We start from the raw sequence: 57671 nt of genomic DNA, 5'->3' as shown, positions 1-57671 counted from the left end.
TCCGGTCGCTCGCGAGATCTACTCGGCCATCCTGGCCTCCGGCGATCTGCCGGTGGCCGATGTGGACATCACCGAACGCCGGATCGACGGGCCCGACGGCGCCTTGACACTGCGCCTCTACCGCCCGCGCACGGCCGGCGGCAAGCGCGGCGCCGTGTTCTATTCCCATGGCGGCGGCTTCTGCCTCGGCCGGCCGCAGGACTACGACGGCGTGTGCAGCACGCTGTGCCTGGAGGCCGACTGCGTGGTGGTCCAGTGCGACTACCGGCTGGCGCCCGAGCACCCCTTCCCCGCGGCGGTAGACGACAGCTGGGCGGCGCTCAACTGGCTGGCCGCTCATGCCGAGTCCCTCGGTGCCGACCCGGCCCGCCTGATCGTCGCCGGCGACAGTGCCGGCGCCAACCTGGCGGCGGTGCTGGCACTGCTGGCGCGCGCCCAGGGCGGCCCCGCGCTGCGGCAGCAGACCCTGATCTATCCAGTCGTGACCACGGTCCCCGGCCAGTTCGAATCGGCCCGCCGCTTCGGCGAGGGCTACACCCTCACCAACCGCCTGATCGAGCGCATTTCCAGCGCCTACGTGAACAACCCCAGGCACCTGGACGACTGGCGCGCCGGGCCGCTGCTGGCGGCCGACCTGTCGGCGCTGCCGCCGGCCCTGCTGATGGTCGCCGGCTTCGATCCGCTGCGCGACGAAGGCATCGCCTACGCCGACAAACTGGCCGACGCCGGCACCCAGGTCAGCCTCATCGACTATCCGGGCCTGGCCCACGGCTTCATCAGCATGGGCGGCGCCATCACCGCCGCGCGCCTGGCCGTCTCGCAGGTCGCCACCGCCTGGCGTCTGGCATTCGCCCAGGGCACCCAACAGGAGACCCCCGCATCATGAAGATCCTCGCTGCCGTCACCCGGGCGCCGCACGCGGCCATGACGCTCGAAACCCTTGAAATCGATGCCCCGCGCGACACCGAAATCCTGGTGCGGGTGGTGGCCACCGGCGTCTGTCATACCGACATCGTGGTGCGCGACGGCATGCTGCCGACCCCGCTGCCGGCCGTGCTCGGCCACGAAGGGGCCGGCATCGTCGAAGCGGTCGGCCGCAAGGTCACCAAGGTCGTCCCGGGCGACCATGTGGTGATGAGCTACAACTCCTGCGGCCATTGCCCCAGCTGCGATGCGCATGCGCCGAGCTACTGCCACGAGTTCTTCCCGCGCAACTTCCTCGCCGACCGGCCCGACGGCACCTCCGCGCTGCGCGGCGGCGACGGCATGGTCCACAGCAACTTCTTCGGCCAGTCGTCATTCGCCACCCATGCCATCTGCCATGAGCGCAACATCGTGAAGGTGCCCCGCGAGGCCCGCCTCGAACTGCTCGGCCCGCTGGCCTGCGGCATCCAGACCGGCGCCGGCGCCGTGTTCGAGACGCACAAGGTCGCCGAGGGGCAGACGGTGGCGGTCTTCGGTTGCGGCTCGGTGGGCCTGGCCGCCCTGATGGCGGCCAAGGTCGCCGGCGCGCGCGAGATCATCGCGGTCGACACCAACGAGGCGCGGCTCGACTTCGCCCGCAGCATCGGCGCCACGCTCACCATCAATCCAGCCACCACGCCGGCGACCGAGGCAATCCTCAAGCACACCCGCTACGGCGTCGATCATGCGATCGACACCACCGGCATCGCCGCGGTGATCCGCCATGCGGTCGACAGCCTCGCGCCGCGCGGCACCTGCGGCATGATCGGTGCCTCGGCGCCGGGCTCCGAGGTCACGCTCGACGAGGTGCACTTCCTCAGCGGCGGGCGGCGCCTGGTCGGCATCGTCGAAGGCGGCGCCATCCCCGACCAGCTGATCCCGAAGCTGATTGCGCTGCATGCCGAAGGGCGCTTCCCCTTCGACCGCATGGTCAAGTTCTACCCCTTCGCCGAGATCAACACCGCCATCGCCGATTCGGAAAACGGCCACTGCATCAAGCCGATCGTGCTGATGCCCGAGGTCTGACTCAGGGTGACGGCGCGGGTCGAGGGCCACCACGGCCATCGACCCGCGCCGCCCGCACCGCCCACGCTTGGAGACTCCCATGGCACTCACGACACGTGTCGTCCGCTTCTCATCCACCGGCGGGCCCGATGTCCTGCGCATCGTCGAGCAGCCGATGCCGGCCCCGGCCGACGGCGAGGTGCGCCTGCGCGTCCAGGCCCTCGGCCTCAACCGCGCCGAGGCCGCCTTCCGGGCCGGTCAGTATCTGGAAGCGCCGCAACTGCCGGCCCGCATCGGCTACGAAGCCGCCGGCATCGTCGACGCCGTCGGCCCGGGCGTGACCACGGTGCGCCCGGGCGACGCGGTGTGTACCCTGCCCGGCTTTTCGATGAGTCGCTACGGCGTCTATGCCGAACACGCGCTGGTGCCGGCCGCCCATCTGATCGCGCAGCCCGAGGGCTTCCGCCCGCTCGACGCCGCAGCGTTATGGATGGCCTATCTGACCGCCTACGGCGCGCTGGTCGACATCGGCCAGCTCGGCGCGGGCGACGTGGTGCTTGTCGGCGCCGCCTCCAGCAGCGTCGGGCTGGCCACCATCCAGCTGGCGCGCTACCTCGGCGCCGTGCCGGTAGCCCTGAGCCGCAGCCCGCACAAGGCCGCCGCCCTGTGCGCCCATGGCGCCCAGGCCGTGCTCGACCCGGAAGCCCCGCAGTTTGCCGAGCGGATCCGCGAACTGAGCGGCGGGCGCGGCGCGCGGCTGGCCTTCGACCCGGTCGCCGGGCCCGGCGTCGCCATCCTCGCCCGCACCTTGGGCCAGGGCGGCACCCTGGTGATCTACGGCAATCTCAGCGGCCAGGCCGAACAGACGCCTTTTCCCTTTTACGACGCGGTCGGTCGCGGCCTGTCGATGCGCGGCTACCTGGTCTTCGAGTTGATCAACGATGCCGCTCGGCTGGCCCGGGCGCAGGCATGCCTCCAGGCGGCGCTGGCCGACGGCCGGCTCAAGCCGGTGATCGACCGGGTGTTCGACTTCGACGACATCGTGGCCGCCCACCGTCATCTCGAATCGAACCGGCAGGTCGGCAAGATCGTGGTCCGGGTGAGCGACGACTAACCCGACACATTCGCCAACCGGGGGCGTGCCGCTTGCCGGCCGCCCCCGCGCACGTTCACAGATCCGGCTGGCTCAAGCCCCGCTTGACTCGCTTGAGCTCCTCGCGCAGCGCCAGGGCCTCCTCCTCGGAGTGGCCGGCCAGCATCAAGGCCTCGATCTGGATGACACAGCGGTCGCCCTGTTCGAGCATCGCCTTGCCCTCGTCCGTCAGACCGATGCGGATGATGCGCCCGTGCGCCGGATCGGGCTCGCGGGTAATCCATCCGCGCACGGTCATCGCCTTGACCATTTCGTTGGCCGCCTGCGGCGAGATCATGGCGCGCTCGGCCAGTTGCGCATTCGACAGGCTTTCGCGCACGAGAAAGGACAGCGCGGTGTATTGCGCAACGGTCAGCCCCACTGTCGCCAGCGCGTCGCGCAAGCGCCGCGCCAATACGTGATGCGCCCGCCCGAGCAGATACGCCACACCGAGCGGCGCGGTCGACGAGGTCGCGGCAGATTTTTTTTCGTTCATGGATTGATTGTGTGCCTTTCTTGAGCTAGTCTAATCTCAAGTTACTTGATACTACCCTGACAACTGGAGACGAGAGTATGGCAAATTATGAAGGCCGCTGGCAGACCGTGAAGGTCGAGATCGAAGACGGCATCGCGTGGGTGATCCTCAACCGCCCCGAGAAGCGCAACGCCATGAGCCCCATGCTCAACCGCGAGATGAGCGATGTGCTCGACACCCTGGAACTGGATGACGACATCGGCGTGCTGGTGCTCACCGGCGCCGGCGAGTCGTGGTCGGCCGGCATGGACCTGAAGGAATACTTCCGCGAGACCGACGGCAAGTCCGACCTCTACCAGGAGCGCATGCGCCGCGACTGCTCGCAGTGGCAGTGGAAGCAACTGCGCTTCTACAACAAGCCGACCATCGCCATGGTCAACGGCTGGTGCTTCGGCGGCGCCTTCTCGCCGCTGGTCGCCTGCGATCTGGCCATCTGCGCCGACGAGGCGGTGTTCGGCCTGTCGGAGATCAACTGGGGCATCCCGCCGGGCAACCTGGTGAGCAAGGCCGTAGCAGACACCATGGGCCATCGCCAGGCTCTGCACTACGTGATGACCGGCGACACCTGGACCGGCCCCGAAGCCGCCGCCATGGGTCTGGTCAACAAGAGCGTGCCGCGCGCCCAACTGCGCGACGAGGTCAAGGTGCTGGCCGGCAAGCTGCTGGAGAAGAACCCCACCGTGATGCGCATCGCCAAGCATGGCTTCAAGCGCTGCCGCGAACTGACCTGGGAACAGGGCGAGGACTACCTCTACGCCAAGGTCGACCAGTCCAACCATCGCGATACCGAAAAAGGCCGCGCCAAGGGGCTGACGCAGTTCCTCGACGAGAAGAGCATCAAGCCGGGGCTGCAAGCCTACAAGCGCGACGTATAAACACGCACCGATGCGCCGGGCGGCAATCCCCCGCCCGGCGTCCCCCCTGCCCCAACCTCAGCCCCCTCCCGATGCCGCCCCAGAGCGGCACGCGGACCCACAGGAGACAAGGACCATGTTCGAGGTACCGCTTCTCATCGGCGGCCGTCAGCAATCGGCGGCCAAAACCTTCACCCGTATCAACCCGGTCAGCGGCGAAGTCGCCACCCGCGCCGCCGCGGCCTCCGTGGACGATGCCCGCGCTGCGGTGGACGCCGCCAAGGCGGCCTTCCCGGCCTGGTCGGCCACCGCCCCCAACGCCCGCCGCGCGCTGCTGCTCAAGGCCGCCGATGCGATGGAGGCGCGCACCGCCGAGTTCATCGAGCGTGGCGTCGCCGAAGCCGGTGGCGCGCCGATGTGGTACGGCTTCAACGTGATGCTGGCCGCCGGCATGCTGCGCGAAGCGGCCTCGCTCACCACCCAGATCGCCGGCGAGGTGATCCCCTCCGACGTGCCCGGCAGCCTGGCCATGGCGATCCGCCAGCCGGCCGGCGTGGTGCTCGGCATCGCGCCCTGGAATGCCCCGGTAATCCTCGGCACCCGCGCCGTCGCCACCCCACTGGCTTGCGGCAACACGGTGGTGCTCAAGGCCTCCGAAGCCTGCCCGGCAGTCCATGCGCTGATCGGCGAAGTGCTGGCAGACGCCGGCCTGCCCGAAGGCGTCATCAACGTGATCACCAACGCCCCCGAGGACGCCGCACAGGTGGTCGAGGCGCTGATCGCCCATCCGGCGGTGCGGCGGGTGAACTTCACCGGCTCCACCCATGTGGGCCGCATCATCGGCGAGCTGGCCGCGCGCCATCTCAAGCCCGCCGTGCTCGAACTGGGCGGGCGCAACCCGCTGGTGGTGCTCGACGACGCCGACCTGGACGCGGCGGTCGATGCCGCCGTGTTCAGCGCCTTCTTCAACCAGGGCCAGATCTGCATGTCGGCCGACCGCGTCATCGTGCACGAGGCGGTGGCCGAGGACTTCCTCGCCCGCTTCGCCAAGCGCACCGCCGCGCTCAAGGCCGACCGGCCGGGCGTGGAAGGCGCCGCCCTGGCAGCGATGGTCGACCCCAAGGCGGCCGAACGCGTGCGCGCCATGGTCGACGACGCGCTGGCCAAGGGCGCGCATCTGGCCGCCGGCAGTGCCGATGTCGCCGGCGCGATCATGCAGCCGGCGATCGTCGACGGCATCACCGCCGACATGCGCCTGGCCCATGAAGAATCCTTCGGCCCGGTGGTCACGATCCTGCGCGTGGCCAGCGACGAAGACGCCATCGCCGCCGCCAACGCCAGCGAATACGGCCTGTCGGCGGCGGTGTTCAGCCGCGACGTGGGCCGCGCCCTGGCCGTGGCCCGCCAGATCGAATCGGGCATCTGCCACATCAACGGCCCCACCGTGCACGACGAGGCGCAGATGCCTTTCGGCGGCGTCAAGGACAGCGGCTATGGCCGCTTCGGCGGCAAGGCCGGCATCGACGCCTTCACCGAACTGCGCTGGATCACCGTGCAGCACGGCCCGCGCCACTACCCGATCTGAGGCGGAGGCGCGTGACGATGAGGTTCATGAGACTGGACGCCGAGGGTGTCCGCTACCGCAATGTATCGATCGGCAACCCGAGTGTCGCGCTGACCCAGACCGCCGACGGCGGCTGGCGGCTGACACCGCAAACCGCACTGCTCGCCTATCCGCAGCGCCTGACCGACCGGCTCGTCGAGGGTGCCGAGCGCCATCCGGACCGCACCCTGGTCGCCAAGCGCGCCCCCGACGGCGAGTGGATCCGCATCAGCTACGCGCAGATGCTCGCCCGGGTGCGGGCCATCGGCCAGGCGCTGGTGTACCGCGGCCTGAGCGCCGAGCGACCGCTGATGATCCTGTCGGGCAACGATCTGGAGCACCTGCAACTGGCGCTCGGCGCCATGTACGCCGGCATTCCGCACTGCCCGGTGTCGCCGGCCAGCGCGCTGATGTCGAAGGACTTCAACAAGCTGCGCCACATGGTCGGCCTGCTCACCCCGGCCATGGTCTACGCCAGCGACGGCACTGCCTTCGCGGCCGCCATCGGCGCCACCGTGCCGCCCGACGTCGAGATCGTCACCCAGGACGGCCGCCTGGACGGCCGCCCGGCCACGGCCTTCGACGCCCTCTTGGCGGTGACGCCCGACAACGTGGACGCCGTCAACGCCGCGGTCGGCCCGGACAGCGTGGCCAAGCTCCTGTTCACCTCGGGCTCGACCAAGCTGCCCAAGGCGGTCACCACCACCCAGCGCATGCTGTGCGCCAACCAGCAGATGCTGCGGCAGACCTTCCCCTGCTTCGGCGAGACGCCGCCGGTGCTGCTCGACTGGCTGCCCTGGAACCACACCTTCGGCGGCAGCCATAACGTCGGCATCGCCCTCTATAACGGCGGCACGCTCTATATCAACGACGGCAAGCCGACCGAGAAGGGCTTCGCCGAGACCCTGCGCAACCTGCGGGAAATCGCGCCCACGGTCTACTTCGACGTGCCCAAGGGCTGGGAGATGCTGGGCGACGCGCTCGAGGCCGACGCCGCGCTGCGCGAGGTCTTCTACTCGAAGATGCAGCTCTTCTTCTTCGCCGGCGCCGGCCTCTCGCAGGCCGCCTGGGACAAGCTCGACCGCATCTCGGAAGCCCACTGCGGCGAGCGCATCCGCGTGATGAGCGGCCTGGGCATGACCGAGACCGCACCCTCAAGCACCTTCTCCACCGGCACGCTGGTGGGTGCCGGCTATGTCGGCGTGCCCGCCCCGGGTTGCGAGATGAAACTGGTGCCGGTCGACGGCAAGTTCGAAGCGCGCTTTCGCGGCCCGCACGTCATGCCCGGTTATTGGCGCCAACCCGAGTTGACCCAAGAAGTCTTCGACGACGAGGGCTTCTACTGCACCGGCGACGCCGTGGCCTTCGCCGACCCCGAGGACCTGGCCCAGGGGCTGATGTTCGACGGCCGCATCGCCGAAGACTTCAAGCTCAGCTCGGGCACCTTCGTCAGCGTCGGCCCGTTGCGCGCACGCCTCATCAGCGAAGGCGCGCCCTGCGTGCAGGATGCGGTGATCACCGGCATCAACCGCGACGACATCGGTGCGCTGATCTTTCCGCGCATGGAGCACTGCGCCCGCCTGGCCGACCTGCCGGACGACGCCCCTGTCGACCAGGTACTGGCCAGCCCTGCGGTGCATGCCTTCTTCGCCGATCTGCTGGTGCGCATCAACCGCAGCGCCACCGGCTCGGCCAGCCGCGTCGAGCGCCTGCTGGTGCTCGACACCCCGCCGTCGGTCGACCGCCACGAGATCACCGACAAAGGCTCGATCAATCAGCGCGCAGTGCTGACCCACCGCGCCGCCACCGTGGACGCCCTGCATAGCGGGAGCGCGCCCCGGATGATTCGGCCCGACTGACCACAATCGCGCCCGGCAAGGGCGCAACGTGGAGCCACCCACCGGGTCAAGACTGCCGGTGGCCTCCGCCAGGGAAACCCGACACACGATCTCGCATGGCCGATTTCGTGCCCGCGCAGTAGCCCCCCAACGCCGTTACGCGGGCAATTTGCAGTGGAGAGGAGAGCAACGATGAAAAGACACGCCCTATCACTTGCCGTCGCCGCGGCGAGCACCTTGTGGATCGGTGCCGCGGACCTTGCCCTGGCCAAAGACGGCTGGCCGTCAGCCGGTGCGCACGCAGCTAAAGGTCATCACAAGCACCATCGCAAACCACCGGCCGAACCGATGGTCTGCGAAGACCTGGCCGGCGCGCGCCTGCCCGGGCTCGAGGTCAGCGTGGCCGAGACCATCGCCGCTGACGCCAGCGTGCCGGCGCCGGCGCACTGCCGGGTGCTCGGCACACTCGACGCCCGCATCGGCGTCGACGGCAAGGACTACGCGATCGGCTTCGAGCTGCGCCTGCCCGAGGCGTGGAACGGCCGCTTCCTGTTCCAGGGCGGCGGCGGCAACGACGGGGTCATCCGCCCCGCCCTGGGCGCCATCGGCAACGGCCAGCCCACCAATGCCTTGAGCGAAGGTTTCGCGGTGGTGTCCACCGATGCCGGCCACACCGCCGAGAACGTGCCGGTGATCGGCGGCCAGCTGTTCGGCATCGATCCGCAGGCGCGCGTGGACTACGGCTACAACGCCATCGAACGCGTGGGCGAGACCGCCAAGGCGCTCATCGCCCTGCGCTATGCCGAGAAGGCGCGCTATTCCTACTTCATCGGTTGCTCCAACGGCGGGCGCCAGGGCATGGTGGCCGCCGAGCGCTTCCCCAGGCTGTTCGACGGCATCGTCTCGGGCAACCCCGGCTACAACCTGCCGCGCGCCGCGGTCCAGCATCCCTGGGATGTGCAGGCCTTCGGCGCCGCCGCGCCCAAGGCCGCCGACGGCCGCCCGATCTTGTCGCAGTCCTTTTCCAACAGCGACCTCACCCTGGTCACCGATGCGGTGACGGCGCAATGCGACGCGCTCGACGGCCTCGCCGACGGCATCATCGAGAACCAGCCCGCCTGCCACTTCGACCCGGCCGTGCTGCAATGCGCCGGCGCCAAGACCGACGCCTGCCTGAGCGGCGCCCAGGTCGAGGCCCTGCACAAGGTGTTCGGCGGTGCGAAGAACGGCCTCGGCGAGGCGCTGTACGCCGACTGGCCCTACGATACCGGCGTCTCCGCGGCCGGCTGGCGCGCGTGGAAGATCGGTACCGCCACCACGTCGATGCCCAACTCGCGCATCGTCACCCTCGGAGGCCCCTCCCTGCCCTACATCTTCATGACGCCACCGGACGAGGTGGCCGGCGCGACGCCGGACCAGAACGCGCTGGCGGTCTACGACTACCTGCTGAACTACGACTTTGACGCCAATGCCTCTCGCATCGACGAAAGCTCCGGCATCTACACCGAGTCGTCGATGCAATTCATGAGCGCCAAGCCCAGGATCGCCCCCTTCCGTGCCCATGGCGGCAAGCTGATTCTCTACCACGGCACCAGCGACCCGGTGTTTTCGGTCAATGACACCATCGCCTACTACCAGCAACTTGCCAAACGCAGCGGCGGCTACCCGCGCACCGGCCGATTCGCCCGGCTGTTCGTGGTGCCCGGCATGAACCACTGCTCGGGCGGCCCGGCCACCGACGGCTTCAACACGCTGGCGCCGATCGTCGAGTGGGTCGAAAAAGGCCGCGCGCCGACGTCCATCGACGCCACCGCGCGCCCGGAGAACGGCACCGCCTGGCCGGGTCGCACCCGTCCGCTGTGCCCCTACCCGCTGCAGGCGCGCTACACCGGCCGCGGCAGCATCGAGCAGGCAGAGAACTTCCGCTGCGTGAACGTCAGCCGTCGCCACTGAGCCTGGCGGGCTGAAGCCCACCCTACGGGACGCCGCCGCACCGCCCCCGTAGGGCCGGCTTCAGCCGGCCAAGCCGAGAGATACCATGAACATCTCAAATCTCGTCGCCATCGACATCCATACCCATGCCGAAGTGTCATGCCGCTGCGCGCCCGACGACTTCGGCAAAGCCTTCGACGAAGCGGCCGAGAAATACTTCAAGTTCAGCCACCGCCCGACCATCCCCGAGACCATTGCCTATTACCGCGAGCGGCAGCTCGGCCTGGTGATGTTCACCGTCGATGCGGAATTCGAGACCGGCCGCCGCCGCATCCCCAACGAGGAGATCGCCGAGGCCGCACTGGAGAACCGCGACATGATGATCGCCTTCGCCAGCATCGACCCGCACAAGGGCAAGATGGGGCTGCGCGAGGCGCGCCGATTGATTGAGGACTACCAGGTGGGCGGCTTCAAGTTCCACCCCACGGTACAGGGCTTCTTTCCCAACGACCCGATGGCCTATCCGCTGTATGAGCTGATCGCCGAATACAAACTGCCGGCCATCTTCCACAGCGGCCACTCGGGCATCGGCACCGGCATGCCCGGCGGCGGCGGGCTGCGGCTGAAGTACTCGAACCCGATCCATCTGGACGACGTGGCGGCCGACTTCCCGGACATGCCGATCATCATCGCCCACCCGTCCTGGCCCTGGCAGGACGAAGCCCTGTCGGTATGCCTGCACAAGCCCAACGTGTATATCGACCTGTCCGGCTGGTCGCCCAAGTACTTTCCGCCGCAGTTGGTTCAGTACGCCAACACCCGGCTCCAGCACAAGATGCTGTTCGGCTCGGACTTCCCGCTCATCACGCCGGAGCGCTGGATGGAAGACTACGAACAGGCTGGCTTCCGGCCCGAACTGAAACCCCTGATCTTCAAGGAAAACGCAGCGCGGGTGCTGAGGCTAGACACTCGCGCCTAGGACGGCCCCGACCCACCCACCCGTGGGGATTCCCGATACCGCGAGGGCGGCCCGCCTCGCGGCCGGCTCAGCCGTCGAGCAGAGGTGTCGGCCCCGAGTTCTGCGCAAGGCGCCCGGGTGGCGCGGAACGAACACCGGCGCCTGCACGGTCAAGGGGGCATCCATCGCGTCGCCGGACAATGCGCTGGTGTCGAACTCGTAGCGGGCGATGGTCTTGAAGGCCGGGTCGAACGGGAATGACGGTGCCGGCATCGGCGCATCAGCGCCCTACCGGCACCGCCGCCCCATTACCGCAGCCCGTCGTTGGCCAGCTCCGCCGCACTGAAGAAGGAACGCGGCAGCGGGTCGATGACCTGGTAGGCCTTCGGCAGTTCGTTGAGTGCCGAATTGAGGTAGTAGGCCCCCGACTGCATGTCGTAGCCGCCCCACATGACGTTCCCGATCAGCGCCGGAATGTCCGGGCACAGCAGCGTCAGCGTGAAGTTGATGCGCCACAGTTCGCCCTTGGCATCCCAGCCGTCGATCAGGATGATCTGCCAGGTGTCCTCGTCGATGTAGTACTTGCGCTTGGGCACGACATGGCGCCTACCGGCCTTGAGGTCAGCCTCCACCACCCACACCCGGTGAAGCTCCCAGCGCACCCGGTCGGGATTGAGCGTGTGCGGCGTCACCAGCTCGTCCACCTTGGCCGCCGCAGCGCCGTTGTTGTTGTAGGGAATGTACATCGCCTGCTTGCCCACCAGTTTCAGCTCGTAGCGATCGAGCGGACCGAACAGCATGAAGGCTTCATCCACCAACCCGATGCCCGAAGTGACGGCATCGGGGGTGTCATAGGACACCGACGGCGCCTTGCGCACGCGCCGCTGACCCACCAGGTATTGCCACAACCCGCGCGGCACGCTGGCATTCATGTTGTCGTGGGCAAGAATGGCCTCGCCCGCTTTCGAACCGGGCTCGGAGGCCAGGAATTTGCCGTACTGGTAGTAGCCGTCGAAACTGTCCACGCTGCCGCTCTTGTCGTAGTACGGCCGGTCGATGGTCTGCTCGCCGCCCGAGGCCATGGCGCGACGCCCATCCGCGGTGACCACCCAAGTGCGCAGGCGGAACTGCGTGGTACGGCCGCGCCACCCCAGGCGATGGTTCTGCAAGATCTCGTAGGCATCGTGCGGCACGGGGAACGGGATGCCGCCGTAGGCGTCCTGCGTGCCCTGCCCGTCGTCCACCAGCTTGGCCCGCGTGGCATTGGCGAAGGTGTTGTCATAGACATATTGCGGTGCCGCCGCGGTGCGATGGGTCGGATAGACGTCGATGCGGAAATCCGGGTACTTGTTCATCAGGGCCTTGACGCCGTCTGTCAGCTTGTCGGCGTACTGCGCCATGTTCTTGGCGTTGATCGACACCACCGGCTTCTCAGCGGCGAACGGGTCGGTCCGCGTGCTGCCGGCAGTGTAGCCGGGCAAGGGTTTTGTCATGCCGCCATCCCAGGCCGGGATCTGTCCGTCGGCACTGGCGGCGCGTTCGGCGCCGAGCGGGGTCAAGGTGCTCTTCAGCTTGGCGGCCTCCTCGGCGGTTGCGGTGGCATGCGCGCTCGGCGCGAGAACGGTGGCCACCGCCCAGGCGGCCATCAGGGTCTTGAAATTCATGGTACGTCTCCGTGAGCGGATCGATCAGAAGGTGCGCGAAATACTGAAGGACACGTAGGCACGATCCTTCAGCGACTGGCCGAAGGTGAGCTGGCGTGGCGTCGCGCTGCCATCGACGAGCGTCTCCGTGAAGGTGTCTTCGCGACCGAAGTAGTCGGTGTAGGCCAGCGAGAAATTCCAGACGGTGCGATAGATCCCCTTCAGGCCGACGCTGTAACTGCCGCCATCCGAGACGCCACCGGCGAAGTTCGCCACCGCCGAGGAGCGACCGCCGAAGTTGTAGGCCACGCTGACGGGCACCGACAGGTCAAGCCCCGGCAATACCTGGAAGTACTGCGGCTCGAAAATCATGCGCAGCGCCCAGGCGTCTTTGGTGGTGTTGCCGTCCAGGCCGCCACCCACGCCGTTGAAGATGTCCTTGGTGACTTTCAGCGTGCGGTTATAGGCCAGCTCGCCCAGCACCGCCCCGCCCTCCCAGAAGGCATTGGGGCTCAGCAGATAGACGCCGTTGAGCAGCAGATGCGCCGTCCGGCCGACGGCGAAACACGGCGCATCGTCATCACCGCAACGGGTCACCGCCGAGCCGGGCACCAGTACGGCGGGATCGCTGTTGAGCGGCGCGTTCCAGCGCAGAGAGCCTTCGAGTGCCCAGTTGAGCGATCCGATCGACGAGGTCACACTGGCACCGAGCGTGCGGATGTTTTCAGCGTAGGCCAGATGCACGTCGCCATTGACGAAGTCGAACACTGGCGCAGCCAGCACCTTGTCGTGATATTGCGCAGCATAGAAGCCATACTCGAAGTTGCTGTCGGCCGGGCTCCAACGCACCTGGATGCCGCCCTGGCCCGAATCCCGCGGCTCCAGGTCGCGGCGGCTCCGATAGGGCAGATCGACGCCGGGGCCGAAGTTGACGCTGCCGGTGCCCACGTAGTCCTGATTGGAGAAATAGCTGCCGACGCCGGGGATCCGGCTGCCCCGCCACTTGAGCTGGTAATACGCGCTGAGCGACAACTCGTCCGTCAGCCCCAGGGACGCCGACACCTGCTCCACCGGCAAAAGAACTTCCTTGAACTTCCAGTCGGGCACCGAGACGACCTTGGCCACATCCACCGGCCCCTGGGCATTGGCAATGCCGTTCTGGCCGAAAAACAGGCTTTCGCCCCATTGCAGCGTGTGCCGGCCGACCCGCACGGTGGCCGGCATGTCGCCGATCGTGCCTTTGGCATAGCCGAACACATCGAGGAATTCGCTGCCCTTGCCATGCTGGTCGCGGGTCGAGCGCAGGAATTCGTCGGCATCGCGGCCCGCCCCGGTATTGGCGGTGGACACCACCGTGCCGGTCGGCACGCCGTTGGCGTAGATCTCGGTGCCCTTGTAGTCGTTGCGCTGCAGATAGGCCCCATCGAGCCAAGCGGCACCACTGACCCGGAAGCCGAGGTTCCTGTAGCGCACATCGAATTCGGTGAGCAAATCGAGTCGGTTGGAAATCACACCCCGGTCGAAATTGTGGTCGCCGTCGTCTTCATTCACCCTCCCCGGATCGCCCGCCACGTCCAGCCGCGTCAGCCCTGCGGAGGGATTCTTCAAGCGATAGGCCGTGCTGTACTTCGGCGTGATGTCGAAGCGCATGCGCAGATCCGGATCCGCGGTGTCAATGTCGAAAGCGTGGGCGGCCGATACCCCGAACAGGGCCGCAGTCACCGCCAGACGGTATGAAAGCATCACGTGTCTCCTCTTGACCGATCATTGCCGGTCGATTGTTTGTCGGACGATGCCGCCTGCCGAAGCGCTAGCCACTGGCCGAGCATCCGGCGCCCCCGTCCCCGACATCCCCGTAGTACCGCATCGACTCCTGGCGGCGCTGAAAGATTGATCGTTCCGGCGCCCTCCGGGAAATCGTTTTTCCCGCCTATGCGATACGATTTGGTTATGACACGCCTTCGCCAAAGCATCAGATCCAACCATTGGCAGCCGCTAAGAGCGACTGCCGGCCTGAGGTCATCCGGCCTTTCAAGCGGCGACTTCTGCGCCCCTGCCACAGACCGTTCCGATGTCGCCACCGGCCGCGTCCGGCGAGCCCGCGGCGATGCATCGCGCTGCAGCATTCCGGCATCAATAACCAAACCGTATCGATGAGGCGACAAAACGAACTTCCCGTCCGCCGCTTGCCGGCGCACGCTGAGGTTGTCTGCTCACGCGGTTTCCTTACAGCTCACGAGCGCTCACCGGCAAGCGCATGTCGCCATGCACCTGCGTCATGGCCGGGCGATCCACCGAGGCCGCAAACACAGACCCCGAACTCATGGAGGATGGTCATGCAAGAAGGCAAGCTGTTGTGGACCCCGCGTCCGGAACAGGTGGAATCAGCCAATATCACAGCGTTTTGTCGCTGGCTCGAACACACACAGGGCCAGCACCTGCCCGACTACGCCAGCCTCTGGCGCTGGTCCACCACGGATGTCGACGGCTTCTGGCAGGCGCTGTGGGACTACTTCGACATCGAGGCCTCCACCCCACCGAGCGCCGTGCGGGGCCGACGCACGATGCCCGGCACGCAGTGGTTTCCCGGCGCGCGGCTGAACTACGCCCAACATGTCCTGCGTGGCGCGCAGCGCGGCGGCGATGCCCTGCTGTCGATGAGCGAGACCCAGCCGCTGCGTGCGCTGCCCTGGGAGACACTGGCCCAGCAGGTGCGAGGCCTCGCCACCGAGCTGCGTGCCATGGGCGTGCAACCCGGCGATCGCGTGGCCGCCTGGATGCCGAACCGGCCGGAAACCCTGGTGGCCCTGCTGGCGACCACCGCCATCGGCGCCGTGTGGGCCTGCTGCTCGCCCGACTTCGGCGCCCGCGGCGTGCTCGACCGGCTGACCCAGCTCTCGCCCAAGGTCCTGTTCTGCATCGACGGCTACCGCTACGGCGGCAAGCAGCATGACCGGCGGGACGAACTGGCGCACATCGTCGGCGCGCTCGACAGCCTGACGCATGTCGTCCTGTTGCCGGGGCCGGACAGCGACGGCGCCCACCTGCCCGACGCCAACGTCGTGCGCTGGGACGCACTGATGGACCGGCCACCCGTCCAGGCGGCGGATTTCCGCTTCGAGCAGGTTCCCTTCGACCATCCCCTGTGGGTGCTGTTCTCCTCCGGCACCACCGGGCTGCCCAAGGCCATCGTGCATGGGCACGGCGGCATCCTGCTCGAAACGCTCAAAAACGCCAGCTTCCACTTCGACCTGCATCCGGGCGAGCGCATCTTCTTCCACACCACCAGCGGCTGGATGCTGTGGAATTTCCTGGTCGGCACGACCCTGACCGGCGCGCTGCCCGTGCTCTACGACGGCAACCCGGCCTACCCCGAACGCGACATGCTGTGGCGCATGGTGCAAGACGCCCGGGCAACGCATCTTGGTGCCAGTCCGACCTACGTGGACCAACTGGCCCGGGCCGGCGTGGTGCCGGGCGAGCGCTATGACCTGTCGGCGCTACGCATGATTTCCCTGGCCGGCTCGCCAGCGACGGCCGAATGCATGGCCTGGTTCTATGACAACGTGAAAGCCGACCTGTGGGTGGCCAACGGCAGCGGTGGCACCGATTGCTGCACCGGCTTCGTCGGCGGCGTGCCGACGCAACCGGTGCATGCCGGCGAGATCCAGGGCCCCTCGTTGGGCGTAGCGGTGAAAGCGTTCGACGGACAGGGCCATGCTCTCATCGATGAGGTCGGCGAACTGGTCATCACCGAACCGATGCCATCGATGCCGCTGTACTTCTGGAACGACGCGGACGACATGCGCTACCGCGAGACCTATTTCGACACTTATCCCGGGATCTGGCGCCATGGCGACTACTTCCGCATCCGCGCCGATGGCGCGTGCTTCGTGCTCGGCCGCTCGGACGCCACATTGAACCGCCACGGGGTGCGCATCGGCACCGCCGAGATCTATCGCTCACTGGCGCGCATCGACGAGATCGAGGCCGCACTGATCGTGAACCTCGACCTGCCCGGCGGGCGCTTCTACATGCCGCTGTTCGTCAAGCTGGCCGAGGGGCTGACGCTCGACGAGGCGCTCGAGGCGAAGATCTGCGCGCGCCTGAAAAGCGAGTTCACGCCACGCCATGTCCCCGACGAGATCCACCAGGTTCCCGAGATTCCCGCGACCATCACCGGCAAGACGATGGAGGTTCCGGTGCGTCGCATCCTGATGGGCGCCCCGCCGGAAGCGGCAGCCAATCGCAGCGCGATGGCCAATCCGGGCGCGCTCGACTATTTCATCGCGTTTGCCGCGCAGCGGCGCGGCGGCGAAACCGTCAAGACCTGAAACGAGGAGACCCACTCAATGTCCCGATACAAGAACCGCTGGCAGACCGTCACCGTCGAGGTGGACGCCGGCATCGCCTGGATCACTTTCAACCGACCGGAAAAGCGCAACGCCATGAGCCCCACGCTCAACCGCGAAATGGGCGAGGTACTCGACACCCTGGAACTGGATGACGACGTCGGCGTGCTGGTGCTCACCGGCGCCGGCGAGTCGTGGTCGGCCGGCATGGACCTGAAGGAATACTTCCGCGAAACCGACGGCAAGTCCGACCTCTACCAGGAGCGCATGCGCCGCCAGGCCTCCGACTGGCAATGGAAGCAACTGCGCTTCTACAACAAGCCGACCATCGCCATGGTCAACGGCTGGTGCTTCGGCGGCGCCTTCTCGCCGCTGGTCGCCTGCGATCTGGCCATCTGCGCCGACGAGGCGGTGTTCGGCCTGTCGGAGATCAACTGGGGCATCCCGCCGGGCAACCTGGTGAGCAAGGCCGTGGCCGACACCATGGGCCATCGCCAGGCTCTGCACTACGTGATGACCGGCGACACCTGGACCGGCCCCGAAGCCGCCGCCATGGGTCTGGTCAACAAGAGCGTGCCGCGCGCCCAACTGCGCGACGAGGTCAAGGTGCTGGCCGGCAAGCTGCTGGAGAAGAACCCCACCGTGATGCGCATCGCCAAGCATGGCTTCAAGCGCTGCCGCGAACTGACCTGGGAACAGGGCGAAGACTACCTCTACGCCAAGGTCGACCAGTCCAACCATCGCGATACCGAAAAGGGCCGCACCAAGGGGCTGACGCAGTTCCTCGACGAGAAGAGCATCAAGCCGGGGCTGCAGGCCTATAAACGCTGAACGGAGACACACTATGAATGAGTTCAAACTGCTGATCGGCGGCCGGCTGGTCGATGGCGCCACGACCATGGAGGTCATCGACCCGGCCACCGGCGAGGTCTTCACCCACTGCCCGCGGGCCTCGGCGGCCCAGGCCGAAGAAGCGATCGCCGCCGCCAGGGCCGCCTTCCCCGACTGGTCGGCCATGTCGTGGGACGCCCGCAAGGCGCGGGTGCTGCAGATCGCCGACGCGCTCGACGCACAGGCGGACACACTCGCCCCGCTGCTGACCCGCGAACAAGGGCGGCCGGTCTTCGGTGCCGAGTTCGAGGTCCACGAGGCAGCGCGCATCCTGCGCACCTTCGCCGGGATGACGCTGGCCGACGAGGTGTTGCACGAAGACGAGGCCGGCCAGGCCATCGAGACGCGCGCGCCGCTCGGCGTCGTGGCAGCGATCGCGCCGTGGAACTTCCCCCTGGTGCTGCTCGCCAACAAGCTCGGCCCGGGTCTGATGGCCGGCAACACCATGATCCTCAAACCGGCGCCGACAACGCCGCTGACGACGCTGCGCCTCGGCGAGATCTGCGCCAGCGTGTTACCGGCCGGGGTAGTCAACGTCATCACCGACCAGAACGACCTCGGCCCGCTGCTGACCGGCCATCCGCACATCGCCAAGGTGGCGTTCACCGGCTCCACCGCGACCGGCCGCAAGGTCATGGCCAGCGGCGCCGACACGCTGAAGCGGCTGACGCTGGAGCTTGGCGGGAACGACGCCGCACTGGTGCTCGACGACGCCGATCCGGCGGAGGTCGCGCAGAAGATCTTCAATGGCGCGATGTTCAACGCCGGTCAGATCTGCGCCGCGATCAAGCGGGTGTATGTGCCCGATGCGCTCTACGACGCCGTGTGCAACGCGCTGGCACTGCTGGCCGAGGCCACCGTCGTCGGCAATGGCCTCGACCTCACCACCCAGATGGGACCGGTCCAGAACCGCATGCAGTACGACAAGCTCAAGGGCTACCTGGACGACGCACATACGCGTGGCAAGGTCATCGCCGGCGGCAAGGCGCTCGACCGCCCCGGCTACTTCATCGCCCCGACCATCGTGCGCGACATTCCCGACGATGCCCGCCTGGTGCGCGAGGAGCAGTTCGGCCCGGTATTACCAGTGCTGCGCTACCGCGACCTCGACGACGCCGTGGCGCGCATCAACGACAGCGAATACGGCCTGTGCGGCAGCGTCTGGAGCGGCGACACGGCCCGGGCCTGCGCCGTCGCGCGGCGCATCAACTCGGGTACCGTCTGGGTGAACAAGACGCTCGACATCAACCCGAGCTACCCCTTCCGCGGCGTCAAGCAGTCGGGCATCGGTACCGAACTCGGCCGTGACGGCCTGGAGGAATACACCCAGGCCAAGGTCATCAACCTCGCCAGGGGCTGAGCGCCGGGCGCGCTCCTTGCGCCCGGCTGCAGCGCCGCGCCTTCGCCGATCCACACGGACGGTCGACGGCGCGGCGCTTTTTCGTGGGCGAGCGGATGGCGATGGGAGAGGCGACTGGAAAGGCGCCGAAAAAAGGACGGGCAACACGCCCAAGCGTCAGCGAGCAGGCCCTGCCGCTGACGGAGGTCCACGCCCGCAGCACACCGCGCCGCTAGCGCTTCGTCGGCGTCTCCGCGGGCAGCGGGCCTTGTGCATCGCCCGCCTCGCCCAGGTAGCGGTTCCCCTCCGGCGAGCGGCCGCCGGCGAGCATCATGTCGCGATAGGCCGCCTCGCTCATGCCGGTCATGCTGCCGACCATCTTCTGCACGCTGATGCCATCGGTTGCGCCGATCTTGACCAGGAAGTAGATGCTGCCGCCCAGCGCGATGCAGCGGTTCAGATCGCGCGCCAGCACGGCGTCCCGCTGCGCCTCGCTCATCGGCCATTCGTTCAGGTAGGCATCTTCGTCCGCCTTGAAGCGCGTGCGGTTCTCGGCCTTCATCAGCGACATGCAGAACTGGTTGAGCCAGTAGCCCTTGCGCGACTGGTCGGCATCGAACACCGTGGTACCGGGAACATCGAGGTAGGGTTTATCGAGTGCCATGGGTCATTGCTCCGTTGGCGGATTTCAGTGGCTGGCATGCAGCACGAAACGGGCCTCGCGATGCAGGATGCGCCAACCGTCGGGGGTCAGCGCGAAACGGTCGTCGAACTCGCCAAGCACCGGTAGCCCGTGCGCCGGCCGGCCTCTCGGCCCGGCCGGGTCGGCCAGCGAACCGGACCACAGCAGCACGTAGCTGCACGCCTGCGCCTCGGTGGGCGAAACGATCTCCACCAGGGTGTTGCTGACCACATGCCGGGTCAGGCGTTCGGCAGGCCTGGCGGCATAGGCCGCGCGGATCGCCTCGCGCCCTTGCAGCCGGATGCCGTCGGGGCGGACCAACATCCCGTCCTCGGCGAACAACGCCGCCAGCCCCTCGGCGTCGCCGCCATCGGCCCGCGCGGCCGCGCGCAGCACCAGCGTTCGGCAGGCGTCACAGACTTCCCGTATTTCCAGCGGCGTCATCGCCCCCGTCTCCTTCGTCAGTGGCCAGCGTCGGGCATGCCGAGCCATTCGATCAAGGCCGCGCTGACCGCCTGCGGCTGCTCCATGGTCGTCATGTGCCCCGCGTCTTCGACGACGACGAGGCGCGAGTCGGGCAACAGGGCATGCATCTGGCGATGGCGCGCCAGCGGGCTCCAGCCGTCCTGGCGTCCACACAGCAAGAGCGTCGGACAGCGCAGCGCGGCAAGTACCGGGCGGGCGTCCGGCCGCTCAAGCAGGGCCTGAAGCTGTGCTTCGAAAATGGCCGGGCTCTTGCGTTCGATCATGTCGAGGATGGCCTCGAAGATCGGCGTATTGCAGTGCGCCGGATGCACCATGCCGGCCGCCCACTGGCGCCCCATGGTGCGCATGCCCGCGCTGCGCGCCAGCGCCAGCAGCGCCATGCGCTGGCGGCGTTCCTCCGCGCCCGCCGCGCCCTCGGCGAGCGGGTCGACCCCGCTGTCGAGCAATGCCAGCCGCGCGATGCGCTGCGGTGCCTGACGGACCATGTCGAGGGCCACCCGCCCGCCCATCGAATGGCCCACGAGCGAGAACCGGGTATCCGGCACGGTCGCGAGCACGTGGCTGGCCATGGCCTCGATCGAGGCCAGCGCACCAAAGGACGGAACGATGCATTCCACGTCCGCCAGGGCTTCGCGCTGGCAGGCCCACACCGCCTCGTCGCATAACAGGCCTGGCAACATCACCACCACCGAACGCGTCATCGCTTCCTTTCCCTCCGAGGCTTTCAGGCCAACTCGACCTGAGCAAAAGCATGTCATCGCGTACCGCAAGACACCAATGCCGATGCCAGGCTGAGGTATTCGTTCTGAACATGGGAGAGAATGGGCGGCGCCCCGGAGGCATCGCCTGGCCGGCGCCAAGTCGGGCACCAGCGACCGAACGGCCTATCCGGGCTGGCGCATCTATGGCGTCAATGCACGCGCGCTGGCCGCCTCGCGCAGCGCGTCGAGAACGGCCAGCAGATCGGGGGAAGGCTCGCCGATGTCACGGAAGGCGAAACCGATCGAGCGCGTCGTGCCGGGCAGCGCCACCGGCACCCGCACCACCGCTCCCTCCCCGTCCAGCGCTTGGCCGTAGGAGGTGATCGCCAGCCGGTCGGTGCTGGCCACCAGGGCGCGGGTCACCGCCGCGTTGTTGGCTTGCAGGGTATCGCGGGGCGGCGCCAACCCAGCCGCTTCGAAGGCGCAGGTGAGCGCTAGGCTGGCGGGCGTCCCCGGCAGCGGCGCGATCCATTCCCATTCGAGCAGATCCACCAGGCTCAACGAGGGCCGCTCGAAGCACGGATGCGCCGGACGGGCGATGACCGCCAGCGGTTCGCGGAACAGCACCTGTTGGCGCACCTCGGCCGAGGGCTCGCGAAGCGCGCCGACGATCACATCGATGTCCGCATGGAGCAGATGCGTCATCAGGCTCTCGTAGGTCCCGTCGACCATGGTGATCTCCACCTCGGGGTGCAGGCGCCGTACCGCGTCGACCGCTTGCGGCAAGAACAGGCCGACGGATAGCGGCAGCGTCCCGATCACGACCCGTCCGCGAATATCGCCCCGCCAGGCGGCGATATCGCTTTCCATCGCGCGCGCCTCGCCGAAGGCCAGCTTGACCCGGCGCAGCATGGCTTCGCCCGGCTCGGTCAGGCGGGTCCCGCGCACCGAGCGCCGGAACAGCACCGAACCCGACAGATGCTCCAGCGAGCGCAAGGCGCGATGCACGGCCGGCTGACTGATGCCCAACGCCAGCCCGGCACGCGATTCGCTTTCCGCCGCCGCCACCGCCACCAACGCCTTGAGCGCTGAGGGCGACACCGCGCTGGCGAAACGCTCGGGCAAGGCCGCCCGCCGCTTCGCCGGCGCGGTCAGCGCCAGCGCCTCGGCGGCTCCACGCTTGAGATGGTCGAACAAGGCGACCGCCCTGCGCGACACGCCCATCCCCGGCACGGTCGGCTGCATACCGCGTGAAAACCGTTCGAACAACGGCAGCTCGCAGAACTGTTCGAGCTCGATCACCGCGCGGGTCACGGCCGGCTGAGAGAGAAAGATCGCTTCGGCGGCCCGCTTGGCGCTGCCATGCGTCACCACCGCCATCAGGCAGCGCAGCGATTTGAGATGCTCGGAGATGGCCGGCACCGACCGGGACAACCCGGGTAATGATTCCTGAAGCAGGCGCGACTTCATCGATAGCGTCCGAAACGAGATATGGCCGCCATTCTACCCACCCGTCGTCCGACACCGACGCGCACCCGCGATGTCGAGGCGCCGTGGCTGAAACGGCGGCGGCCGGCTCAGCGCAGTAATTCGCCCGGGCTGTAGAGCAGGCCGCGTTCGCTGAGGCTCTTGGGCCGCTGGCGGCAGTTGTCGCCGACGCGCCCTTGCGGCGCGCCGCCCTCGTAGCCCCAGATGCCCGAGCGCATGTCGATCCAGTAGCGCCCGTCGGGCACGCGCAGGCAGGCGGCGCGGTCGAGGCGCGCCATCGCCGCCGTGTCGAGGCGCTGTCCGTTGACCACCACATAGCGGCCGCGCGCATCGACCGGCGGGGCCGCGGCGATCAGGCCGACGAGGATCAGGGCAAGGGGCAATCTCATGATGACATCCTGGCGCGGCCCACATGCCGCACCTGGTTCAGCTTAGATCGCCCGGCCGGCCCTCGCCACCGGGGGCCGGCGCCGCGACACGCGTCAGTTGGGCAGCCAGTCGGTCGGGGCGCGGAAGGAGTCCTTGAGCAGAAAGTGCATCGGCAGCGCCAGGTTGAGATTGTCGGGCGGGATGGGCGATTCGAACCAGCGCCGGTAGAGCTCGCCGATTTCCCCCGACTGGATCATCTGCTTGACGGCGGCGTCGATCAGGGCCTTGAAGGCCGGATCGGTCTTGGCCAGCATGATCGCCAACGGCTCGATCGACAACGTCTTGCCGGTGATCACGAAGCGCTCGGGCGCCTCGGCGCGGGCGCGCAGGCTGGCCAGCAGCACATCGTCCATCAGGAAGGCGTCGGCCTCGCCGGCGGCCAGCCGGGCGAAGGCGGCGGCATGGTCGGGCGCTTCGAGCGCACGGGCGCCGAGCAGGCGGTTTTCGTTGAAGTCGCGCAGCATGGCGGCGGCGGTGGTGCCGCGGGTGGTGACCACGGTCTTGCCGTCGGTATCCCAGATCTCGCGGATGCCGCTGTCGGCACGCACCAGCAGCCGGGTGGTGGCGATGAAGGTGGGGATGGTGAAGGCCACGCGCTGGCGCCGTTCGCCGTTGCTGGTGGTCGAGCCGCACTCCAGGTCGGCCGCGCCGCGTTCGAGGTGTTCGATGCGGTTGGCCGAGGTCACCGGGACCAGGCGCTGCGTGAGGCTCACGCCCAGATGCTTCTCGATGGCGCGCACCAGCTGCCGGCAGATGTCGAGGCTGTAGCCCACCGGTTCGCCACCGGGCCACTGGTAGGAGAACGGCATCGAGGTTTCGCGATAGGCCAGCGTGATGGTGCGCGTGGCCCGCAGGCGGTCGAGCACCTCGCCGGCCTGGGCCGCCTGCCAGGGCAGCCCGGCGAGGATCAGGATCATCAGACGCAGGACTCGGTGGGCCATGGTGCTCTCCTTCGGGTGGGGTCAGCGTAAGCGGAAGCGGCCGATGGCAGCACTCATGCGCCGGGCCAGGGTGTCCAGTGCGCGGGCGGTCGCCGCGCTGTCTTCCATGTCGGTCTGATGCTGCGCGGCCAGTGCGGCGATGTGGCCGGCCTGGGTCGAGGCGGTGCCGCCTTCGTCATGCTGGGCACGCATCATGGCGGCGATCTCGTCCATGCCGCGATCGGCCTGGACGGCGGCCTCGCTGGCCGCATCGAGGGTGTCGCGCACCCCGTCCACATGGGCCAGCCCGGTCGCCAGCGCGGCCTTGCTCGAGCGCGCAGTATCGGCCAGATCGGTGGCACGCTCGCCGAGACCGGCGGTCACGCCGTCGATTTCGGCCACGCTGTGGTTGGCCCGCTCGGCCAGCTTGCGCACCTCACCGGCCACCACCGCAAAGCCGCGTCCCTGCTCGCCGGCACGCGCCGCCTCGACCGCGGCGTTGAGCGCCAGCAGATTGGTCTGCTCAGCGATCTCGCGCACCCGGCGGGTCATCACGGTGATGCTCTGCGTGCTGTCGACAAAGGCCAACGCGGCGGCGGCCATGGTGTCGGCGCTGCGGTCGGCATGCGTCAGCCCCTCGGTCAATTGCTGCAGATGCTCGCGCCCGCGCTCGATGCGCAGCACGCTTTCGCGGGCGCGCTGGCGCACCGCTTCGGCATCGGCGCTGGCACTGCCGATATGTGCCGACATGCGCGCCATCGCGGCCACCGTGGCCTCGGCCGCGGCGGTCTGCTCGCTGGCACCGCCGGCCTGCTCGCGTGCGGTGGACGCCAGCTTGGCCGCCGCCTCGGTGACCTGCTCGCTGCTCTCGGCCACCTCGCCGATCAGTCGGCGCAGCCCGCCGACGACCGTGCCCAGGTGCTGGCCGACTTCGGCCAACTCGTCCCGCCCGCGCAGGGCGAAGCCCACGGTCAGGTCGCCGTCGAGCAGCCGGTTGGAGTCGGCCGACAAAGCCCGCACGGCGCGGCGCACCGCCGCGTAGAAGCCGCCGAACAGCCACAGCAGCACCAGCAACACCAGCGCCATGCCGCCGAGCACCGCCTGCAGGCGAGCATTCAAGCGGGCCTGGCGCTCGAGCAACAATGTCTCGGCCGCAGCGAGAAAACTGGCATCGAGCCCCGCGAGCAGGCTTTCGGCGGCCCGCACCTCGGCGGCAAAGGCCTTGGCGTCGATAGCGAGTTCGTCGGCGGCGACGAAATCGGCGTCGATCTTGCGCGTGAGCGCCAGCACTGGCGCGACATCGTCCAGGGCCTGGCGGAGGGCGCCGTCGACGGCCGGCGCGTCACGCAGCGCCAGCCCGGTGAGGTCGGTCAATTGCTGCAGCGAACTGCGCACTTCGCGCGCCGCCTGGGTCAGCACCAGTTTGTCGTCGGTAAAGGCGGCCTGCTGCACGGCATCGGCGATGGCCACGACCTTCAGGCGGTTGAAGGCTTCCTGGATGCGCGGCAGATCCTCGGCACAGGCGCGCAGCACGAAGTGGCCAGCCTCGTGCGGATCGAGGCTCAGGCCCGAGGTGTAACCGAGATGCAGGACCAGCCGGTTGATCTGGTCCACCAGCGCGGTGGCGCCGTTGTAGATCGCCTCCGAGCGCGCCCCGGCACCGGGCGCGAGTGCACCGGCCTCCTGGCGGATGCGTTGCCAGCGGCGCCGGGCGGCATCGTCGAAGGGTGCCGATTCGGTGAGCGGCTCGAGCGTGTCCAGGGCCGCCGTCAGCTGCGCGGCGGCGCTGGCGGCGTCGGCCTGGCCGGCCCACAACCCGGCCAGCAGCGGCTGGGCGCCTTCGCGCACGGTGCGCAGGCGGGCGCTGGCGCCGGTCAGGTGCGCCACCGCCGCCAGGCCCTGGCGCTCGGCGGCGACCTGCCGCACGCCGTCGAGCAGCGGCGCCACCGCCAGCCAGGTGAGCACGCACAAGGCGGCCAGGAAGACGCCGCCGACCACGGCGAACTTGCCCGCGTAGCGCAAACGGCCCATCAGGTGTTCGGACACCGCCAGCAGCATCGCCATGGTCTGACCTCTCAGTGCTGCAGGATCTTGTCGAGGAACTGGCGCGCCCGCTCGGAGCGCGGGTTACCGAAGAAGGCGTCCTTGTCGTCGTCTTCGACGATATGGCCGTGGTCCATGAAGATGACGCGGCTGGCCACCTTGCGCGCGAAGCCCATCTCGTGGGTCACGCACATCATGGTCATGCCCTCCTGCGCCAGCTCGACCATCACGTCGAGCACCTCGTTGATCATCTCGGGGTCGAGCGCCGAGGTGGGTTCGTCGAAGAGCATGCAGATCGGGTCCATCGCCAGCGCGCGGGCAATCGCCACGCGCTGCTGCTGGCCGCCCGACAGCTGACCGGGGAATTTGTCGGCATGCGCCTTGAGGCCGACCCGGTCGAGCAGCGCCAGGCCCTTCTGCCGCGCTTCGTCACGCCCGCGGCCGAGCACCTTGATCTGGGCGATGGCCAGGTTGTCGGTGATGCTCATGTGCGGGAACAGCTCGAAATGCTGGAACACCATGCCCACCCGAGCCCGCAGCTTGGGCAGCGAGGTGCCGCGCGCGCCGACCGAGGTGCCGTCGACGGTGATGCTGCCTTCGTTGAAGGGTTCGAGCGCATTGACGCACTTGATGAGCGTCGACTTGCCCGAGCCGGACGGGCCGCACACCACCACCACTTCGCCGGCGGCCACACGCGTGGTGCACTCGGTCAGGACCCGGAAGTCGCCATACCACTTGGATACATTGTTGATCTCGATCATCGCGGATCTCCTTTAGCGAATGATGGCAATGCGCGTCTGCAGCCGTTTGACCAGGCGCGACAGGGCAAAGCAGATGAGGAAGTAGACGACCGCCACGGTGGTGTACATCTCGACCGGGCGCAGGTCGCGCTGGGTGATCTTGTCGGCCGCGCCGAAGAAGTCGGTGGCGCCGATGGCGTACACCAGCGATACGTCCTGGAACAGCACGATGGTCTGCGTCAGCAGCACCGGCAGCATGTTGCGAAAGGCCTGCGGCAGCACCACGTAGCGCATGCTCTGGGCGTAAGTGAAGCCCAGCGCATAGCCGGCGCCGACCTGGCCGCGCGGCACCGACTGGATGCCCGAACGCATGATCTCGGCGTAGTAGGCGGCCTCGAAGACCATGAAGGTGAGGTAGGCCGAGGTGTCGGCGCCGACCGGGATCATCTGGCCGGTGACCAGGCGCAGCACCAGCGGCAGGATCAGGTAGAAGGCGAGGATCACCTGCACCAGCGGCACGCTGCGGAAGATGTTGATGTAGGCCGCGGCGAAGCGCTGCAGCAGCGGGTTGGACGACAGGCGCATCAGCGCCAGCGCGGTGCCCAGCACGATGCCGCCGATCATCGCCACCAGCGTGACCTGCACGGTGTAGCGCAGGCCCTCGGCCAGAAAGGCCCAGTTCTCGGCGATCACCGAAAAGTCGAAGTCACCCATCTCAGTGCCCTCCCTGACCGGCGGCGATCAGCCCGGGCACCCGGGTGCGGCGCTCGACCCAGCCGAGCAGGCGGTTCATGGTGAAGGCCAGGGTCACGTAGAGCAGCGTCACCACCAAGGTGATCTCCAGCACCTGCGAGGTCTTCTCGATGATCTGCTTGTACTGGAAGTACAGTTCGAGCATGCCCACGGCGTAAGTCACCGAGGAGTTCTTGAACACGTTCATGGCTTCGGAGGTGAGCGCCGGCAGCACGATGCGGTAGGCCATCGGCAGGCGCACGTAGCGGTAGGTCTGCCATTCGGTGAAGCCCAGCGCCAGGCCGGCGTTGCGCTGCCCGCGCGACAGCGACTGGATGCCCGACTTGACCTGCTCGGCGATCCGCGCGGCGGTGTACAGGCCGAGGCCGACGATGGCGGTGGCCACATAGGGCAGCTCCTGCTTGACCCACAGGCCGATCGCCTCGGGCAGCAGTTCGGGCACCACGAAGAACCACAGGAACAGCTGCACGATGAGCGGGATGTTGCGGAACAGGTCGACATAGCTGTCGCCGATCAGCACCAGCGCCCGCCGCTCGGTGGTGCGCATCACGCCGAGCACCGAACCGACGATGAGCGCCAGCGCCAGCGCGCCGAGCGAGACCAGGGTGGTCCAGCCCAGACCGCTGAGAATCCATTCGTAGTAGCGCAGGCCGTCGTCGGTCTGCTGCAAGAAGAACTGCCAGTTCCAGTGGTAGTTCATGGGAACTCCTTCATGGGCGCGCCAAGACGCGGCCCGGGATGCATTCGGAAAAATGGATGTGCCGGCCCACACGACCGGAGGAGGGAGGGTCGTGCTCCCCGGGCGCGGCACATCTCACAAAACGGAACCGGACGACGAACGCCGTCCGGGTGGCGGCTTACTCGACGCCCTTGTCGGTGGGCGTGGTCAGGGCCAGGCGCAGGGCCTCGCTCATCGGGAAGTTGAGGTTCACGTTGCGCGGCGGGATCGGGCTCTGGAACCACTTGGCGTAGACCTTGGCCACCTCGCCGCTCTTCATCATGCCGGTCAGGGTGTCATCGACCAGCGCCTTGAACTCGGGGTCGCCCTTGCGCAGCATCACGCCATAGGGTTCGTCGCGCAGCGAGGGGCCGACGATCTCGAACTGGGCCGGGTCCTTGGCATTGGCCATCAGACCGGCGAGCAGGATGTCGTCCATCACGAAGGCGGAAGCCCGGCCGCTAGCGACCATCAGGAAGGAGTCGGCGTGGTCCTTGCCATAGACGTTGGTCACGTTGATCGACTGGCCCTTCTCGTTGTCCTTGATCAGCTTGTCGGAAGTGGTGCCGGTGGTGGTCACCAGCGGCTTGCCGTCGAGGTCGGCGATGGTCTTGATGCCCGAATCCTTGCGCACCACCATGCGAATGCTGGTGATGAAGGGCGTCACGCTGAAGGCCACCTGCTGCTGGCGCGCCACGCTGTTGGTGGTCGAGCCGCATTCGATGTCGATGGTGCCGTTCTGCATCAGCGGAATGCGATTCTGCGAGGTGACGGCCTGGTAGCGCACCGCCAGCTCGGGCATCTTCAGGCGATCCTTCACCGCGTCGACCACCTTGGCGCACAGATCCATCATGTAGCCCACCGGCTGCTGGTCAGCGCCCAGGTAGGAGAACGGAACGGAGGATTCGCGATGGCCGACCACGATGGTCTTGGCGTCGCGGATCTTGGCCAGCGTGCCGCCGGCCTCCTGCGCGCCGGCGGGTGCGTTAAAAGCGGCGGCCGTCACGGCCAGGGCAATCAGGGTGCGCGAAAACTGCATGGGTGTGTCTCCCGGATATTTGTGGAGTTTCTCGAACGCCGCTACGGCGACGCCACCCCTCTTTTGCAGCTTGCGTGCCAGCCCCATTCGCCCTGGCACATCAATGCAACTCATTGATTTATCAGCATTACCTATCAGGCATGCTGCGACCCCGTTCGCCCGGTCGAACGCCTCCGCCCGGCCGGCGTTCGGAAAACCGAACGCCGCTCAGCGCCCGAGCGTTTTTCGGGCGTGGCCGAGCGGCGCGCCAAACACGGTCTGATCCAGACGCAAAGCACCACCGCAGCTCGGGCGATGGCGAGCATGTGCAACGACGAGCAGGTCGTCTTTGGGGGCGAACGGGTATGAACGAAAGACGCTCAGGCGCTCAGGACACCGCCTGCAGGCCGAGCCGGCGGATCTTGTCGTGCAGCGTGGTCTTGGCCACGCGCAACTGCTCGGCGGTGCGGCTCAGGTTGCCGCCCTCGCGCGCCAGCGCGCCGGCGATCAGCTGGCGCTCGAAAGCCTCCACCGCCGCCGCCAGCGAGGCGCCCTTCGGCCCGCCGCTGATGGCGACGGCGCCTTCGTCCTGCGCCAGCCCGAGCACCAGGCAGTCGGCCTTGTTGCGCAGCTCGCGCACATTGCCCGGCCAGTCGTGGGCCATCAGCGCCTGCAGCTGGGCCGGCTCCAGCTCGGGTACCGGCAGGTCCAGCCGGGCCGCCGCCTCGCTCATGAAACAGGCCAGTAGCAGCGGGATGTCTTCGCGCCGCTCGCGCAGCGGCGGCAGGTCGATGGTGACCACGTTGAGCCGGTAGTAGAGATCGCTGCGGAACTGGTCCTTGGCCGACAGTGCCACCAGGTCGGCCTTGGTCGCCGCCACCACGCGGGTGTCGACCGCGATGCTCTGGTTGGCGCCGAGGCGTTCGATCACCCGCTCCTGCAAGACCCGCAGCAGCTTGATCTGCACCGCCATCGGCATGCTCTCGAGCTCGTCGAGAAACAGCGTGCCGCCGCTGGCATGCTCGATCTTGCCCACGCGCCGCCGCGCCGCGCCGGTGAAGGCGCCCGGCTCGTGGCCGAACAGCTCGCTGTCGAGCAGGGTATCGGGCAGGCCGCCGCAGTTGAGCGCGACGAAGTGGCCGCGCGCGCGGCCGCCCAGCTCGTGCAGACAGCGCGCCACCATCTCCTTGCCGGTGCCGGTCTCGCCATGGATGAGCACATCCACCGCCTTGTCGGCCACGTCGCGCACCCGCTGGCGCACCCGCTGCATGGCCGGCGAATCGCCCACCAGCCGGCGCTCAAGGCTGCCCTGCGCGGCCTGCGGATCGCGCCACTGCGCCACCTTCTGCGACAGCTCGCGCTTGTCCAGCGCACGCCGGGCCACCTCGGCCAGATGCTCGGGCGCGAAAGGCTTGGTGATGAAATCGTAGGCCCCGCTGCGCATCGCCTCGACCGCCAGCGTGATGTCGCCATGGCCGGTGATCACCACCACCGGCAGGCCGGGGTCGCGCCGCAGCACGGTGCGCAGCAGCTGCATGCCGTCGGCGCCGGGCAGGCGAACATCGGTGATCAGCGCGCCCAGCGGCGTGTGGGCGAATTCGCTCAGCGCCGCTTCGGCCGAATCGGCCAGCAACACCGTCAGGCCGGCCAGTTGCAGGGCCTGCTGGCAGCCCAGGCGCAGGTTGGGGTCGTCTTCCACGACCAGGATCGGCAGACACATCGTCAGGACACTCTCGGTTGAGGAACGGGGGGCAGAAGGATACAGAATTCGGCCCCTTCGCCGGGCGTGGCGCGGGCCGTCATGTCGCCGCCCAGCTCGCGCAGGATGTCGCGCGAGATGGCCAGCCCCAGGCCCAGACCGTCGCCGCTGGGCTTGGTGGTGAAAAAGGGTTCGAACAGGCGCGCCTCGACCTCCGGCGTGAAGCCGGGGCCGCAGTCGCTCACCGTCAGCGCGACGCCCCGATCCACGGCACGGGCGGCGATCTCGACATGGCGCGGGCTGCACTGGCGCATGGCGTCGCAGGCGTTGCCGATCACGTTCACCAGCACCTGCTCAAGGCGGTTCTGGTCGCACCAGGCGAAGACTTCGCCGGCGCGGGTCAGGTCGCTCACCGCCACCGCCTCGGCCTGCAGCCGCGGCGCCAGCAGCACCAGCGCATTGCTCACCGCGCAGGCGGTATCGACCGCCGCGGCCTGCGCCGGCGACTTGCGGGCGAAGCTCTTGAGCGGCGCGATGATGCTGCCCATCTGGTGGATCAGCCGATTGACGATGCCCAGGTTGTGCGCCGCGGTGTGCGGATCGCCGCGTTCGAGAAAGGCGATGGCGTTGCCCGCCAGGGTGCGGATCGCACCGAGCGGCTGGCTCAGCTCGTGGGTGATGCCGGCCGACAGCTGGCCGAGCACCGCCAGCTTGGCCGCCTGCACCAGCTCGTTCTGCGCCTCGCGCAGCGAAGCCTCGGTGGCCTGGCGCTCGGCCACCTCGTCGCGCAGGCGTCGGTTGACCTCGGTGAGCGCCGCGGTGCGCTCGCCGACGGTGATCTCCAGGCGCTGGTTGGTGCGCTCAAGCAGGCTCTGGTTTTCCAGCCGCTGCAGCAGAATGCGCCGACGCTGCGCGGCCACCTGCAGCAACAGCAGGGCCACGCCGGCCAGGCAGGCGGCCAGCGCGGCATGGCCGAGCGCCGTGACATGCGCCGGCTGCAGGTCGGTGAACAGCACCAACGTCCAGTCGGTCCCGTCGATGCCGCGCGAATGCGCCAGGAAGGGCCGGCTGCGGGTGGCGCCGGTGGGTAGCGCGAGGCGCACTTCGCGGTCGTCGCCCTGGCGCATCGCCGGCAACCGCATGCCGACTTGCTCGCCATACAGCCGCTCGCGGTCGAGCTTCACCCGGTCGGCGGCGTCGATCGGCGCGATCGCCGAGTAGCGCCAGGCTGGCTCCGAGGACAGGATGACGACGCCGTGGCTGTCATGGATCAGCGCCGGCCGGTCCAGCGTCGGCCAGGCGCGCTCGATCTCCTGCAGACCGATCTTGACCACCGCCACGCCGATGATCTGATCGCCGGCATGGATCGGCTGGGCATAGTAATAGCCCGGATCGCCACGCGTGGTGCCGACCGCGAAATGCCGGGTGGAGGCGCCCTGCACGGCGCGCTGGAAATAGGGGCGGAAGCTGAGGTCTTCGCCGACAAAGCTGTCGGGCCGGTTCCAGTTGCTGCTGGCCAACACCCGGCCGGTGGTGTCGAGCACATACACCGCCTGCGCGCCGATGCGCGCATTGAGCAAGGCGAGCTGGCGGCTGAGCGCCACTGCCTTGTCGTCTTCGAAGGGTTGCAGCAGAAAGCCGACCACCGAGGAGTTGAGGTCGAGCGCGGAGGGAATCAGGGTGTAGCGGTTGATCAGCCCCTCGACCGCGGTGGCGAACAGCTTGAGCCGGTGGGAGGCATCCTCGTCCAGCGCCCGGCGCGCCAGCGGCTGGCTGACCAGATAGGTCACGAGTGCCACGCCGAGCACCAGCACGAGCACCGTCAGCGCGCGCCGCACACGGCGCCGGCGGCGCGCAGGGGATCCGGCAGAGGGCTCCGCCACCGGCGGATCGACCGCAGTGCGGTCCTCGATCAGGGTGTCGATCGGAGCCCTCCTTGGCGCATGACTACACCGCGCGCGGGGCCGTGAGCACGTCGGCCCGCAGCACCGTGTCCAGCATGTCCTGCGCCATCAGCCCTCTTTCGAGCACCAGCTCGGCCACGCTGCGCCCAGTGCGCAGCGCCTCGCGCGCCGCCCAGGTGGCGTTCTCGTAGCCGATGTGCGGGTTCAAGGCGGTGGCCAGCCCGGCCGACACGCGCACCCGCTCGGCGAGCATGTCGCGGTTGGCGGTGATGCCGGTGACGCAGTTGTCGGTCAGCGTGCGGCAGCCGGCGGTCAGGTGTTCGATGCTCTTGAACAGCGAGTGGGCAATGATCGGCTCGAAGGCGTTGAGCTGCAGCTGCCCGGCCTCGGAGGCCATGGTGATGGTCATGTCGTTGCCGATCACCTCGAAGGCGATCTGGTTGACCACCTCCGGAATCACCGGATTGACCTTGCCCGGCATGATCGACGAGCCGGCCGCGCGCTCGGGCAGGTTGATTTCGTTGAAACCGGCCTGCGGCCCGGACGACAGCAGGCGCAGGTCGTTGCACACTTTCGACAGCTTGCAGGCGACACGCTTGAGCACGCCCGACAGCTGCACGAAGGCGCCGGTGTCCTGGGTCGCCTCGATCAGGTTGTGGGCCGGCACCAGCGCCACGCCCGACAGCTCGGACAGCGTCTCGGTGGCCAGCTTGGCGTAGCGGATGTCGGTGTTGATGCCGGTGCCGATGGCGGTGGCACCGAGGTTGACCTCGCGGATCAGGGCGATCGCCTCGCGCAGGCGGTCGATGTCCTCGTGCATCATCACCGCGTAGGTGGAGAACTCCTGGCCGAGCGTCATCGGCACCGCGTCCTGCAGCTGGGTGCGACCGATCTTGAGCACGTCGGAAAATTCCTCGGCCTTGGCGGCGAAGGCGGCGCGCAGCCCTTCCATGGCCTCGAGCAGGCTGTCGATGGCGAACACCAGCGCCAGCTTGAGCGCGGTGGGGTACACATCGTTGGTGCTCTGCGACATGTTCACATCGTTGAGTGGATGCAGCGCGCTGTAGTGGCCCTTGGGCCAGCCGAGCTTTTCCAGCGCCAGGTTGGCGATGACTTCGTTGGCGTTCATGTTGGTCGAGGTGCCCGCACCGCCCTGGATGACGTCGACCACGAACTGATCGTGCAGACGCCCGTGCTGGATGTCAACACAGGCCGCCTCGATCGCCTCGGCACGCTGGGGGTCGAGGAGTCCCAGCTTGCGGTTGGTTTTCGCGGCGGCCTGCTTGACCAGCGCCAGGGCGCGGATCAGGGCCGGGATGGCCCCGATGGGCTGGCCGGAAATGGCGTAGTTTTCTACCGCTCGTAGAGTGTGAACGCCCCAGTACACGTTGTTCGGTACTTCGCGGTCGCCGAGCAGATCATGCTCCGTGCGCGTGTTCTTTTCCATGCCAGCATCCTTGTGGGAAGAGCTGGCATTGTCGGCGAGCGCGCGCCAGGGCGGCATGCATTGCGCACATCAAACCATGCGTGTTGCGCATAGATTCGCGCGAACCGGCTCAACCCGCCTGCGTCAGGTGTCGCCACAGGCGCTCGAGCGGCGCCCGGGTGTTGTTGCGGTCGCGATACACGCACACATCCATGTCGATCGACCAGCGCGCATCCCCCGCCACCACCACCTCGCCACGCTCCAGCTCGCGCGCCACCGAGCTGGCCGGCAAAAAGGCCAGGCCGTGGCCGGCCAGCATCATCGCCTTGAGGCTCTCGGCCATGTCGGTCTCGTAGCTCAGCGCCAGATGCGGCGCTTCGGCGCTGCGCTCGATCAGGGTATCGACCACCCGGCGCAGATAGGCGTTGGCGCCATAGCCGAGAAAGGGCAGCGGCACCCCGGCCGTGCCCGGCAACTGCCAGCGCGGCCGGCCGTCGGCGGTGCGCGGCGCGTAGGGGCGCACCGTCTCGACGCCCAGGCGGAGGCCTTCGAAGCGCGCCGGATCGAGCGAGATCGGGTGCGCCGCATGGTGATAGCACACCAGCAGATCGCAGCCGCCCTCGACCAGCGCCATCACCGCATCGTGCACATTGCCGGCCACCAGGCGCGAGTTGAGCGGGCCGAATTCGCGCCGCACCTGCGCCAGCCAGGCCGGCAGGAAGGCGAAGGCCAGGGTATGCGGCACGGCGAAGCGAATGGTCTCCGGCCGGTCGGCCACCTGACCGCGCGCCTGGGCCCGTGCCGCATGCAGCCGGGCGACCAGATCGGTGGCGGCCGACTTGAAGGTCTCGCCGGCTGGTGTGAGCCGGGTCGGGTAGGTGCTGCGGTCGACCAGTGCCACCCCGAGCCAGGCTTCCAGCGCGCGGATGCGGCGCGAGAACGCCGACTGGGTGATGTGCCGCAAATCGGCCGAACGTGAGAAGCTGCCGCTGTCGGCAAGGCTCAGGAAGTCTTCCAGCCACTTCAGTTCCATCGATGGGTTCCTGTCGGCGCAACACGTGATGAAGCCCGGCATCGTACAACCGACGACCGCATCCGACCATGCCGGCGACGGTGCCCCCGCGCACCGCCCGTCCGACGGATCGCCCGCGCCCGCCCGGCCCGCGCCCGTATAATCGCCCCCCTGTCTGACATCCCCGGGCCGACCGATGACCCTGCGCACTCCCGAACTGCTGGCCCCCGCCGGCTCCCTGACCATGCTGGAGACGGCCTTCGCCTATGGCGCCACCGCCATCTACGCCGGCCAGCCGCGCTACTCGCTGCGGGTACGCAACAACGATTTCGGCGACATCGAGGTGCTGGCCGAGGGCATCCGCCGCACTCATGCGCTGGGCCACCGCTTCTTTCTGGTGTCGAACATCTATCCGCACGGCGCCAAGCTCAAGACCTACCTGGACGACATGGCGCCGGTGATCGCGCTGAAACCGGACGCGCTGATCATGTCCGACCCGGGCCTGATCCTGATGGTGCGCGAGACCTGGCCGGAGGTGGAGATCCACCTCTCGGTGCAGGCCAACACCGTCAACGCGGCCGCCGTGCGTTTCTGGAAACAGGCCGGGGTGAGCCGCGTGATCCTCTCGCGCGAGCTGTCGCTCGACCAGATCGCCGAGATCCGCCAGGCCTGTCCGGACACCGAGCTGGAGGTGTTCGTGCACGGCGCGCTGTGCATCGCCTACTCGGGCCGCTGCCTGCTGTCGGGCTACTTCAACCACCGCGACCCCAACCAGGGCACCTGCACCAACTCCTGCCGCTGGGACTTCAACGTCAAGCCGGCGGCCGAGGACGCCAGCGGCGATGTGTACGTGATCGAGGAGCGCGAGAAGCGCCAGGGCAGCTACATGCCGATCGAGGAAGACGAGCACGGCACCTACATCCTCAACTCCAAAGACCTGCGCGCCATCGAGCATGTGCAGCGGCTGGTCGAGATCGGCATCGACTCGCTCAAGATCGAGGGCCGCACCAAGAGCCCCTACTACGTGGCACGCACCTGCCAGACCTACCGCCAGGCGATCGACGACGCAGTCGCCGGCCGCGGGCTCGACCCGGCCCTGCTCGGCCAGCTCGAAGGCCTGGCCAACCGCGGCTACACCGACGGCTTCTACCAACGCCACACCCCGGCCGAGACGCAGAACTACCTGCGCGGCCATTCAGAATCCGACCGCAGCCAGTATGTCGGCGACGTGGTGGCCTGGGACGCGGCGCGCGGCCTGGCCGAGATCACGGTAAAGAACAAGTTCGGCGTCGGCGACCGGCTGGAGATCATCCTCCCGGCCGGCAACCGCGAGATCGCCGTCACGCAAATGGAAAACGCCGCCGGCGAGCCGGTCGAGGTCGCGCCGGGCAGCGGCCACCGCGTGTGGCTGCCGCTGCCGCCGGAGGCCGTCGGTGCCTTCGTCGCGCGCTACGTTTGAGATCGCCGCCACCCCGCATCCCCCATCACCAATCCCCAATCACCCGCCTCACACCATGTCCTCCGGCCGCACCCAGCGGTCGAAGTCCTCCCCGCTCACCTGCCCCGAGCGCAGCGCCGCCTCGCGCAGCGTTAGTCCCTCGGCATGGGCCTGCTTGGCAATCGCCGCCGCCGCGTCGTAGCCGATGTGCGGCGTGAGCGCCGTCACCAGCATCAGCGAGCGCGACAGCAAGTCGTCGATGCGCGCGCGGTTGGCCTCGATGCCGGCCACGCAGTGTTCGTCGAAGCTGCGCATGCCGTCGGCCAGCAGGTCGATGCTCTCGAGCACCGCGTGAGCGATCACCGGCTTGAACACGTTGAGCTCGAAGTTGCCGGCCGCGCCGGCCATGCCCACCGTCACGTCGTTGCCGAAGACGCGGGTGCACAGCATGGTCAGCGCCTCGCACTGGGTCGGATTGACCTTGCCCGGCATGATCGAGCTGCCCGGCTCGTTGGCCGGCAGGCTGATCTCGCCGATGCCGCAACGCGGACCGCTGGCCAGCCAGCGGATGTCGTTGCCGATCTTGTAAAGCGCCGCGGCCAGCGTCTTGAGCGCGCCATGCAGCGTCACCAGGGCTTCATGACCAGCCAGCGCGGCAAAGCGGTTGTCGGCACAGACAAAGGGCAGCCCGGTGGCCTCGGCCAACCGGCTGGCCACCGCCGGGCCGAACTCGGGCGGCGTGTTGAGCCCGGTGCCCACCGCGGTGCCGCCAATCGCCAGCGCGTGCACCGCCGGGCGCGCCTGCTCGATCGCCGCCGCGGCCAGGTCGAGCTGCGCCACATGGCCCGACAAGGCCTGGCCGAGCGTCAGCGGCGTGGCGTCCTGCAAATGGGTGCGGCCGATCTTGACGATGTCGGCAAAGTCCGCCGACTTGGCCACCAGCGCCGCACGCAGTTGCGCCAGCGCCGGCAGCAGCGCATCGGCCACACGCACTGCCACCGCCACATGCATGGCGGTGGGAAACACGTCGTTGGACGACTGGCCGAGGTTCACCTGGTCGTTGGGATGCACGCGGCGCTTTTGGCCCCGCTCGCCGCCGAGCAGTTCCGAGGCGCGGTTGGCCAGCACCTCGTTCATGTTCATGTGGGTCTGGGTGCCCGAGCCGGTCTGCCACACCGGCAGCGGAAACTGCGCATCATGACGGCCCTCGACCACCTCGCGCGCGGCCTCGACGATGGCCTCGGCCAGCGGGGCCTCGAGCCGGCCGAGCGATGCGTTGGCGCCAGCGGTGGCGGCCTTGACCTGCGCCAGCGCATGGATCAGGGCCAGCGGCATGCGCCCCTGGCCGATGCGAAAGTGCTGGCGCGCCCGCTCGGTCTGCGCGCCCCACAAAACCTCGTCGGCGACCTCGACCGGGCCGAGGCTGTCATGTTCGATGCGTGCCATGATCGTCTCCTCCGCAAATGTTCTTGAAGCTTGGAGGGCAGACGGCCACCATCGTTCGGCCGGCGTTCGGAAACACAACGGGCCCCGCAGGGCCCGTTGTCATATGTAGTGCCGACGCTTACTCGGCGCTTTCGCGCTGGATACTCCAGCGGCCGTCGACCCGCGCCCACTCCAGACGCTTGGTCACCACGTCCTGGTAGTCATTGGCCCGATAGGTCTGGCGGAACACCGTGGCGGCCACGTCCGGGCCGAGCTTCTCGACCCGCAGTTCGGCCACACCGACGGAGATGCTGCCCGGCTTGGCCAGACGCGCCCGGCGCTGCGCTTCCCAGGCGGCCATCGACATGCCGTCGGCAGGCACGAAGCCCTTGCCGTAGAAAGCGCGATAGCTGTCGTAGTCCTTGGCCGCCCAGGCCGCGGCCCACTTGGCGGTCGCATCGGCCAGCTCGGTCGCGGCGCTGGCCGGCTGCGGCGCTTCGGCCGGCGCAGCGGCGGCCACCGGCGCGGCACTGCGCTGCCCCAGCAGCTTGAGCACCGAACTGGGTGCGGGCGCCTCGGCCGGGCAGGCCGCCGACGGCGACACCGCCTCGCGGTCGACCGCCAGCTCGCTCAGCGCAGGCAGGTCTTCGCGCGCCACCTGCAGGCTGGGCAGCAGCTTGCCCATGCCACCGAGCGTGCGCGCCTCGGCCACCTTCTGGTCGTACTCGCCGTTCACGTAAGCGCGGCGGGCCTCGAAATATTCATTCTCGCTGTCGAGCAGGTCGAGCAGGGTGCGCTGGCCGATGTCGAACTGCTTGCGATAGGCCTCGCGCGCCTTGGAGATCGACAACTGATGCTGGTTCAGGTACTTGAGCTGCTCGGCCAGACGCTGCACGTCGTTGTAGGCGATCGACAGGCCCTGGCGGATGTCGCGGCAGGATTTGTCGCGCAGATCCTTGGCCTGGTTCAGGCGCTGGGCGAACTGGCGCACGGTAGCGCGATCCGAACCGCCCTTGTAGAGATTGAAGTTCATCACCAGCTCGACCACGCTGTCGCCATGCCGGCCATCGACGCCGTCGGTGTTGTAGTCCACGCTCTGGCGCGCGCGCAGGTCGACCCGCGGCTGGTAGGCCGCTTCCTTGCCCTTGGCTTCCGCGGTGGCGGCGCGCACGTTCTCGACCGCGGCATGGAAGGCCGGGTGCCCCTCGTAGGCCAGGCGCAGCGCGTCGGCCACGCTCGGCGGCAGTTGCTCGGCCAGGCGGCCGATCGGCTCGAGCGTGTCGGCCGGCAGCTCGCCGACCAGGCGCTGGTAGCGGGCGCTCACGTCGTGCAGGTTGGACGCTTCGGTGAGCAGGTTGGATTCGGCCAGCGCCAGGCGGCCGGCGGCCTGTTCGAGGTCCACCCGCCGACCGACGCCGGCACTGGCGCGCTCCTCGATCTGGTCGAACACTTCCTTGTGACGCAGGAAGTTCTCCTGCGCCAGCTGCACCAAATCGCGATAGCGCAACACGTCGGCATAGGCACGCACGGTCTCGCCGGCGACCGATTCCGAGGCATCGAGGATTTCGAAGTAGCGCGTCAGCTTGGCATGCCCGAGCCGCGCCACCTCGCTTTGCGTGGCAAAGCCGTCGTAGACCATCTGGTTGAGCGAGAGCGTGGCGCCGCGCCGCGTATAGTTGCGGTCGGCCACGTCGGGATCGCGCTGGCGCTCACGACCGATGCCGGCGGTCAGGTCCACCCGCGGCAAGTATCCCCCGCGTGCCACGTCCTGCTCCTCTTCGGCCGCCAGAAAGGCATGCCAGCGGGCCTGGACTTCGGGGTTGCCGACGACGGCACGCTGCACGGCTTCGCGCAGCGAGGCGGCCGGCACGGCCTGCGCCGCCAGCGGCAGCAGCGAGAGGGCGAGGATGACGGGGAGGCGAGTTATTTTAGTCATGGGCTCAAATACAGCGTGATTGATCCGTTGATGAGTGAACTTCTTTGATACGTCAGCGGGCGATGTTAGCCCATCGTTCTACGTTCAACCGTAAAAAAATGGTGATTCGACTGACATTAATGAGCGCTCACTCGCGCAAAGTCACAATAGTTTTCATTGCTCGCCGCTCCCGCCCGCGATCGCCGGAATGCGCCTGACGTGACCGCCGCGCCCGCCTGCGCTCCCACGCTGCCCCGTGCCCGACATGTCGCGCGCGCGCTTCGCTGCGCGCTGGCTGCGCTGGCGGTGTGCCTGGTGGCCAGCGCCGACCCGACGCTCGACAAGGTCGAGCAGGCCGCCCGCCTGCGTTATGACACGCAGGTGGTCGAGCGGGTGCAAACCTGGCGCGCCGCCCTGGCCGGCATGCAGGGCAAGAGCGAAGCGGAGCAACTGCGCGACACCAACGATTTCTTCAACCGGCAGGTGCAGTTCCTGGACGACGCGGTGGTGTGGCAGCAAAAGGACTACTGGGCCACACCGCTCGAAATGCTGGCCAAGCGTGCCGGCGACTGCGAGGACTTCGTCATCGCCAAATACCTGTCGCTGCGCCAGCTGGGCGTGGCCGACGAGAAATTGCGCCTGATCTATGTGCGCGCCAAAATCGGCGGCGAACACAGCTCGCTGACCCAGGCACACATGGTGCTGGGCTATTACGAGACACCGACCAGCGAACCGCGGGTTCTCGACAACCTGGTCGGCGACATCCAGCCGGCCTCGCGCCGCACGGACCTGTTCCCGGTATTCAGTTTCAACAGCAGCGGCCTGTGGGTCGGCGGCGCCAGCACCGCGTCGGCCCGACCCACCGAGCGGTTGTCGCGCTGGCGCGATCTGCTCGCCCGGCTGCGTGATGAAGGATTCGAACAATAATGCAGGCACTTCGCGGAAGGACCCGCCCATGTCACTGATCAAACAACTCTGGCTCGCCATCGTGGTGGTAACGCTCGCCGCCTTCGGCATCAGCTTCGTCGTCAGCACTCTGTCGGCCCGCGACTACATCCAGCAGGAGCTGCAGCGCAAGAACATCGACAACGCCAATGCCCTGGCCTTGGCGATGACGCAGCTGCCGAAGGACCCGACCACGCTGGAGTTGCTGCTCGCCGCGCAGTTCGACAACAGCCACTACGAATACATCCGCCTCACCGACCCGACCGGCAAGCACACGATGATGGAGCGCAGCATCGACACCGCCGCCATCGTCAGCGCCGCGCCCGGCTCGGCCGACGCGCTGGCGCCCGGCTGGTTCCGCCAGCTGGTACCGATCCGCTCGGCGCCGGCGCACAGCCTGGTCAGCGATGGCTGGACGCCCTTCGCCACGCTGTCGCTGAAGAGCGACCCGGCCTTCGCCTACGGCAGCCTGTGGCACGGCACCGTGCAGCTGGTTGGCTGGTTCGTGGCCGGCGCCGTGCTGATCGGGCTCCTCGGCACCGTGCTGCTGCGCACCTTGCTGCGCCCGCTGGACAAGGTGGTGGCGCAGGCGCAGGCCATCGGCGAGCGGCGTTTCGTGTCCATCGAAGCGCCCGCCACGCCGGAGTTCGCCGCCGTGGTGTCGGCCATGAACACGCTCAGCACCCGCGTGCGCACCATGCTGGAGGAAGAATCCGCCCGCCTGGAAAGTCTGCGCCAGGCGGCGCAGCACGACCCGGTCAGCGGCCTGCTCAACCGGGAACACTTCCTCGCCCAGGTAGCCGAGGTGCTCGAAAGCGACAACGCACCGCGCCATGGCGCGCTGGTGATCGTCCGGCTGAGCCATCTGATCGCGGTGAACGAGTCGCTCGGTCGCGCCGCGGCCGATGCCTTGCTGCGCACCCTGGCCGACAACCTCGGCGCGCTGCTGCCCGAGGACGGCACATGGCTGCTCGGCCGCCTCAACGGCACCGATTTCGCCCTCCTCGCCCCGGAACTGGACACCCCCGCCCCGCTCGCCGCCGCCCTGGCCGAACGGCTCGAACTGGCGGTCGGCAACCATTTGCCCGAGGCCTATCGCGCGCTGCCGATCGGCATCGCCTGCTACCAGCGCGGCGATACCCTGCCGCAGTTGCTGGCCCATGCCGACGTAGCGCTCGACCGCTCCGAAGCCCAGGCCGATACGCCGCCGCAGGTCGAGCATGTGAACCCGGCCACCCGCCCCGCCACCGACCTGGCCGGCTGGCGCAGCCTGATCGAACAGGCGCTCGACAGCGGCCGCTTCCATCTGGCGCAGTTCCCGGTGGTCGATCGCCATCGCCAGATCCTGCACCTGGAAACCCCGGTGCGCATGCAGCATCCCACCGACGGCATCGAGCTGACGGCCGGCGACGTGCTGCCCTGGGCCACCCGCTGCGGCCTGCTGCCGCGCATCGACGAAACCGTGGTGGACCAGGCCCTGGCCCTGATCGCCTCGACCCGCACCGCGGTGTGCATCAACCTGTCGACCGAGTCGATGTGCCACGCGCCGACCATCCACCACATCGCCGAACAGCTCGCCGCGCAACCGGCAGCCGCGCGCCAGCTGTCGATCGATCTGCCCGAAGCCGCCGCCTTCCGCCATGCGGTCGAGTTCCGCGCGCTGTGCCGCCGCCTCAAGCCGCTGGGCTGTCGCATCGGCCTGGAGCATGTCAGCGCCCAGGTGTGTCGCATCGGCGAGCTGCATGATGTCGGTCTGGACTACCTCAAGATCAGCGCGGCCGTGATCCGCGGCATCGACACCAACCCGGGCAACCAGACCTTCCTGCGCGGCCTGGCCACCATCGCCCACACCATGGGTATGCAGGTGATCGCCGAAGGCGTGGCCAGCCTCACCGAGGCCGAGCAGCTCGACGCGCTCGGCTTCGACGGCCTGACCGGCCCGGGCATCCGCCACTGACGCCCCGCCCCCGGCGCGCGCCGACAAGATCGCGCCGGGGGCGGTGTGCTTCGGTAGAATGCAGCCTTCTTCGAACTCACCCCGATCGCCCCCGCCATGACGCAAGATGAACTCAAGCAAGCCGCCGCCGAAGCCGCCCTCGCCTTCGTGGTCGAAGACAGCATCGTCGGCGTCGGCACCGGCTCGACCGCCAACTACTTCATCGACGGCCTGGGCCGCATGAAAGACCGCATCCGCGGCGCCGTCGCCAGCTCCGACGCCAGCGCCCAGCGCCTGGCCGGCCACGGCATCGCCTTGTTCGACCTGAACGATGTCACCGAGCTGCCGGTGTATGTCGATGGTGCCGACGAGATCGACGGCTCGCTGGCCATGATCAAGGGCGGCGGCGCGGCATTGACCCGCGAGAAGATCGTCGCCGCCGTGGCCGGACGCTTCGTGTGCATCTGCGACGCCAGCAAGCGGGTCGCCACGCTGGGGCGCTTCCCGCTGCCGGTGGAGGTGATTCCCATGGCCCGCGCCCAGGTCGCCCGGGCGCTGACGGCGCTCGGCGGCCGGCCGGTGTGGCGCGAAGGCGTGGTCACCGACAACGGCAACCTGATCCTCGATGTGCATGATCTGTCGATCACCGATCCGGTGGGCCTGGAGAGCGAGATCAATCAGATCGTCGGCGTGGTCACCAACGGGCTGTTCGCCCGCCGCGGCGCCGACACCCTGTTGCTGGCGGCGCCGGGCGGGGTGCAGCGCATCGACGCCGCCTGACATCAAACCGTCATCTAGTTGCAGTATTTTGCTGACTTCGACATTCCCGGCCCGAGCCTTGCCCCATGACTGACCACACCTCCAAGCAATTCGAATCCGAGCTTGAAAGCATCCGCACCCGCGTCCTGCAGATGGGCGGCATGGTGGAGTTGCAGATCGCCAAGGCCATGGAGGCCCTGGGCAACGGCAACGTGGCCGCGCTCGACGAGGTGGTCGACCACGATCACCACATCAACCTGCTGGAACTGGATCTGGACGACGCCTGCATCCACATCATCGCCAAGCGCCAACCCGCCGCCAACGACCTGCGTCTGGTGATGTCGGTGATCAAGGCCATCACCGACCTGGAACGCATCGGCGACGAGGCCAAGAAGATCGCCAAGATGGGCAAGCGGCTGCACGCCAGCGATGCCGTCTTCGTGCCGCGGGTCGAACTGCGCCACGCCGCCAGCCTGGCCGTGGACATGCTGCGCAAGGCGCTCGACGCCTTTGCCCGCCTCGACTCGACAGCCGCCGCTGAAGTGGTGCGCCAGGACAAGGAGGTGGATGCCGAGTTCAAGGGCATCATCCGCCAGCTGATCACCTTCGTGATGGAAGACCCGCGCACCATCTCGCGCGGCATCGACATCCTGTTCATGGCCAAGGCCATCGAGCGCATCGGCGATCACGCCAAGAACATCGCCGAGTACGTCGTTTTCATGGACAAGGGCACCGATGTGCGCCACACCGGCCTGGCCAACATCGAGCGTGCCGCCAAGGCCGACTGAGCCGCGCGCGCCAAAAAAGAAAGGACGGCCGCGGCCGTCCTTTCTTTTTCGCTTGCTCGAGCTCAGTCGCGCGGCGGCACATAGCCGCCGATCTCGTCCACGCCGCCACCAAAGAAGTAGCGCTCCATCTGCTCGGACAGATACTTGCGCGCGCGCGCGTCCATCAGGTTCAGCCGGTTTTCGTTGATCAGCATGGTCTGGTGCTTGACCCACTGGCCCCAGGCCTCCTTGGACACATGTTCGTACACCCGCTTGCCCATCTCGCCCGGCACCGGCGGACGCTCCAGACCTTCCGCCTCACGACCGAGTTTCACGCACTGGACCATTCTTGCCATATTCACCACCTGTCTGGAAATTCACGAATCATCAAGCCGGCATTTTAGCGGAAAAGACGCCGCCGCCCGTCAGGCGTCGTCCGGCTTGCGCGCCGCACAGGTCTGCCAGCAGTTCTTGCCCGCCGACTTGGCCCGGTACATGGCCGAATCGGCCGCGGCAACCAGGGCGTTCTCGGAATCGGCATCGTCCGGATAGCTGGCGTAGCCCACGCTGGCGCTGATCTTTGCGCCCTCCATCTCGATACCGCCGACTTCGGTCACCACCCGCTGAGCCAGCTCCTGCAGCGCCGTCTCGTCGGCCTCGGCCACCAGGATGGCAAATTCGTCGCCCCCCACGCGGAACAATTGTTCATTGCGCCGCACCACCCGCCGGATCGCACGGGCCACCGACACCAGCACCTTGTCGCCGGCCTGGTGGCCGAGCCGGTCGTTGATCGGCTTGAAGCCGTCCAGGTCGAACATGATCAACCCGATCCGGGACTGCCCCCGCTGCGCCCCGGCCAGCGCCGCGCCGAGCGAGTCCTGGAAGCGGCGGCGGTTGTACAGGTTGGTCAGCGGATCGCGCTCGGCCAGACGCACCAGCGCTTCGGCCGCCTTGCGCTGCTCGGTCACGTCCTCGAACACCCACAAGCGGCCCAGCGAACGCGAGCCGCCCGAGGCGGTCACCATGGTCGACACTTCGCGCACCTTCCGCCCATTCAGAAAAGCCATCTCGAAGGGCGCCGACCGCCCGCGCTGCCCACGCGTCTCGGCCACATGGCGGCGATAGGCCTCGGGCGCCACCAACTGGCTCACGGCCCGCGCCAGCAGACGCTCGTCACGCATGCCGAGCAAACCGTCGCGACCGTCGCTGAAGGACCAGATGCGCTCCAGCGCCGGATTGGTGTAGCGCACCCTGCGATCGGCATCGACGAAGAGGATGCCCAGGTCGATGACGTCGAGCAGCGCCCTGAGCCGCTGCTGCTCGTCGCGGCTGCGCGCCAGATAGTGTTCGCTCAGGCCCTGCGCACGACGCAGCGCGGCGACGGTTTCGAGCAGGGTCAGCTCGGCCGATTTGCGCGCCTGGGCACTTGAGATGGACAGCCGGAACATGATCACCGCACCGCTGGCGTCGCACACGGGCCGCCAGCGGCACAGCACCCACAGCGATTCGCCGTCCCGGTGGCGCGCGCGCAGCTCAGCTTCGCCGGCCTCGCCGCGCAGCGCCTGGCGCCCCAGCGTGCGCGCATAGTCCTGGTCGAGCGGCTCCACCAGCAAGGCGATCAGGTCCGGCGCGCCGTAGCAGTTGGCGGGGGAATAGCCGGTGAGCGATTCGACGGCGGGGCTGATCCACTGCAGGCGGCCGTCGGGCGCCAGCGCCACCTCGACGCCGGCACAGGTTTCGGCGATCAGGCGCAGCCGTGCGCCCTCCGCCGCCCGGCGATGAGCCGCGCCTAGGATCGCCAGCGCGCTCAGTGCCGCCGCACCGGCAGCGGCCAGCGCCTGGTCGCGGGGCCCGACACCGGCCGCCCGGGCCAGCGCGACCCCCGCCAGCGCCGCCATGGCCACCAGCGCGGCCTGCCACAACGGCATCAACGCTGCCCATCTGCGCGCCATGAACTCCCTCCCCAGGGATCACGGCCATCGGGTACGGCCTGCAGCCGATCCTCAGATCGTCTTGACCAACACCTTCGACCGACGCTGGAAGTTGTAGAGATCGCGCTTCTTCGACGGCAAGCGCTCCGGTCCGACTTCGACAAATCCACGCTCACGAAACCAGTGTGCCGTGCGCGTGGTCAGGACAAACAAGGCCCCGAGCGATTGCTCCCGGGCGCGGCGCTCCATGCGCCGCAACAGCATTTCGCCCAGCCCGGCTTCACGATACTCCGGCATGACGGCCAGACAGGCCAGCTCGGCCTCCCGCTCGTCGCTGAACGGATACAGCGCGGCACACCCCACCAGCATGCCATCATGCTCGACCACCGAAAAGCGGGTGATCTCCTGCTCCAGCAACTCTCGGCCACGGCGCACCAGCGTGCCGTCGGCCTCGAGCGGCGCCAACAGGCTGACCAGCGCGCCGACATCGTCGACGGTGGCCTCGCGCAGACGGAACAGCACATCACGCGATACGACGGTGCCCACGCCCTGGTGGGTGAAGAATTCGAGCAGCAGCGCGCCGTCGCGGTCACGGTCGATGAGGTGCACCCGGTTGACGCCCTTGCGCACCGCGCGGATCGCGCAGGGCAGGTAGAGGTCGAGATCTTCGGTGAGCCCCTGCCCGGCTTTCAGCATGCGCTCGGCGGCATCGGCGGTGATGGAGTCGATCAGCTTGCCGTCCACATCCAGCAGCCCCGGCGCATCGCACAGGTAGAGCAGCTTCTCGGCCGACAGCGCCACGGCGACCTCTTCGGCCACATGTTCGAGCGGCAGGTTGAAGATCTCGCCCGAGGGCGACACGCCGAGCGGCGAGATGAGCACTACGTTCTGCTGATCGAGGTCGGCGGCGATCTCTTCGGCGAGGATCTTGCGCACCGCGCCGGTAAATTGCAGATCGACGCCATCGACCACGCCTTCGGGCCGGGCAATGATGAAGTTGCCGCCGGTCACGCGGATGTAGCTGCCGGCCATCGGGGTGTTGGGCAGCCCCTGCGAGAGCAGCGCCTCGAGTTCGAGCCGGGTGACGGCGATGGCCGCCTTGACGCCGTCGAGCGCGTCGGCATCGGTGACCCGCACATTGTTGTGAAAGCGCGATTCGACCCCGCGCCGGGCCAGCTCGGCATCGATCTGCGGACGCGCGCCATGCACCAGCACCAGCCGGATGCCCAGCGCCGACAACAGGTTGCAGTCGTAGGCGAGCTTCTGCGCCTGCTCGCCGGCGGCGATTTCGCCGCCGAAGCCGATCACGAAGGTCTTGCCGCGAAAGGCGTGGATATACGGCGCGGCGCCGCGCACCCAGGCGACGAAATGCTGGCTCAGGGCGTCGGCGGGGTCGAGATCGGTGAGCGTATCCGGCACGGGTTCTCCGTCATGCAAGGGGCAAGCCGCCAGCGGCGGCCGATGCGGGCATTCTAGCGTGATCGTCCGCTGCGATGCAGCACCCCCGGTCTCATCCGAGCGCGGCTTCGAGCCGGTCGCAGAGGGTGTCGAGCACCTTGATACGGGCAAAGCGCTTGTTGTCGGCCTCGATCAGCGTCCACGGCGACACCTCGGTGCTGCTGCGGTCGATCATGTCGCTCACTGCGCGCGCGTACTCGGGCCAGCGTTCGCGGTTGCGCCAATCTTCATCGGTGATCTTGAAGCGCTTGTGCGGCGCTTCGGCGCGCGCCTCGAAGCGGGCGAGCTGCTCGTCCTGGCTGATCGCCAGCCAGAACTTGACCACTACGGCGCCGGCATCGGCGAGTTGATCCTCGAAATCGTTGATCTCCTGGTAGGCGCGCATCCAGTCCGCCTCGGCGCAAAAGCCCTCGACCCGCTCCACCAGCACCCGGCCGTACCAGGAGCGGTCGAAGATCACCACCTTGCCGCGGCGCGGCAGATGGCGCCAGAAACGCCACAGGTAGGGCTGGGCACGTTCTTCCTCGGTGGGCGCGCCGATCGGCACCACCTGGTACTGGCGGGTGTCCAGCGCGGCGGTCACGCGACGGATGGCGCCGCCCTTGCCGGCCGCATCCATGCCCTCGAACACCAGCACCAGCGCGCGCTCGGCGAACTCCTTGCGTCGCGTCAGCAGCGCCAGGCGGCCTTGCTGCTTTTCGAGCCGGCGGCCGTAGTCCTCCTTGCTCATCGGCTGGTCGAGCGCCAGGGTATCGAGCAGGGAGCGGCCGTCGTCTGCCGGCGCCATCGGGGCCACGCTGAGCCGCGCCCGCCACTGGCGCGCCGTGCCCAGCCGCTTGCGCAGCGCCGCCAGCAGGATGCGTGCGACGCGCAGCGCACGGTAGCGCGGATCGGAGCCGTCGACCACGATCCACGGCGCTTCGGCGGTGTCGGTGTGGCGCAGCACATGCTCGGCGACATCGCGCAGCTTGTCGTACTGCTTGTAGTTGCGCCAGTCGGCCTTTGTCACGCGCCAGCGGGTGAGCGGATCGGCGGCCAGGGTCTTGAGGCGCGCCTTTTGCTCGTCGCGCGGCAGGTGAAACCAGAACTTGATGACCAGCACGCCCTCGCGTACCAGCATGGCTTCGAAACGGTTGATTTCATCCAGCTGCTGGTCGAGGCGCGCAGGCTTGATGCGTCGATCGACCCGCTGGCGAATCGGCTCGTGATACCAGTTGCCGAAGAGGATGCCGATCCGCCCCTTGGGCGGCAGGCTGCGCCAGAAGCGCCACATCGGCGGCCGCTCGAGGGCCTCGTCAGAGGGTCGGTCAAAGGTGCGGATCACCAAGTGGCGCGGATCCATCCACTCGCCAAGCTGGTTGACCGTCTCGCCCTTGCCGGCGGCATCGACACCGTTGATCAGCACCACCACCGCGCACTCGGCCAGCTCGCGCAAGTCGAACTGCGCGTCGAGCAACTCGGCCCGCAGGCCGGGCACCTCGGCCTCGTAGGTGGCCTTGTCGATGCGATGGCCGATTTCAGCAGATTCGAACATGGCGCTTTTCCTGATGAAGATGGCGCAACTTAGAAATCACCCCACAAGGCCTGGATCGCCGCCACCGCCGCGAGGCCGGCCGTCTCGGTACGCAGCACGCGCGGCCCGAGCGACAGCGCCTCGATGCCGCGTGCGCGCATCGCAGCCAGCTCGTCGTCGTCCCAACCGCCTTCGGGACCGACCAGCAGCGTGACACGCCCGTCGGCCGGCAACGCGCGGGTACGCAGCGGCTGCTCGGCGGCCGGGGCCAGCACCCAGCCGCCCTGCGCACCTACCAGCCACTGTGTCAGGGTCTGGACCTCGTGGATCTGCGGCAGGCGGTTGCGGCCGCACTGCTCGCAGGCCGACACCGCCACCTTGCGCCAATGCGCGAGACGCTTCTCGGCGCGCGCACCGTCGAGCCGCACCACCGAGCGCCGCGCCGACACCGGCTGGATGTCACTGACGCCCAGCTCGACCGCCTTCTGCACCACCCAGTCCATCTTGTCGCCCGTGGCCAGCGCCTGCACCAGCGTGATCCGGCAACGCGGGGCGGGCTCGTCCGGCAGGGCCGCCGTCAGGCGCGCCATCACCGGTGTGCCGCTGGAATCGAGCGTCGCCGCACAGGCGTGCCCTTCGCCGTCGAAGACCTCGATGGCCGCATCGGGGCGCAGGCGCAGCACCCGGGTGGCATGATGGGCGGCCTCGTCGGGCAAGGCCACGGAAACGCCCGCGGACAGCGGGCCGGGGCAAAAGAATCGATGAATCATCATGCTATTATAGGGTCGGCTTTGACAGGACATTCCAATGGTCGGCGCTTTGCCGGCTGGGTGCGCCGCCGCTTCCATTCGACTGTGTTGCCAGCCCGCCCGACCGGCCCCCGGCAACTGTTCGGCGCGCCGGGTTGCCATCCCGCCTCAACCGCAGGAAATTCGCGCATGAATACTGCCGCCAAGCGCCTGTCTCGCGCCCGCGCCCTCGAATCGGTGGTTCGGGACATCTCCCGTGACGTGATCCTGCCGCGCCATCTCAAGAGCACCCGCCAGAAGAAGAACGACGGCTCACTGTTCACCGAGGCCGATCTCGAATCGCAGCGCATGTTTGCCGAGGCGCTGCCGGGCCTGGCGCCGGGCGCCGTGCTGGGCGAGGAGATGAGCCCGGAGCAGCAGGCGCGCCTGTGGGCCGAAGGCCGTCGCGGCCTGTGGTGCATCGACCCGATCGACGGCACCACCAATTTCGCCAACGGCGTGCCCTTCTTCGCCGTGTCGATCGCCTACCTGATGGACCATGAGCCGCGCTTCGGGGTGGTGTACAACCCGGTCACCGACGAGTGCTTCTACGCCGCCGCCGGCGCCGGCGCCTATCTGAACGGCGCCGAGTTGCCGCTGCGCGAGCCCGCGGTGCGCCTCTCCGACGCCGTCGCCGGTGTCGACTTCAAGCGGGTCAGCCATCATCTGGGCGACGAACTGGCGGTGCGCCCGCCCTACTATTCGCAACGCAATTTCGGCTCGAGCGCGCTCGAATGGTGTTTTGTCGCCGCCGGCCGGCTCGATGTGTACATCCACGGCGGGCAGATGCTATGGGACTATGCCGCGGGCCGGCTGATCCTGCAGGAGGCCGGCGGCGAATGCGCGGCGCTCGACGGCGGCGACCTGATGGCCGGCCCGGCCGTCAAGCGCGGGGTCATCGCGGCGGCCAGCCCCGGCCTGTTCCAGCAGTGGCGGACCTGGATTTCCAGCCACTCCTGATTCTCATCGGATTCTTTTTTCCGGAGTTCCACCATGTCGATGAAGCATCCGATCATCGCCGTCACCGGCTCGTCGGGCGCCGGCACCACCACGGTCAAGCACACCTTCGAGGCGATCTTCCATCGCGAGAACGTGAACGCGGCCATCATCGAGGGCGACAGCTTCCACCGCTACACCCGCGATGAGATGAAGCGCCTGATCGACGAGGCCGAGGCGCGCGGCGAGCGCGGCATCAGCCATTTCGGCCCCGAGGCCAACCTGATCACCGACCTGGAGCAGATCTTCCGCGCCTATGGCGACTCGGCCACCGGCCGGCGCCGCCACTATGTGCACAACGAGGCGCAGTCGCTGCGCTGGAACCTGCCGATGGGCACCTTCACCGAGTGGGAAGACCTGCCGGTGGGCACCGACTGCCTGTTCTACGAAGGCCTGCACGGCGCGATGGTGACCGAGGACATCAACATCGCGCGCCACGTGGACCTGCTGATCGGCGTGGTGCCGACCATCAACCTGGAATGGATCCAGAAGCTGCACCGCGACACCCGCCTGCGCGGCTACTCCAAGGATGCGGTGCAGGACACCATCCTGCGCCGCATGCACGACTATGTGCACTACATCGTCCCGCAGTTCTCGCACACCCACATCAACTTCCAGCGCGTGCCGGTGGTGGACACCTCCAACCCCTTCTCGGCGCGCGATATCCCGACGCTGGAGGAGTCGATGGTGGTGATCCGTTTCAAGGATCCGCGCGGCGTCGATTTCCCCTACCTGCTCAACATGATCAGCGGCTCCTTCATGTCGCGCGCCAACACCATCGTGGTCTCCGGCGGCCGGCTCGACCTGGCCATGCAGCTGATCCTCACCCCGCTCATCTGGAAGCTCATGGAGCGTCGCCGGCAGTGGGTCTGAGCCGAGCGCCAAGACGATGATTCGATTGCGATAAGCGCAGCCGCCCGGCACCAACCGCCGGGCTGCTGCGACGCACAAGCGGGTACCCAAGCGGGCCGGTTTCGACGATAATTCCGCCTTTCCCCAAAATGGCCCGCGAGCCGCGAGAGAGCGATGTCGTCTGAGCGCAACGTCACACTGCCCGAGTTCAACCCGATCACCGGCGCGATCCGCGCGCTGGCCATGGACGCCGTCCAGAAGGCCAAGTCCGGCCACCCCGGCGCCCCCATGGGCATGGCCGAGATCGCCGAGGTGCTGTGGCGCCACCACCTCAAGCACAACCCGGCCAACCCCAAGTGGGCCGACCGCGACCGCTTCGTGCTCTCCAACGGCCACGGCTCGATGCTGCTCTACGCGCTGCTGCACCTGACCGGCTACGATCTGAGCATCGACGACCTCAAGAACTTCCGCCAACTGCACAGCAAGACCCCGGGCCACCCCGAATACGGCTACGCCCCGGGCATCGAGACCACCACCGGGCCGCTCGGTCAGGGTGTCAGCAACGCGGTGGGCATGGCGCTGGCAGAGAAGGTGCTGGCCGACACGTTCAACCGCCCCGGCCACGCCATCGTCGATCACCGTACCTGGGTGTTCCTGGGCGACGGCTGCCTGATGGAAGGCATCTCGCACGAAGCCTGTTCGCTGGCCGGCACGCTCGGCCTGGGCAAGCTGATCGCCTTCTACGACGACAACAACATCTCCATCGACGGCCATGTCGATGGCTGGTTCACCGACGACACCCCGAAGCGCTTCGAAGCCTACGGCTGGCAGGTGATCCGCGACGTCCAGGGCCATGACCCGGTGGCCATCCAGGCGGCCGTCGCGCAGGCCCGCGCCAACACCACGCAGCCGACGCTGATCTGCTGCAAGACGGTGATCGGCGCCGGCGCGCCCAACAAGCAGGGCGGCCACGATGTGCACGGCGCCCCGCTGGGCGACGCCGAAATCGCCGCCGCGCGCGACTACATCGGCTGGACGCATCCGCCCTTCGAGATCCCGCAGGAGGTCTACCAAGCCTGGAATGCGCGCGAAACCGGCGCCACCGCCGAAGCCGAGTGGAACGCCCGCTTCGCCGCCTACCGCAGCGCCCATCCCGAGCTGGCCGCCGAGTTCGAGCGCCGCATGGGCGGCACCCTGCCGGCCGACTGGTCCGCGCATGTCGACACGGTGCTGGCACAGATCGGCGACAAGGCCGAGACCATCGCCACCCGCAAGGCCAGCCAGAACGCCATCGAAGCCTTTGCCCCCAAGCTGCCCGAGCTGCTCGGCGGCTCGGCCGACCTGGCCGGCTCCAACCTGACCCTGTGGTCGGGCGCCAAAGGTGTCACGCGCGAAGCCGGCGGCAACTATGTGTACTACGGCGTGCGCGAGTTTGGCATGGCCGCCATCGCCAACGGCGCCAGCCTGCACGGCGGCCTGATCCCCTACACCGCCACCTTCCTGATGTTCAGCGAGTACGCGCGCAACGCCCTGCGCATGGCCGCGCTGATGAAGCTGCGCCAGATCTTCGTGTTCACCCACGACTCGATCGGCCTGGGCGAAGACGGCCCGACGCACCAGCCGGTCGAGCAGACCGCGACGCTGCGCTACATTCCCAACATGGACGTGTGGCGCCCCTGCGACACCACCGAGTCGGCCGTCGCCTGGGCGCATGCCATCGAGCGCGCCGACGGCCCGTCGACGCTGTGCTTCTCGCGCCAGAACCTGCCCTTCCAGCCGCGCAGCGCCGAGCAGCTGTCGGCCATCCGCCGCGGCGGCTACGTGCTGTCGGAGGCGGCCGGCGGCACGCCGCAGGCCGTGATCCTCGCCACCGGCTCCGAAGTGGCGCTGGCCATGGCGGCGCAGAAGACCCTCGCCGAGGCCGGCATCCACGTGCGCGTGGTCTCCATGCCCAGCACCAACCTGTTCGACCGCCAGGACGCCGCCTACCGCGCCAGCGTGCTACCGGCCGGCATCCCGCGTGTCGCGGTCGAGGCCGGCGTGACCGACTTCTGGCGCAAGTACGTCGGCCTGGAAGGCGCCGTCATCGGCATCGACCGCTTCGGCGAATCGGCCCCGGCCGGCGAGCTGTTCAAGTTCTTCGGCATCACCGCCGAGGCGGTGGTCGAGGCCGTGCGCGCACAGGTGGGCTGAGAGGCCGAACCACTGACCGGATTCAAACTAGAGAAAAGAAGGACGCTATCCATGACGATCAAAGTTGCCATCAACGGTTTCGGCCGCATCGGTCGCTGCACCCTGCGCGCCATCTACGAACAAGGCCTGCAGAACGAGTTCGAGGTGGTCGCCATCAACGCCTCGGGCGACCTGACCACCAACGCGCACCTGCTCAAGTACGACACCACGCATGGCCGCTTCGCCACCCCGGTCGAGACCGAAGGCGACAACGTGATCATCATCGATGGCAAGAAGATCCCCTTCTACTCGACCAAGGACCCGAAGGGCGTCAACTGGGGTAGCCATGGCGTGGACGTGCTGCTCGAGTGCACCGGTGCCTACACCAGCAAGGCCAAGGCACAGCAACTGCTCGAGATGGGCGCCAAGCGCGTGCTGATCTCGGCCCCGGGTGGTGACGATGTCGACGCCACCATCGTCATGGGCGTGAATGAGTCCGTGCTGAGCGACGGCATGACCGTCGTCTCCAACGCCTCGTGCACCACCAACTGCCTGGCCCCGGTGGCCAAGGTGCTGGCCGACAGCGTCGGCATCACCCAGGGCCTGATGACCACCATCCACGCCTACACCAACGACCAGGTCACCGTCGACGTGCGCCACAAGGACCTGCGCCGTGCCCGCGCCGCCGCCGCCAACATCATCCCGACCAAGACCGGCGCGGCCAAGGCCGTCGGCCTGGTGCTGCCGCAGTTGCAAGGCAAGGTGGACGGCTTCGCCCTGCGCGTGCCGACCATCAACGTGTCGCTGGTTGACCTCACCTTCACCGCCGAGCGCGCGACCACCAAGGAAGAGATCAACGCCCTGATGACCGCCGCGGCCAATGGCCCGCTCAAGGGCATCCTGGCGGTCAACACCGAGCCGCTGGTGTCGAGCGACTTCAACCACACCACGGTGTCGTCCACCTTCGACGCCACCCAGACCCGCGTCATCGACGGCACGCTGGTCAAGGTGCTGGCCTGGTACGACAACGAGTGGGGCTACTCCTGCCGCATGCTCGACGCCGCGCGCGCCTTCGCCAAGGCGCAGTAAGCCGACCGGATCACGGGGACGCCAGCTGCGTCCCCGTTTTCGTTCACCCAGCCCGAGTCGCCCATGACACTTCGCCTGGCCATCAACGGATACGGCCGCATCGGCCGCTGCTTCCTGCGCGCGCTGCAGGAGTCGCCCTTTCGTGAGCGCTACCGGGTGGTGGCGATCAACGAGCCGGCCGATCTGGCCAGCATCGAATACCTCACCCGCTTCGACTCCACCCACGGCCGCTTCCCGGGCGTGGTCGAAACCGACGGCGACGCACTGATCATCGACGGGCAACGCATCCTCGTCAGCCACGCCGATACGCCCGAGGCGGTCGACTGGGCAGCCCAGGGCATCGACCTGGTGGTCGAATGCTCCGGCCGCTACGGCACGCGCGAGGAATTGCAGCGTTTCCTCGACGCCGGCTGCCCCCGCGTGCTGCTCTCGCACCCCGGCACCAGTGCCGAGGACGTCGATGCCACGGTGGTCTATGGCATCAATCACGAGGCGCTGACCGGCGCCGAGCGCATCATCTCCAATGCCTCGTGCACCACCAATGCCGTGGTCCCGGTGCTCGACCTGCTCGACCGCGCCTATGGCGTCGACCAGGCGATGCTCACCACCATCCATTCGGTGATGAACGACCAGCCCCTGATCGACGGCTACCACCACACCGACCTGCGTCGCACCCGCTCGGCCATGCAGTCGATCATCCCGGTCGCCACCGGCCTGGCGCGCGGCGTCGAACGCCTTTTGCCGCGCCTCACCGGCCGGGTGCAGGCCAAGGCCATCCGGGTGCCCACGCTCAATGTCTCGGCAATCGAGCTTGCTGTCACGGTGCATCAACCGGTCAGTGCCGACGCGGTCAATCAGCTCTTGGCCGACGCCGCCCACCGGCATCATCAATCACGTTTGGCCTACACCGAGCAGGTGCACGCCTCGATCGATTTCAATCACGACCCGCACTCCGCCGTCATCGACGGCGGGCAGACCCGTGTTTGTGGCGCACATCTGCTCAGCCTGCTGGTGTGGTTCGACAACGAATGGGGCTTCGCCAGCCGCATGGTCGATGTACTGCACCATTGGCATCAATGCTGGCCGACGGCGAACGGTTTGAATTCTCTTCAGGAAACCCCGCAATGAAAGTCAAAAAACTCCAGGAACTCGACGTCTCCGGCAAGCGCGTCTTCATCCGCGCCGACCTCAACGTGCCACAGGACGAAGCCGGCAACATCACCGAAGACACCCGTATCCGCGCCTCGATCCCGTCCATCCAGTACTGCCTGGACAAGGGCGCAGCGGTGATGATCACCTCCCACCTCGGCCGGCCCACCGAAGGCCAGCTCGGGGCCGACGATTCGCTCACGCCGGTCGCCGTCCGCCTCGGTCAGCTCATCAACCGCCCGGTGCGCCTGATCAATAGCTGGGTCGATGGCGGCTTCGAGGTCAAGCCGGGCGAAGTGGTGCTGCTCGAGAACTGCCGCGGCAACGTCGGCGAGAAGAAGAACAACGAAGAACTCGCCAAGAAAATGGCCGCTTTGTGCGACGTCTACGTCAATGACGCCTTCGGCACCGCCCACCGTGCCGAAGCCACCACCGAAGGCATTGCCCGCTTCGCCCCCGTCGCCTGTGCCGGCATCCTGATGGGTGCCGAAATCGACGCGCTCAGCCAGGCCACCGAAAACCCCGCCCGGCCGCTGGTCGCCATCGTCGGTGGCGCCAAGGTGTCGAGCAAGCTGACCATCCTGCGCACCTTGGCTGAAAAGGTCGACCAGCTGATCGTCGGCGGCGGCATCGCCAACACTTTCCTGCTCGCCTCCGGCAAGCGCATCGGCGAATCGCTGGCCGAGCCCGAGCTGGTCAAGGAAGCCCAGGCCATCATGGACATGATGAAAGCCCGCGGCGCCGAAGTGCCGCTGCCGGTAGACGTGGTGGTCGCCGACGAAGTCTCGGCGCTGGCCCGCGCCAACCGCATCCCCGCTGACGAAGTCGGCCCGCACGACCGCATCCTTGACGTCGGTCCCAAAACCGCCGCCAAACTGGCCGACATCATTGCCCACGCCGGCACCATCGTCTGGAACGGCCCAGTCGGCGTTTTCGAGCATGCCCAGTTCGCGGGCGGCACCAAGATGATGGCCTCCGCCATCGCCCACTCAGAGGCCTTCTCCATCGCCGGCGGCGGCGACACCTTGGCCGCCATCGCCAAGTTTCACATCGCCGATGACATCGGCTACATCTCGACCGGAGGCGGCGCGTTTCTGGAATTCCTGGAAGGCAAGACCCTCCCCGCCATCGCCGCACTCGAAGCGCGATTCGGGGGCTGACCCAATCAATCTGTCACCCCAGAAGGCGACCTATGGTCGCCTTTTTATTCACCAGTAGAACTCGGGTGCCGTATTTCGAGACGTGAAGCAACAGAGAGCATGGATCGGCGTTCGCCGTGGTCGCTCCAGTGCTACCGAAGTCATCGGCCTATTGGAGCATCGGAGAGATTCGGCATGTCGGTAGCGGTGAGGTTCCCTCGGTTTTTCGTCTGCCAAAGGGTGGGTTTCATGCTACCTGTTTTTCCTGATGCTGCGCTCTGATCCAGTTCTCCAGGAACTGAACTGGCGACTTGTAGCCGAGGGTCGAATGCTGC

The 57671-nt window shown here is 68.0% G+C and carries 47 protein-coding genes (1 of these 47 running past the window's edge); 22 read left to right on the top strand and 25 right to left on the bottom strand.

Translation table 11 applies throughout. The features are described from left to right. From I8J34_RS17325 to I8J34_RS17315, 3 genes are all read left to right on the top strand, one after another. A protein-coding gene (locus tag I8J34_RS17325) for an alpha/beta hydrolase (RefSeq protein ID WP_214362893.1) crosses the window boundary here: on the top strand, window positions 1–886 show its 3' portion. Its footprint begins 80 nt before the window's first position; only the last 886 of its 966 coding nucleotides appear in the window; its start codon lies beyond the left edge, outside the window; the stop codon is at window positions 884–886. Then, complete coding sequence (locus I8J34_RS17320; RefSeq protein ID WP_214362892.1) at window positions 883–1989, top strand: NAD(P)-dependent alcohol dehydrogenase; 1107 nt, start codon at window positions 883–885, stop codon at window positions 1987–1989. The genes I8J34_RS17325 and I8J34_RS17320 overlap by 4 nt, the downstream gene beginning before the upstream one ends. Before the next feature lie 79 nt (window positions 1990–2068). Further along, window positions 2069–3082, top strand: coding sequence for a zinc-dependent alcohol dehydrogenase family protein (locus I8J34_RS17315; protein ID WP_214362891.1), 1014 nt, complete (start codon window positions 2069–2071; stop codon window positions 3080–3082). 55 nt (window positions 3083–3137) lie between these two features. Here I8J34_RS17315 and I8J34_RS17310 read toward each other — a convergent pair whose 3' ends face one another. Further along, window positions 3138–3596 carry a MarR family winged helix-turn-helix transcriptional regulator gene (locus I8J34_RS17310; protein WP_214362890.1) on the bottom strand — a complete coding sequence of 153 codons (459 nt, stop codon included), beginning with the start codon at window positions 3594–3596 and terminating at the stop codon, window positions 3138–3140. Window positions 3597–3673: 77 nt separating this feature from the next. Here I8J34_RS17310 and I8J34_RS17305 point away from each other — a divergent pair, with 77 nt between their 5' ends. The 5 genes from I8J34_RS17305 to I8J34_RS17285 all read left to right on the top strand — a co-directional run bounded on the left by I8J34_RS17305 (window position 3674) and on the right by I8J34_RS17285 (window position 10841). Next, window positions 3674–4510 (top strand): p-hydroxycinnamoyl CoA hydratase/lyase, encoded by an 837-nt coding sequence (locus tag I8J34_RS17305; protein WP_214362889.1) that lies wholly within the window; start codon window positions 3674–3676, stop codon window positions 4508–4510. A 115-nt stretch (window positions 4511–4625) separates the two neighbouring features. After that, complete coding sequence (locus tag I8J34_RS17300) at window positions 4626–6074, top strand: aldehyde dehydrogenase (RefSeq protein ID WP_214362888.1); 1449 nt, start codon at window positions 4626–4628, stop codon at window positions 6072–6074. 26 nt (window positions 6075–6100) lie between these two features. Beyond that, on the top strand, window positions 6101–7951 hold the full coding sequence (locus I8J34_RS17295; protein WP_230411889.1) for a feruloyl-CoA synthase: 1851 nt from the start codon (window positions 6101–6103) through the stop codon (window positions 7949–7951). A gap of 171 nt (window positions 7952–8122) precedes the next feature. Then, window positions 8123–9883, top strand: a complete 1761-nt coding sequence (locus I8J34_RS17290; RefSeq protein ID WP_214362886.1) for a tannase/feruloyl esterase family alpha/beta hydrolase — start codon at window positions 8123–8125, stop codon at window positions 9881–9883. A gap of 85 nt (window positions 9884–9968) precedes the next feature. Then, complete coding sequence (locus tag I8J34_RS17285; protein ID WP_214362885.1) at window positions 9969–10841, top strand: amidohydrolase family protein; 873 nt, start codon at window positions 9969–9971, stop codon at window positions 10839–10841. A 287-nt stretch (window positions 10842–11128) separates the two neighbouring features. Here I8J34_RS17285 and I8J34_RS17280 read toward each other — a convergent pair whose 3' ends face one another. Both I8J34_RS17280 and I8J34_RS17275 read right to left on the bottom strand, forming a co-directional pair. Beyond that, entirely contained in the window at window positions 11129–12484 is a 1356-nt protein-coding gene (locus tag I8J34_RS17280; protein ID WP_214362884.1) for a DUF1329 domain-containing protein, read from the bottom strand. 24 nt (window positions 12485–12508) lie between these two features. Further along, on the bottom strand, window positions 12509–14206 hold the full coding sequence (locus I8J34_RS17275; protein WP_214362883.1) for a DUF1302 domain-containing protein: 1698 nt from the start codon (window positions 14204–14206) through the stop codon (window positions 12509–12511). Between the two features lie 593 nt (window positions 14207–14799). Between I8J34_RS17275 and I8J34_RS17270 the strand changes: the two genes are divergently transcribed. Genes I8J34_RS17270 through I8J34_RS17260 form a run of 3 tightly spaced genes read left to right on the top strand, consistent with a single transcriptional unit; the run spans window position 14800 to window position 19066 of the window. Continuing rightward, on the top strand, window positions 14800–16797 hold the full coding sequence (locus I8J34_RS17270; RefSeq protein ID WP_230411888.1) for an acetoacetate--CoA ligase: 1998 nt from the start codon (window positions 14800–14802) through the stop codon (window positions 16795–16797). Between the two features lie 18 nt (window positions 16798–16815). Then, window positions 16816–17646, top strand: a complete 831-nt coding sequence (locus I8J34_RS17265; RefSeq protein WP_214362881.1) for a p-hydroxycinnamoyl CoA hydratase/lyase — start codon at window positions 16816–16818, stop codon at window positions 17644–17646. Between the two features lie 13 nt (window positions 17647–17659). Next, window positions 17660–19066, top strand: coding sequence for an aldehyde dehydrogenase family protein (locus tag I8J34_RS17260; protein ID WP_214362880.1), 1407 nt, complete (start codon window positions 17660–17662; stop codon window positions 19064–19066). Window positions 19067–19277: 211 nt separating this feature from the next. Here the strand turns inward: I8J34_RS17260 and ligA are convergent, their stop codons facing one another. From ligA to I8J34_RS17185, 15 genes are all read right to left on the bottom strand, one after another. Further along, entirely contained in the window at window positions 19278–19709 is a 432-nt protein-coding gene (gene ligA, locus I8J34_RS17255; RefSeq protein ID WP_214362879.1) for a protocatechuate 4,5-dioxygenase subunit alpha, read from the bottom strand. 24 nt (window positions 19710–19733) lie between these two features. After that, a complete protein-coding gene (locus I8J34_RS17250) occupies window positions 19734–20171 on the bottom strand; it encodes a nuclear transport factor 2 family protein (protein ID WP_214362878.1) in 438 nt (145 codons plus the stop codon). 17 nt (window positions 20172–20188) lie between these two features. Continuing rightward, complete coding sequence (locus I8J34_RS17245; RefSeq protein ID WP_214362877.1) at window positions 20189–20914, bottom strand: alpha/beta fold hydrolase; 726 nt, start codon at window positions 20912–20914, stop codon at window positions 20189–20191. Between the two features lie 201 nt (window positions 20915–21115). Further along, a complete protein-coding gene (locus I8J34_RS17240; protein WP_214362876.1) occupies window positions 21116–22384 on the bottom strand; it encodes a LysR family transcriptional regulator in 1269 nt (422 codons plus the stop codon). 107 nt (window positions 22385–22491) lie between these two features. Continuing rightward, entirely contained in the window at window positions 22492–22791 is a 300-nt protein-coding gene (locus I8J34_RS17235; protein ID WP_214362875.1) for a hypothetical protein, read from the bottom strand. A gap of 93 nt (window positions 22792–22884) precedes the next feature. Further along, window positions 22885–23772: an amino acid ABC transporter substrate-binding protein gene (locus tag I8J34_RS17230; RefSeq protein ID WP_214362874.1), complete on the bottom strand. Its 888-nt coding sequence runs from the start codon at window positions 23770–23772 to the stop codon at window positions 22885–22887. Window positions 23773–23793: 21 nt separating this feature from the next. Beyond that, on the bottom strand, window positions 23794–25815 hold the full coding sequence (locus tag I8J34_RS17225) for a methyl-accepting chemotaxis protein (protein ID WP_214362873.1): 2022 nt from the start codon (window positions 25813–25815) through the stop codon (window positions 23794–23796). A gap of 11 nt (window positions 25816–25826) precedes the next feature. Next, window positions 25827–26555 carry an amino acid ABC transporter ATP-binding protein gene (locus I8J34_RS17220; RefSeq protein ID WP_214362872.1) on the bottom strand — a complete coding sequence of 243 codons (729 nt, stop codon included), beginning with the start codon at window positions 26553–26555 and terminating at the stop codon, window positions 25827–25829. A 12-nt stretch (window positions 26556–26567) separates the two neighbouring features. Further along, complete coding sequence (locus I8J34_RS17215) at window positions 26568–27248, bottom strand: amino acid ABC transporter permease (protein ID WP_214362871.1); 681 nt, start codon at window positions 27246–27248, stop codon at window positions 26568–26570. A 1-nt stretch (window position 27249) separates the two neighbouring features. Next, window positions 27250–27987, bottom strand: a complete 738-nt coding sequence (locus tag I8J34_RS17210; protein WP_214362870.1) for an amino acid ABC transporter permease — start codon at window positions 27985–27987, stop codon at window positions 27250–27252. 157 nt (window positions 27988–28144) lie between these two features. Beyond that, on the bottom strand, window positions 28145–29044 hold the full coding sequence (locus I8J34_RS17205) for a transporter substrate-binding domain-containing protein (RefSeq protein WP_214362869.1): 900 nt from the start codon (window positions 29042–29044) through the stop codon (window positions 28145–28147). A 367-nt stretch (window positions 29045–29411) separates the two neighbouring features. Continuing rightward, on the bottom strand, window positions 29412–30743 hold the full coding sequence (locus I8J34_RS17200) for a sigma-54-dependent transcriptional regulator (RefSeq protein WP_214362868.1): 1332 nt from the start codon (window positions 30741–30743) through the stop codon (window positions 29412–29414). A gap of 2 nt (window positions 30744–30745) precedes the next feature. Next, entirely contained in the window at window positions 30746–32605 is a 1860-nt protein-coding gene (locus I8J34_RS17195) for a sensor histidine kinase (RefSeq protein WP_214362867.1), read from the bottom strand. Window positions 32606–32669: 64 nt separating this feature from the next. Then, window positions 32670–34073: an aspartate ammonia-lyase gene (locus I8J34_RS17190; protein ID WP_214362866.1), complete on the bottom strand. Its 1404-nt coding sequence runs from the start codon at window positions 34071–34073 to the stop codon at window positions 32670–32672. A 109-nt stretch (window positions 34074–34182) separates the two neighbouring features. Continuing rightward, entirely contained in the window at window positions 34183–35085 is a 903-nt protein-coding gene (locus I8J34_RS17185) for a LysR substrate-binding domain-containing protein (RefSeq protein ID WP_214362865.1), read from the bottom strand. A 175-nt stretch (window positions 35086–35260) separates the two neighbouring features. On the opposite strand from I8J34_RS17185, the gene I8J34_RS17180 reads away from it, so the two are divergent. Continuing rightward, complete coding sequence (locus I8J34_RS17180) at window positions 35261–36523, top strand: peptidase U32 family protein (protein WP_214362864.1); 1263 nt, start codon at window positions 35261–35263, stop codon at window positions 36521–36523. A 48-nt stretch (window positions 36524–36571) separates the two neighbouring features. Here the strand turns inward: I8J34_RS17180 and fumC are convergent, their stop codons facing one another. Next, window positions 36572–37948, bottom strand: a complete 1377-nt coding sequence (gene fumC, locus I8J34_RS17175) for a class II fumarate hydratase (RefSeq protein ID WP_214362863.1) — start codon at window positions 37946–37948, stop codon at window positions 36572–36574. Window positions 37949–38066: 118 nt separating this feature from the next. Then, window positions 38067–39863 (bottom strand): TolC family outer membrane protein, encoded by a 1797-nt coding sequence (locus tag I8J34_RS17170; protein WP_214362862.1) that lies wholly within the window; start codon window positions 39861–39863, stop codon window positions 38067–38069. 198 nt (window positions 39864–40061) lie between these two features. Between I8J34_RS17170 and I8J34_RS17165 the strand changes: the two genes are divergently transcribed. From I8J34_RS17165 to phoU, 4 genes are all read left to right on the top strand, one after another. Next, window positions 40062–40769: a transglutaminase-like cysteine peptidase gene (locus tag I8J34_RS17165; protein ID WP_230411887.1), complete on the top strand. Its 708-nt coding sequence runs from the start codon at window positions 40062–40064 to the stop codon at window positions 40767–40769. A gap of 28 nt (window positions 40770–40797) precedes the next feature. Further along, the gene (locus I8J34_RS17160) at window positions 40798–42744 is read left to right on the top strand and encodes a bifunctional diguanylate cyclase/phosphodiesterase (RefSeq protein ID WP_214362861.1); all 1947 of its coding nucleotides are present in this window, start codon (window positions 40798–40800) and stop codon (window positions 42742–42744) included. A gap of 96 nt (window positions 42745–42840) precedes the next feature. Next, a complete protein-coding gene (gene rpiA, locus I8J34_RS17155) occupies window positions 42841–43503 on the top strand; it encodes a ribose-5-phosphate isomerase RpiA (protein ID WP_214362860.1) in 663 nt (220 codons plus the stop codon). A 65-nt stretch (window positions 43504–43568) separates the two neighbouring features. Further along, window positions 43569–44270: a phosphate signaling complex protein PhoU gene (gene phoU / locus I8J34_RS17150; protein ID WP_214362859.1), complete on the top strand. Its 702-nt coding sequence runs from the start codon at window positions 43569–43571 to the stop codon at window positions 44268–44270. A 62-nt stretch (window positions 44271–44332) separates the two neighbouring features. On the opposite strand, the gene I8J34_RS17145 is transcribed toward phoU, so the two are convergent. The 5 genes from I8J34_RS17145 to I8J34_RS17125 form a co-directional block, all read right to left on the bottom strand. Further along, entirely contained in the window at window positions 44333–44605 is a 273-nt protein-coding gene (locus I8J34_RS17145) for an oxidative damage protection protein (RefSeq protein ID WP_214362858.1), read from the bottom strand. A 69-nt stretch (window positions 44606–44674) separates the two neighbouring features. Next, on the bottom strand, window positions 44675–46201 hold the full coding sequence (locus I8J34_RS17140) for a sensor domain-containing protein (RefSeq protein WP_230411886.1): 1527 nt from the start codon (window positions 46199–46201) through the stop codon (window positions 44675–44677). Window positions 46202–46252: 51 nt separating this feature from the next. Beyond that, window positions 46253–47599: an amino-acid N-acetyltransferase gene (gene argA, locus I8J34_RS17135; RefSeq protein ID WP_230411885.1), complete on the bottom strand. Its 1347-nt coding sequence runs from the start codon at window positions 47597–47599 to the stop codon at window positions 46253–46255. Between the two features lie 91 nt (window positions 47600–47690). Next, window positions 47691–49172 carry a polyphosphate:AMP phosphotransferase gene (gene pap / locus I8J34_RS17130; protein WP_214362857.1) on the bottom strand — a complete coding sequence of 494 codons (1482 nt, stop codon included), beginning with the start codon at window positions 49170–49172 and terminating at the stop codon, window positions 47691–47693. A 29-nt stretch (window positions 49173–49201) separates the two neighbouring features. Further along, on the bottom strand, window positions 49202–49924 hold the full coding sequence (locus I8J34_RS17125) for a 16S rRNA (uracil(1498)-N(3))-methyltransferase (RefSeq protein ID WP_313799881.1): 723 nt from the start codon (window positions 49922–49924) through the stop codon (window positions 49202–49204). A gap of 165 nt (window positions 49925–50089) precedes the next feature. Between I8J34_RS17125 and I8J34_RS17120 the strand changes: the two genes are divergently transcribed. The 6 genes from I8J34_RS17120 (at window position 50090) to I8J34_RS17095 (ending at window position 57357) form a co-directional block, all read left to right on the top strand. Further along, complete coding sequence (locus I8J34_RS17120) at window positions 50090–50899, top strand: inositol monophosphatase family protein (protein WP_214362856.1); 810 nt, start codon at window positions 50090–50092, stop codon at window positions 50897–50899. A 33-nt stretch (window positions 50900–50932) separates the two neighbouring features. Further along, window positions 50933–51808, top strand: coding sequence for a phosphoribulokinase (locus tag I8J34_RS17115; RefSeq protein WP_214362855.1), 876 nt, complete (start codon window positions 50933–50935; stop codon window positions 51806–51808). Window positions 51809–51961: 153 nt separating this feature from the next. Further along, complete coding sequence (gene tkt / locus I8J34_RS17110; RefSeq protein WP_214362854.1) at window positions 51962–53980, top strand: transketolase; 2019 nt, start codon at window positions 51962–51964, stop codon at window positions 53978–53980. A gap of 51 nt (window positions 53981–54031) precedes the next feature. Continuing rightward, entirely contained in the window at window positions 54032–55048 is a 1017-nt protein-coding gene (gene gap / locus I8J34_RS17105) for a type I glyceraldehyde-3-phosphate dehydrogenase (protein WP_214362853.1), read from the top strand. A gap of 63 nt (window positions 55049–55111) precedes the next feature. Then, window positions 55112–56176: a type I glyceraldehyde-3-phosphate dehydrogenase gene (locus I8J34_RS17100; protein WP_214362852.1), complete on the top strand. Its 1065-nt coding sequence runs from the start codon at window positions 55112–55114 to the stop codon at window positions 56174–56176. Further along, window positions 56173–57357, top strand: a complete 1185-nt coding sequence (locus tag I8J34_RS17095; RefSeq protein ID WP_214362851.1) for a phosphoglycerate kinase — start codon at window positions 56173–56175, stop codon at window positions 57355–57357. The genes I8J34_RS17100 and I8J34_RS17095 overlap by 4 nt, the downstream gene beginning before the upstream one ends. Window positions 57358–57671: the final 314 nt, after the last annotated feature.

The organism is Denitromonas iodatirespirans (assembly GCF_018524365.1).
In the GTDB taxonomy this organism is placed as follows: domain Bacteria; phylum Pseudomonadota; class Gammaproteobacteria; order Burkholderiales; family Rhodocyclaceae; genus Nitrogeniibacter; species Nitrogeniibacter iodatirespirans.
The sequence above is the reverse complement of the archived record's forward strand: the minus strand, read 5'-3'. Positions and strand labels throughout refer to the sequence as shown.

What these genes read in the sequence shown, in the direction of transcription:
- I8J34_RS17300 (WP_214362888.1), top strand. Translation starts at nt 4,626, where the DNA reads ATGTTCGAGGTACCGCTTCTCATCGGCGGCCGTCAGCAATCGGCGGCC.
- I8J34_RS17290 (WP_214362886.1), top strand. Translation starts at nt 8,123, where the DNA reads ATGAAAAGACACGCCCTATCACTTGCCGTCGCCGCGGCGAGCACCTTG.
- I8J34_RS17145 (WP_214362858.1), bottom strand. Translation starts at nt 44,605, where the DNA reads ATGGCAAGAATGGTCCAGTGCGTGAAACTCGGTCGTGAGGCGGAAGGT.
- I8J34_RS17295 (WP_230411889.1), top strand. Translation starts at nt 6,101, where the DNA reads ATGAGACTGGACGCCGAGGGTGTCCGCTACCGCAATGTATCGATCGGC.
- I8J34_RS17240 (WP_214362876.1), bottom strand. Translation starts at nt 22,384, where the DNA reads ATGAAGTCGCGCCTGCTTCAGGAATCATTACCCGGGTTGTCCCGGTCG.
- I8J34_RS17180 (WP_214362864.1), top strand. Translation starts at nt 35,261, where the DNA reads ATGACCCTGCGCACTCCCGAACTGCTGGCCCCCGCCGGCTCCCTGACC.
- I8J34_RS17270 (WP_230411888.1), top strand. Translation starts at nt 14,800, where the DNA reads ATGCAAGAAGGCAAGCTGTTGTGGACCCCGCGTCCGGAACAGGTGGAA.
- I8J34_RS17200 (WP_214362868.1), bottom strand. Translation starts at nt 30,743, where the DNA reads ATGTGTCTGCCGATCCTGGTCGTGGAAGACGACCCCAACCTGCGCCTG.
- gap (WP_214362853.1), top strand. Translation starts at nt 54,032, where the DNA reads ATGACGATCAAAGTTGCCATCAACGGTTTCGGCCGCATCGGTCGCTGC.
- fumC (WP_214362863.1), bottom strand. Translation starts at nt 37,948, where the DNA reads ATGGCACGCATCGAACATGACAGCCTCGGCCCGGTCGAGGTCGCCGAC.
- I8J34_RS17230 (WP_214362874.1), bottom strand. Translation starts at nt 23,772, where the DNA reads ATGGCCCACCGAGTCCTGCGTCTGATGATCCTGATCCTCGCCGGGCTG.
- I8J34_RS17245 (WP_214362877.1), bottom strand. Translation starts at nt 20,914, where the DNA reads ATGACGCGTTCGGTGGTGGTGATGTTGCCAGGCCTGTTATGCGACGAG.
- I8J34_RS17205 (WP_214362869.1), bottom strand. Translation starts at nt 29,044, where the DNA reads ATGCAGTTTTCGCGCACCCTGATTGCCCTGGCCGTGACGGCCGCCGCT.
- I8J34_RS17120 (WP_214362856.1), top strand. Translation starts at nt 50,090, where the DNA reads ATGAATACTGCCGCCAAGCGCCTGTCTCGCGCCCGCGCCCTCGAATCG.
- I8J34_RS17185 (WP_214362865.1), bottom strand. Translation starts at nt 35,085, where the DNA reads ATGGAACTGAAGTGGCTGGAAGACTTCCTGAGCCTTGCCGACAGCGGC.
- I8J34_RS17095 (WP_214362851.1), top strand. Translation starts at nt 56,173, where the DNA reads ATGAAAGTCAAAAAACTCCAGGAACTCGACGTCTCCGGCAAGCGCGTC.
- ligA (WP_214362879.1), bottom strand. Translation starts at nt 19,709, where the DNA reads ATGGCACTCGATAAACCCTACCTCGATGTTCCCGGTACCACGGTGTTC.
- I8J34_RS17265 (WP_214362881.1), top strand. Translation starts at nt 16,816, where the DNA reads ATGTCCCGATACAAGAACCGCTGGCAGACCGTCACCGTCGAGGTGGAC.
- tkt (WP_214362854.1), top strand. Translation starts at nt 51,962, where the DNA reads ATGTCGTCTGAGCGCAACGTCACACTGCCCGAGTTCAACCCGATCACC.
- I8J34_RS17280 (WP_214362884.1), bottom strand. Translation starts at nt 12,484, where the DNA reads ATGAATTTCAAGACCCTGATGGCCGCCTGGGCGGTGGCCACCGTTCTC.
- I8J34_RS17235 (WP_214362875.1), bottom strand. Translation starts at nt 22,791, where the DNA reads ATGAGATTGCCCCTTGCCCTGATCCTCGTCGGCCTGATCGCCGCGGCC.
- I8J34_RS17250 (WP_214362878.1), bottom strand. Translation starts at nt 20,171, where the DNA reads ATGACGCCGCTGGAAATACGGGAAGTCTGTGACGCCTGCCGAACGCTG.
- I8J34_RS17225 (WP_214362873.1), bottom strand. Translation starts at nt 25,815, where the DNA reads ATGGCGATGCTGCTGGCGGTGTCCGAACACCTGATGGGCCGTTTGCGC.
- I8J34_RS17210 (WP_214362870.1), bottom strand. Translation starts at nt 27,987, where the DNA reads ATGAACTACCACTGGAACTGGCAGTTCTTCTTGCAGCAGACCGACGAC.
- I8J34_RS17170 (WP_214362862.1), bottom strand. Translation starts at nt 39,863, where the DNA reads ATGACTAAAATAACTCGCCTCCCCGTCATCCTCGCCCTCTCGCTGCTG.
- I8J34_RS17190 (WP_214362866.1), bottom strand. Translation starts at nt 34,073, where the DNA reads ATGGAAAAGAACACGCGCACGGAGCATGATCTGCTCGGCGACCGCGAA.
- phoU (WP_214362859.1), top strand. Translation starts at nt 43,569, where the DNA reads ATGACTGACCACACCTCCAAGCAATTCGAATCCGAGCTTGAAAGCATC.
- I8J34_RS17215 (WP_214362871.1), bottom strand. Translation starts at nt 27,248, where the DNA reads ATGGGTGACTTCGACTTTTCGGTGATCGCCGAGAACTGGGCCTTTCTG.
- I8J34_RS17260 (WP_214362880.1), top strand. Translation starts at nt 17,660, where the DNA reads ATGAATGAGTTCAAACTGCTGATCGGCGGCCGGCTGGTCGATGGCGCC.
- I8J34_RS17100 (WP_214362852.1), top strand. Translation starts at nt 55,112, where the DNA reads ATGACACTTCGCCTGGCCATCAACGGATACGGCCGCATCGGCCGCTGC.
- rpiA (WP_214362860.1), top strand. Translation starts at nt 42,841, where the DNA reads ATGACGCAAGATGAACTCAAGCAAGCCGCCGCCGAAGCCGCCCTCGCC.
- I8J34_RS17125 (WP_313799881.1), bottom strand. Translation starts at nt 49,924, where the DNA reads ATGATGATTCATCGATTCTTTTGCCCCGGCCCGCTGTCCGCGGGCGTT.
- I8J34_RS17220 (WP_214362872.1), bottom strand. Translation starts at nt 26,555, where the DNA reads ATGATCGAGATCAACAATGTATCCAAGTGGTATGGCGACTTCCGGGTC.
- I8J34_RS17285 (WP_214362885.1), top strand. Translation starts at nt 9,969, where the DNA reads ATGAACATCTCAAATCTCGTCGCCATCGACATCCATACCCATGCCGAA.
- I8J34_RS17320 (WP_214362892.1), top strand. Translation starts at nt 883, where the DNA reads ATGAAGATCCTCGCTGCCGTCACCCGGGCGCCGCACGCGGCCATGACG.
- I8J34_RS17310 (WP_214362890.1), bottom strand. Translation starts at nt 3,596, where the DNA reads ATGAACGAAAAAAAATCTGCCGCGACCTCGTCGACCGCGCCGCTCGGT.
- I8J34_RS17115 (WP_214362855.1), top strand. Translation starts at nt 50,933, where the DNA reads ATGTCGATGAAGCATCCGATCATCGCCGTCACCGGCTCGTCGGGCGCC.
- pap (WP_214362857.1), bottom strand. Translation starts at nt 49,172, where the DNA reads ATGTTCGAATCTGCTGAAATCGGCCATCGCATCGACAAGGCCACCTAC.
- I8J34_RS17160 (WP_214362861.1), top strand. Translation starts at nt 40,798, where the DNA reads ATGTCACTGATCAAACAACTCTGGCTCGCCATCGTGGTGGTAACGCTC.
- I8J34_RS17140 (WP_230411886.1), bottom strand. Translation starts at nt 46,201, where the DNA reads ATGGCGCGCAGATGGGCAGCGTTGATGCCGTTGTGGCAGGCCGCGCTG.
- I8J34_RS17315 (WP_214362891.1), top strand. Translation starts at nt 2,069, where the DNA reads ATGGCACTCACGACACGTGTCGTCCGCTTCTCATCCACCGGCGGGCCC.
- I8J34_RS17305 (WP_214362889.1), top strand. Translation starts at nt 3,674, where the DNA reads ATGGCAAATTATGAAGGCCGCTGGCAGACCGTGAAGGTCGAGATCGAA.
- I8J34_RS17275 (WP_214362883.1), bottom strand. Translation starts at nt 14,206, where the DNA reads ATGCTTTCATACCGTCTGGCGGTGACTGCGGCCCTGTTCGGGGTATCG.